The organism is Microbacterium sp. A20, from assembly GCF_004794515.1.
GTDB lineage: Bacteria > Actinomycetota > Actinomycetes > Actinomycetales > Microbacteriaceae > Microbacterium.
On record NZ_SSDF01000072.1, the window covers coordinates 1 to 55,927 of the forward strand.

The 55,927-nt window shown below is 68.7% G+C and carries 56 protein-coding genes and 1 tRNA gene (1 of these 57 cut by a window edge); 36 read left to right on the forward strand and 21 right to left on the reverse strand.

Going from position 1 to position 55,927, the window contains the following annotated elements; genetic code table 11:
* Positions 1–264: 264 nt before the first annotated feature.
* Positions 265–918, forward strand: a complete 654-nt coding sequence (locus DW298_RS08350) for a DUF1990 family protein (protein ID WP_136041993.1) — start codon at positions 265–267, stop codon at positions 916–918.
* Positions 918–2,135, forward strand: a complete 1,218-nt coding sequence (hemW, locus tag DW298_RS08355; RefSeq protein WP_136041994.1) for a radical SAM family heme chaperone HemW — start codon at positions 918–920, stop codon at positions 2,133–2,135. The genes DW298_RS08350 and hemW overlap by 1 nt, the downstream gene beginning before the upstream one ends.
* 19 nt (positions 2,136–2,154) lie before the next feature.
* On the opposite strand, the gene DW298_RS08360 is transcribed toward hemW, so the two are convergent.
* Entirely contained in the window at positions 2,155–3,573 is a 1,419-nt protein-coding gene (locus DW298_RS08360) for a carboxylesterase family protein (RefSeq protein WP_240745071.1), read from the reverse strand.
* Positions 3,574–3,676: 103 nt separating this feature from the next.
* On the opposite strand from DW298_RS08360, the gene hrcA reads away from it, so the two are divergent.
* The 12 genes from hrcA to DW298_RS08420 all read left to right on the forward strand — a co-directional run bounded on the left by hrcA (position 3,677) and on the right by DW298_RS08420 (position 13,744).
* Complete coding sequence (gene hrcA / locus DW298_RS08365; protein ID WP_136041996.1) at positions 3,677–4,708, forward strand: heat-inducible transcriptional repressor HrcA; 1,032 nt, start codon at positions 3,677–3,679, stop codon at positions 4,706–4,708.
* Positions 4,709–4,745: 37 nt separating this feature from the next.
* Positions 4,746–5,861, forward strand: coding sequence for a molecular chaperone DnaJ (gene dnaJ, locus DW298_RS08370; RefSeq protein WP_136041997.1), 1,116 nt, complete (start codon positions 4,746–4,748; stop codon positions 5,859–5,861).
* Positions 5,862–5,863: 2 nt separating this feature from the next.
* The gene (locus DW298_RS08375; protein ID WP_136041998.1) at positions 5,864–6,592 is read left to right on the forward strand and encodes a 16S rRNA (uracil(1498)-N(3))-methyltransferase; all 729 of its coding nucleotides are present in this window, start codon (positions 5,864–5,866) and stop codon (positions 6,590–6,592) included.
* Positions 6,593–6,655: 63 nt separating this feature from the next.
* Positions 6,656–7,006: an HIT domain-containing protein gene (locus DW298_RS08380; protein ID WP_136041999.1), complete on the forward strand. Its 351-nt coding sequence runs from the start codon at positions 6,656–6,658 to the stop codon at positions 7,004–7,006.
* Positions 7,007–7,085: 79 nt separating this feature from the next.
* Positions 7,086–8,111 (forward strand): PhoH family protein, encoded by a 1,026-nt coding sequence (locus DW298_RS08385; protein ID WP_240745075.1) that lies wholly within the window; start codon positions 7,086–7,088, stop codon positions 8,109–8,111.
* Positions 8,108–8,566, forward strand: coding sequence for an rRNA maturation RNase YbeY (gene ybeY, locus DW298_RS08390; protein ID WP_029261717.1), 459 nt, complete (start codon positions 8,108–8,110; stop codon positions 8,564–8,566). Before DW298_RS08385 ends, ybeY begins: the two co-directional genes overlap by 4 nt.
* On the forward strand, positions 8,563–9,858 hold the full coding sequence (locus DW298_RS08395) for a hemolysin family protein (RefSeq protein ID WP_136042000.1): 1,296 nt from the start codon (positions 8,563–8,565) through the stop codon (positions 9,856–9,858). Before ybeY ends, DW298_RS08395 begins: the two co-directional genes overlap by 4 nt.
* Positions 9,851–10,747, forward strand: coding sequence for a GTPase Era (gene era, locus DW298_RS08400; protein WP_168429529.1), 897 nt, complete (start codon positions 9,851–9,853; stop codon positions 10,745–10,747). The genes DW298_RS08395 and era overlap by 8 nt, the downstream gene beginning before the upstream one ends.
* A gap of 54 nt (positions 10,748–10,801) precedes the next feature.
* Complete coding sequence (locus DW298_RS08405; RefSeq protein ID WP_136042002.1) at positions 10,802–11,329, forward strand: sigma-70 family RNA polymerase sigma factor; 528 nt, start codon at positions 10,802–10,804, stop codon at positions 11,327–11,329.
* Entirely contained in the window at positions 11,322–12,302 is a 981-nt protein-coding gene (locus DW298_RS08410; RefSeq protein WP_136042003.1) for a hypothetical protein, read from the forward strand. The genes DW298_RS08405 and DW298_RS08410 overlap by 8 nt, the downstream gene beginning before the upstream one ends.
* Positions 12,299–12,772 carry a hypothetical protein gene (locus DW298_RS08415; RefSeq protein WP_136042004.1) on the forward strand — a complete coding sequence of 158 codons (474 nt, stop codon included), beginning with the start codon at positions 12,299–12,301 and terminating at the stop codon, positions 12,770–12,772. Before DW298_RS08410 ends, DW298_RS08415 begins: the two co-directional genes overlap by 4 nt.
* 15 nt (positions 12,773–12,787) lie before the next feature.
* Entirely contained in the window at positions 12,788–13,744 is a 957-nt protein-coding gene (locus DW298_RS08420) for an NADP-dependent oxidoreductase (protein WP_136042005.1), read from the forward strand.
* Position 13,745: 1 nt separating this feature from the next.
* Here the strand turns inward: DW298_RS08420 and DW298_RS08425 are convergent, their stop codons facing one another.
* Positions 13,746–14,393, reverse strand: a complete 648-nt coding sequence (locus DW298_RS08425; RefSeq protein ID WP_136042006.1) for a hypothetical protein — start codon at positions 14,391–14,393, stop codon at positions 13,746–13,748.
* Between the two features lie 193 nt (positions 14,394–14,586).
* On the opposite strand from DW298_RS08425, the gene leuA reads away from it, so the two are divergent.
* Positions 14,587–16,341 (forward strand): 2-isopropylmalate synthase, encoded by a 1,755-nt coding sequence (gene leuA, locus DW298_RS08430; RefSeq protein ID WP_136042007.1) that lies wholly within the window; start codon positions 14,587–14,589, stop codon positions 16,339–16,341.
* 58 nt (positions 16,342–16,399) lie between these two features.
* Here leuA and DW298_RS08435 read toward each other — a convergent pair whose 3' ends face one another.
* Positions 16,400–16,771: a VOC family protein gene (locus DW298_RS08435; RefSeq protein WP_136042008.1), complete on the reverse strand. Its 372-nt coding sequence runs from the start codon at positions 16,769–16,771 to the stop codon at positions 16,400–16,402.
* Between the two features lie 67 nt (positions 16,772–16,838).
* Between DW298_RS08435 and DW298_RS08440 the strand changes: the two genes are divergently transcribed.
* Complete coding sequence (locus DW298_RS08440) at positions 16,839–17,570, forward strand: TetR/AcrR family transcriptional regulator C-terminal domain-containing protein (protein ID WP_136042009.1); 732 nt, start codon at positions 16,839–16,841, stop codon at positions 17,568–17,570.
* Positions 17,571–17,579: 9 nt separating this feature from the next.
* Here DW298_RS08440 and DW298_RS08445 read toward each other — a convergent pair whose 3' ends face one another.
* On the reverse strand, positions 17,580–18,278 hold the full coding sequence (locus tag DW298_RS08445; protein WP_136042010.1) for a TRIC cation channel family protein: 699 nt from the start codon (positions 18,276–18,278) through the stop codon (positions 17,580–17,582).
* Between the two features lie 34 nt (positions 18,279–18,312).
* On the opposite strand from DW298_RS08445, the gene recO reads away from it, so the two are divergent.
* From recO to DW298_RS08460, 3 genes are all read left to right on the forward strand, one after another.
* On the forward strand, positions 18,313–19,056 hold the full coding sequence (gene recO, locus DW298_RS08450; protein ID WP_136042011.1) for a DNA repair protein RecO: 744 nt from the start codon (positions 18,313–18,315) through the stop codon (positions 19,054–19,056).
* A complete protein-coding gene (locus DW298_RS08455) occupies positions 19,053–19,856 on the forward strand; it encodes an isoprenyl transferase (protein WP_136042012.1) in 804 nt (267 codons plus the stop codon). The genes recO and DW298_RS08455 overlap by 4 nt, the downstream gene beginning before the upstream one ends.
* Before the next feature lie 111 nt (positions 19,857–19,967).
* Entirely contained in the window at positions 19,968–20,642 is a 675-nt protein-coding gene (locus tag DW298_RS08460; protein ID WP_136042013.1) for a DsbA family oxidoreductase, read from the forward strand.
* A gap of 70 nt (positions 20,643–20,712) precedes the next feature.
* On the opposite strand, the gene DW298_RS08465 is transcribed toward DW298_RS08460, so the two are convergent.
* Both DW298_RS08465 and DW298_RS08470 read right to left on the reverse strand, forming a co-directional pair.
* On the reverse strand, positions 20,713–21,909 hold the full coding sequence (locus tag DW298_RS08465) for a metallophosphoesterase family protein (protein WP_168429528.1): 1,197 nt from the start codon (positions 21,907–21,909) through the stop codon (positions 20,713–20,715).
* Between the two features lie 170 nt (positions 21,910–22,079).
* Positions 22,080–22,574, reverse strand: coding sequence for a glutathione peroxidase (locus tag DW298_RS08470; protein ID WP_136042014.1), 495 nt, complete (start codon positions 22,572–22,574; stop codon positions 22,080–22,082).
* Between the two features lie 59 nt (positions 22,575–22,633).
* Between DW298_RS08470 and dusB the strand changes: the two genes are divergently transcribed.
* From dusB to DW298_RS08495, 5 genes are all read left to right on the forward strand, one after another.
* Positions 22,634–23,788: a tRNA dihydrouridine synthase DusB gene (dusB, locus tag DW298_RS08475; protein ID WP_136042015.1), complete on the forward strand. Its 1,155-nt coding sequence runs from the start codon at positions 22,634–22,636 to the stop codon at positions 23,786–23,788.
* On the forward strand, positions 23,778–25,163 hold the full coding sequence (locus tag DW298_RS08480) for a deoxyguanosinetriphosphate triphosphohydrolase (RefSeq protein ID WP_136042016.1): 1,386 nt from the start codon (positions 23,778–23,780) through the stop codon (positions 25,161–25,163). Before dusB ends, DW298_RS08480 begins: the two co-directional genes overlap by 11 nt.
* Positions 25,163–27,022 carry a DNA primase gene (gene dnaG, locus DW298_RS08485; RefSeq protein ID WP_136042017.1) on the forward strand — a complete coding sequence of 620 codons (1,860 nt, stop codon included), beginning with the start codon at positions 25,163–25,165 and terminating at the stop codon, positions 27,020–27,022. Before DW298_RS08480 ends, dnaG begins: the two co-directional genes overlap by 1 nt.
* Before the next feature lie 36 nt (positions 27,023–27,058).
* Positions 27,059–27,832: an ATP-binding cassette domain-containing protein gene (locus DW298_RS08490; protein WP_136042018.1), complete on the forward strand. Its 774-nt coding sequence runs from the start codon at positions 27,059–27,061 to the stop codon at positions 27,830–27,832.
* A 96-nt stretch (positions 27,833–27,928) separates the two neighbouring features.
* Positions 27,929–28,004: transfer RNA gene (locus tag DW298_RS08495), tRNA-Asn, on the forward strand.
* 117 nt (positions 28,005–28,121) lie between these two features.
* Here DW298_RS08495 and DW298_RS08500 read toward each other — a convergent pair.
* Positions 28,122–29,558, reverse strand: coding sequence for an APC family permease (locus DW298_RS08500; RefSeq protein ID WP_136042019.1), 1,437 nt, complete (start codon positions 29,556–29,558; stop codon positions 28,122–28,124).
* A gap of 48 nt (positions 29,559–29,606) precedes the next feature.
* Entirely contained in the window at positions 29,607–30,704 is a 1,098-nt protein-coding gene (locus DW298_RS08505; protein WP_136042020.1) for a Zn-dependent alcohol dehydrogenase, read from the reverse strand.
* Between the two features lie 116 nt (positions 30,705–30,820).
* Here DW298_RS08505 and DW298_RS08510 point away from each other — a divergent pair, with 116 nt between their 5' ends.
* Positions 30,821–32,239, forward strand: a complete 1,419-nt coding sequence (locus DW298_RS08510) for a helix-turn-helix domain-containing protein (RefSeq protein ID WP_136042021.1) — start codon at positions 30,821–30,823, stop codon at positions 32,237–32,239.
* A 23-nt stretch (positions 32,240–32,262) separates the two neighbouring features.
* On the opposite strand, the gene DW298_RS08515 is transcribed toward DW298_RS08510, so the two are convergent.
* Complete coding sequence (locus DW298_RS08515; protein ID WP_136042022.1) at positions 32,263–32,751, reverse strand: septum formation family protein; 489 nt, start codon at positions 32,749–32,751, stop codon at positions 32,263–32,265.
* Positions 32,752–32,802: 51 nt separating this feature from the next.
* Positions 32,803–33,369, reverse strand: a complete 567-nt coding sequence (gene def, locus DW298_RS08520) for a peptide deformylase (RefSeq protein ID WP_136042023.1) — start codon at positions 33,367–33,369, stop codon at positions 32,803–32,805.
* A gap of 61 nt (positions 33,370–33,430) precedes the next feature.
* Here def and DW298_RS08525 point away from each other — a divergent pair, with 61 nt between their 5' ends.
* A complete protein-coding gene (locus tag DW298_RS08525) occupies positions 33,431–34,522 on the forward strand; it encodes a DMT family transporter (protein ID WP_240745076.1) in 1,092 nt (363 codons plus the stop codon).
* A 32-nt stretch (positions 34,523–34,554) separates the two neighbouring features.
* Here DW298_RS08525 and pgl read toward each other — a convergent pair whose 3' ends face one another.
* Genes pgl through tkt form a run of 6 tightly spaced genes read right to left on the reverse strand, consistent with a single transcriptional unit; the run spans position 34,555 to position 42,668 of the window.
* Positions 34,555–35,334 (reverse strand): 6-phosphogluconolactonase, encoded by a 780-nt coding sequence (gene pgl / locus DW298_RS08530; RefSeq protein ID WP_205820313.1) that lies wholly within the window; start codon positions 35,332–35,334, stop codon positions 34,555–34,557.
* 5 nt (positions 35,335–35,339) lie between these two features.
* Positions 35,340–36,275 carry a glucose-6-phosphate dehydrogenase assembly protein OpcA gene (locus DW298_RS08535; RefSeq protein ID WP_136042025.1) on the reverse strand — a complete coding sequence of 312 codons (936 nt, stop codon included), beginning with the start codon at positions 36,273–36,275 and terminating at the stop codon, positions 35,340–35,342.
* Entirely contained in the window at positions 36,272–37,822 is a 1,551-nt protein-coding gene (gene zwf, locus DW298_RS08540; protein ID WP_136042026.1) for a glucose-6-phosphate dehydrogenase, read from the reverse strand. The genes DW298_RS08535 and zwf overlap by 4 nt, the downstream gene beginning before the upstream one ends.
* A 21-nt stretch (positions 37,823–37,843) precedes the next feature.
* Positions 37,844–39,451 (reverse strand): glucose-6-phosphate isomerase, encoded by a 1,608-nt coding sequence (locus tag DW298_RS08545; protein WP_136042027.1) that lies wholly within the window; start codon positions 39,449–39,451, stop codon positions 37,844–37,846.
* Entirely contained in the window at positions 39,448–40,560 is a 1,113-nt protein-coding gene (gene tal / locus DW298_RS08550; protein ID WP_136042028.1) for a transaldolase, read from the reverse strand. The genes DW298_RS08545 and tal overlap by 4 nt, the downstream gene beginning before the upstream one ends.
* Complete coding sequence (tkt, locus tag DW298_RS08555; RefSeq protein WP_136042029.1) at positions 40,557–42,668, reverse strand: transketolase; 2,112 nt, start codon at positions 42,666–42,668, stop codon at positions 40,557–40,559. Before tkt ends, tal begins: the two co-directional genes overlap by 4 nt.
* A 251-nt stretch (positions 42,669–42,919) precedes the next feature.
* Between tkt and DW298_RS08560 the strand changes: the two genes are divergently transcribed.
* The gene (locus tag DW298_RS08560; protein ID WP_136042030.1) at positions 42,920–43,825 is read left to right on the forward strand and encodes a heme o synthase; all 906 of its coding nucleotides are present in this window, start codon (positions 42,920–42,922) and stop codon (positions 43,823–43,825) included.
* A 72-nt stretch (positions 43,826–43,897) separates the two neighbouring features.
* Here DW298_RS08560 and DW298_RS08565 read toward each other — a convergent pair whose 3' ends face one another.
* A complete protein-coding gene (locus DW298_RS08565) occupies positions 43,898–44,362 on the reverse strand; it encodes a hypothetical protein (RefSeq protein WP_136042031.1) in 465 nt (154 codons plus the stop codon).
* 66 nt (positions 44,363–44,428) lie between these two features.
* Positions 44,429–45,535: a COX15/CtaA family protein gene (locus tag DW298_RS08570; protein WP_136042032.1), complete on the reverse strand. Its 1,107-nt coding sequence runs from the start codon at positions 45,533–45,535 to the stop codon at positions 44,429–44,431.
* Between the two features lie 233 nt (positions 45,536–45,768).
* Here DW298_RS08570 and sufB point away from each other — a divergent pair, with 233 nt between their 5' ends.
* The 7 genes from sufB (at position 45,769) to DW298_RS08605 (ending at position 52,444) form a co-directional block, all read left to right on the forward strand.
* Complete coding sequence (gene sufB / locus DW298_RS08575) at positions 45,769–47,187, forward strand: Fe-S cluster assembly protein SufB (RefSeq protein WP_136042033.1); 1,419 nt, start codon at positions 45,769–45,771, stop codon at positions 47,185–47,187.
* Positions 47,187–48,392, forward strand: coding sequence for a Fe-S cluster assembly protein SufD (gene sufD / locus DW298_RS08580; protein WP_136042034.1), 1,206 nt, complete (start codon positions 47,187–47,189; stop codon positions 48,390–48,392). Before sufB ends, sufD begins: the two co-directional genes overlap by 1 nt.
* Complete coding sequence (locus tag DW298_RS08585) at positions 48,389–48,715, forward strand: non-heme iron oxygenase ferredoxin subunit (RefSeq protein ID WP_017830403.1); 327 nt, start codon at positions 48,389–48,391, stop codon at positions 48,713–48,715. The genes sufD and DW298_RS08585 overlap by 4 nt, the downstream gene beginning before the upstream one ends.
* A 3-nt stretch (positions 48,716–48,718) precedes the next feature.
* Positions 48,719–49,489 carry a Fe-S cluster assembly ATPase SufC gene (sufC, locus tag DW298_RS08590; RefSeq protein ID WP_136042035.1) on the forward strand — a complete coding sequence of 257 codons (771 nt, stop codon included), beginning with the start codon at positions 48,719–48,721 and terminating at the stop codon, positions 49,487–49,489.
* 9 nt (positions 49,490–49,498) lie between these two features.
* A complete protein-coding gene (locus tag DW298_RS08595; RefSeq protein WP_021200756.1) occupies positions 49,499–49,828 on the forward strand; it encodes a metal-sulfur cluster assembly factor in 330 nt (109 codons plus the stop codon).
* Positions 49,829–49,922: 94 nt separating this feature from the next.
* A complete protein-coding gene (locus tag DW298_RS08600; RefSeq protein WP_136042036.1) occupies positions 49,923–51,077 on the forward strand; it encodes an aminotransferase class I/II-fold pyridoxal phosphate-dependent enzyme in 1,155 nt (384 codons plus the stop codon).
* Complete coding sequence (locus DW298_RS08605; protein ID WP_136042037.1) at positions 51,074–52,444, forward strand: MFS transporter; 1,371 nt, start codon at positions 51,074–51,076, stop codon at positions 52,442–52,444. Before DW298_RS08600 ends, DW298_RS08605 begins: the two co-directional genes overlap by 4 nt.
* On the opposite strand, the gene DW298_RS08610 is transcribed toward DW298_RS08605, so the two are convergent.
* A complete protein-coding gene (locus tag DW298_RS08610; RefSeq protein ID WP_136042038.1) occupies positions 52,407–52,991 on the reverse strand; it encodes a TetR family transcriptional regulator in 585 nt (194 codons plus the stop codon). The genes DW298_RS08605 and DW298_RS08610 overlap by 38 nt on opposite strands.
* Positions 52,992–53,060: 69 nt before the next feature.
* Between DW298_RS08610 and DW298_RS08615 the strand changes: the two genes are divergently transcribed.
* Positions 53,061–53,759 (forward strand): ABC transporter ATP-binding protein, encoded by a 699-nt coding sequence (locus DW298_RS08615; protein WP_136042039.1) that lies wholly within the window; start codon positions 53,061–53,063, stop codon positions 53,757–53,759.
* Complete coding sequence (locus DW298_RS08620) at positions 53,756–54,349, forward strand: energy-coupling factor transporter transmembrane component T (protein WP_136042040.1); 594 nt, start codon at positions 53,756–53,758, stop codon at positions 54,347–54,349. The genes DW298_RS08615 and DW298_RS08620 overlap by 4 nt, the downstream gene beginning before the upstream one ends.
* Before the next feature lie 2 nt (positions 54,350–54,351).
* Here the strand turns inward: DW298_RS08620 and DW298_RS08625 are convergent, their stop codons facing one another.
* On the reverse strand, positions 54,352–55,662 hold the full coding sequence (locus tag DW298_RS08625; RefSeq protein WP_136042041.1) for an acyltransferase: 1,311 nt from the start codon (positions 55,660–55,662) through the stop codon (positions 54,352–54,354).
* A gap of 98 nt (positions 55,663–55,760) precedes the next feature.
* Positions 55,761–55,927, reverse strand: the final stretch of a protein-coding gene (locus DW298_RS08630) for a response regulator transcription factor (protein ID WP_136042042.1). The gene runs 505 nt beyond the window's last position; the window shows 167 of its 672 coding nt (coding positions 506–672); its start codon lies off the right edge, out of view; the stop codon is at positions 55,761–55,763.

The window sequence follows — 55,927 nt, forward strand, 5'->3', positions numbered from 1 at the left end:
CCAGGGTGACAGGCTCAGGGGCCCAGGGGCGGCCCTTCGACAGGCTCAGGGACCCAGGGGTGACAGGCTCAGGGGCCCTAGGGCGGCCCTTCGACAGGCTCAGGGACCCAGGGGTGACAGGCTCAGGGACCCAGGGGCGACAGGCTCAGGGACCCAGGGGTGACGGGCTCAGGGACCCAGGGGCGACGGGCTCGGTACCCGGGATGTGTCGCCGTGCGGCGCGTGGGGGTGTTCGCCCAGGTAACGGGAAGTAGGCTGGAACTCATGCGGCGCGGGACTTTCCGAGACGACACGGTGGACTATGCGGCCGTGGGTGCGACCCACGCGCCCGATCTGATGCAGTACCCGCCGGAGCGCAGCATCCCGGCGGAGGAATCCTGGCGGATCGGCAGCGGCCTCGAGCGCTTCCAGACCGCCGGTGACGCGCTCCTGTCCTGGACGGCTCAGCGCGCGGCCGGACTCTCCGTCGAAGACGTGCGGCCAGCGCCGGGTCCCGCCTATGCGGGGGTGAGCTTCGACGCCGAGGGCAACCCGATCGCGCCGAGCAAGCGCGACGTCGAGCCTCGCTACGACGCGGAGGGAATGCCGTACGTGGGCGCGGGGATGACGCTTCATCTGCGTGGGCGCGTCGGAAGCATGCGTGCAGACGCGGAGCTTCGCGTGATCTCCGTGACCGAGGAGACCCGCCGCATCGGCTTCGTCCTCGGCACGGTCGGCGGATCGGTCGTCCGCGGCGAAGAGTCGTTCGACGTCGACTGGCGGGAAGACAACGACGAGGTCTGGTTCACCGTCCGCGCGTTCGACGCTCCCCATGCGCTCGCGTACCGGCTGGTGCCTGCGCTCGTCAAACGCCGCCGTCGTGAGCTCTTCGCGCGCTACCTCCGCGCGATCTCGCCGCTGTACGCGACCCCCCTGTGATGGCGGGACCGCTTCCTCTGGGAGACCCTGCGCCGGCGGACGGGCATCTGCCCGACGACCTTCCCGTCGACACGAGCGTGCCGTTCTCGGCCTACCTGCACATCCCGTTCTGCACGGTGCGCTGCGGCTACTGCGACTTCAACACGTACACCTCGACCGAGCTCCGCGGCGCCAAGCAGGAGGACTACGCATCGACGCTGGTCTCCGAGATCGACCTCGCCCGCCGGGTGCTGGCCGACGCGGGAGCGCTACGGCCGATGGACACCGTCTTCTTCGGCGGAGGGACGCCCACGCTGCTGCCGGCCGGCGACCTCGCTCGGATGCTGGAGGCTGCGACCTCAGCCTTCGGATTGGCGGAGGGCGCGGAGGTCACCGTCGAGGCGAATCCCGATACGGTGACGCCCGCGGTCGCGCGCACGCTGGCCGCCGCCGGTGTCACGCGGATGTCGGTCGGCATGCAGTCGGCCGTGCCGCACGTGCTCGCCTCCCTCGACCGCACACATCGGCCTGAGAACGTGACCACCGCGGTCGCTGCGGCGAAGGACGCCGGTCTCGCCGTCAGCGTCGATCTGATCTATGGGGCGCCGGGGGAGTCGCTCGCGGATTGGGAGGCCTCGCTCGACGCGGCTCTCGCGCTCGAATCCGACCACATCTCCGCGTACGCCCTGATCATCGAGGACGGGACGAAGCTCGCCCGCCAGATCCGCCGCGGAGAGGTTCCGACCCCCGATGACGATCTGCAGGCCGACATGTACGAGCTCGCCGATGCGCGTCTCGCGGCGGGTGGCTTCGACTGGTACGAGGTCAGCAACTGGGCGCGTACGCCCGAGCAGCGCTCGCGACACAATCTCGCATACTGGCGGGGGAGCGACTGGTGGGGCTTCGGCCCCGGTGCGCACAGCCACGTCGCCGGGCTGCGCTGGTGGAACGTGAAGCACCCCGCGGCGTACGCACAGCGGCTCGCGGCATCCGAGTCGCCCGCAGCAGGAACGGAACGGCCGGACGCCGAGTCGCGGACGCTGGAGCGCATCCTGCTGCTGAGCCGCATCCGTGAGGGGATCGCGGTTGACGAGGTGCCCGCCGCGAACCGGAGTCGCGTCGCCGGGCTGATCGCCGACGGGCTCGTGGACCCGTCCGCCGCCATCCGGGGCCGTGTCCAGCTCACGCTGCGCGGTCGACTTCTCGCGGATGCCGTGGTGCGGGAGCTCACCGACTGACCCCCTGATCGGGGGCGGTTCAGCCCGGGAGCAGATCCATCCCCGTCGTTCGGCGCTGTGGCAGCGTCGCACTCGTGGCATCGAAGATCCGCGTCTGTCGGCCGGAGCCGTACACCGGCCAGCCCGGGTCGCCGTTCGTGACGAATCCGATCCAGGCCGCGTTCATCTCGTCCGCGAGCGCCTGCGGCGCGCCGGGGCCCGCCAACCGCACCGTCTCGTCGTCCGTGAGGCGATCGAACACGAACCCGAGCTCCAGTGCGTGCGCGGCGCGCAGATCGCGAACCGGGCTCGGCCACGCGAACTCGTACACGTGGGTGAGATCCGGCCGTGCGGCTGCCAGGCGGCTCAACGGCGCCCGCAGCAGTATGTCCGTGACGAGCTGCCCGAACACCTCGCCCGTGCTCGCTCCGGGGAAGGCCGCACGGTACGCGCGCACCGCACGTCGTGGGATGCGGGAGAGGATCCGCGCGGCCTGCAGCTTCAGCTCGCCGATCCCGGCCAGTGCTTCGGGTGGGAACCACAGGCGGTACTCGTCGGTGTTGCTGCCGATCAGGATCGGTGTGTCGATCTCGCCGAGCACCTCGTGCGGAGAGCGGGGCAGGCTCTCCGGGTCGATGGCGAACTGGAAGCCGGGAGCTCCACCCAGCGGAGAGGATCCGGCGGACTGCGCCTTCCTGGCAGCGAGCAGCTGTTCGGGCGAGACCTCGGCGAACGCGGCGCGGTCGGCGCGGACCCCGAGTCTCTTCGCGAGCTGCGCGGTCACCCGGCCCGCCTTCTTCACCGGTTGCGCAGCGAGCGGCCCGGATTCGATGATGGCGCGATGGATCGGCGCGCGGGAATCCTCTCGCGCGAGAAGCCCGGCGACGATCGCCCCGCCGGCGGATTCTCCCATCGCGGTGATCTGCGCCGGATCGCCGCCGAAGGCGGAGATCTCGCGATGCACCCACGCCAACCCCGCGGCGGCATCGCGCAGGCCCAGGTTCCTCGGCGCATCCTCGAGCACCGAGAATCCCTCCGATCCCAGACGGTAGTTGATCGAGACGAAGACGATCCCCGCCTTCGCGAACACCGTGCCGTCGTAGAGGGGCAGAGCGGCGGTGCCGCGCTCCAGCGCGCCGCCGTGGATCCACAGAAGCACCGGTGCCGCCGAAGCCCCGATCGGCGCCCAGACGTTGGCCGTGAGGATGTCGTCGCCGTCGATGCGCACCGAGCCGAGGAGCTCGCCGATCGCGCCGGCATACGGGAGCTGTGGCGCAGTGGGGCCGAACTGCGTCGCCTCCCGGATGCCCTCCCACGCGCGTGCCGGCTGTGGCGCTCGGAACCTGTTCTCCCCGAACGGCGGTGCGGCATAGGGGATGCCGAGGAAACGGGCGACCCCCTCCTCTTCGGAACCGCGCACGGCGCCGGTCGACAGCGTGGTCTGAGGCGAGGAGGTCATGAGCGTCATCCTAGGGTCGGGTGTCCGCGGTACGGAGAATCCGGAGCTGCACGGGGTAGGATTGGCACTCTGAACGTCCGAGTGCCAGCGGAAGGGAAGGGCGATGGTCACAGAGCGAGGACTCCAGGTTCTCCGCGCGATCGTGCAGGACTACGTCGAGACCCACGAGCCCGTCGGCAGCCGCTCCATCGTCGACCGGCACTCCTTCGGCGTCTCGGCGGCGACGATCCGCAACGACATGGCGCTGCTCGAGGATGAGGAGCTCATCACGGCTCCGCACACCTCGTCCGGTCGGGTGCCGACCGACAAGGGCTACCGCGTCTTCGTGAATCACCTGGCGCAGTTGCGGCCGCTCTCGTCGGCCCAGCGCTCGGCGATCGAATCGTTCCTCGGTGAGCCCGCCGACCTCGACGATCTGATGGTGCGCACCGTGCGGGTGCTGACGCAGCTCACCGGTCAGGTCGCGCTCGCGCAGTACCCGTCGTTCGCACGGGCTCATGTCACGCACGTCGAGCTGGTCGCACTGGCGCCCAATCGACTCCTCATCGTGCTGGTGACGGACGCCGGCGGTGTGTCGCAACGCGTGGCGCTTTTGCCGGAGGCCATCGACGAGGCCGAGATGGCGGTGCTGCGTGCGCGCATGGCCGCCTTGATCACCGGCCACGGCATCGGCGAGGCCTCCGACCGGCTCCAGACCCTGCTGGCCGCGGAAGACGCTCCGAAAGACCTCGTGCTGCGCGCGATCGCGAGCGTCGTCATGGATGAGCTCGGCGGGTTCCGACAGGAGCGTCTGGTGATGGCGGGAGCGGCCACGCTGGCCCGCCGTGAGCAGGACTTCCGCGGCAGCATCCATCCGCTCCTCGAGGCCATCGAGGAGCAGGTGACGCTGCTGCGGCTGATGAGCGAGATGGTGACCGACGAGCACGGGCTCGCCGCCAGCATCGGCACCGAGAATGCGCCGTTCGGTCTGGGCGAGGCATCTATCGTCGCCAGCAACTACGCCGCACCCAGCGGCACCGCGCGCGTCGGCGTGATGGGGCCGACGCGGATGGACTACCCGAGCAACCTCGCTGCGGCGCGGGCCGTCGCCCGCTACCTGTCGCGGATGCTCGACGAAGACGAGGCCGGCCGCTGACGCGGTCGCGCCGGAAGACACACGCAGAAAGGCGATTGTGGCGGACCACTATGAGGTTCTCGGGGTGTCCCGAGACGCTTCCACCGACGAGATCAAGAAGGCGTATCGACGCCTCGCGCGACAGCTGCACCCGGACGTGAATCCCGGTGAGGATGCGGCGGAGAAGTTCAAGCTCGTCACGCACGCGTACGACGTGCTGAGCGACGACGAGTCACGGCGCCGCTATGACATGGGCGGGGGAGACGGCGCTGCCGGCAACTTCGGCGGATTCGGCGGTTTCGGCGACATCTTCGAGACGTTCTTCGGCGCGTCCCAGGGCGGCGGTCGCGGGGCGCGACCCCGCTCGCGCAGGGAGCGCGGCCAGGACGCGCTCGTCCGTGTCACGCTCGACCTCGGCGACGTCGTGTTCGGTGCGCACCGCGACATCGACGTCGACACCGCGGTGCTTTGCGAGACGTGCAACGGCTCCTGCTGCCAGGAGGGGACCTCCCCGGTCACCTGCGACATCTGCGGCGGCTCCGGCCATGTGCAGCGCCAGGTGCGCAGCCTGCTCGGCAACGTCGTCACCTCCCAGCCCTGCGGCACCTGCGAGGGCTACGGCACCACCATCCCGTTCCCGTGCGGCACCTGCGGCGGCCAGGGTCGCGTGCGTTCGCGTCGCACGGTCTCGCTCGACATCCCTGCCGGCGTCGAGACCGGTCTGCGCCTCCAGCTGCCCGGCTCGGGAGAGGTCGGCAAGGCGGGCGGCCCCAACGGCGACCTGTACGTCGAGGTCACGGTCAACGCCCACCCCGCCTTCAGTCGGGAGGGCGACGACCTGCTGGCCACGCTCGAGGTGTCGATGACCGACGCGATCCTCGGCACCGAGACCACGATCCAGGGACTCGACGGCGAGGTCGATCTCGAGATCCGTTCCGGCGTGCAGTCCGGGGACGTCCTGACCATCAAGGGGAGGGGCATCACCCCGCTCCGCGGCACCCAGCGCGGGGACCTCCGCGTGGGCGTGCAGGTGCTGACACCGACCAAGCTCGACTCCGCGCAGCGCGCGCTGATCGAGGACTTCGCGAAGAAGGCCAAGGCACCGGATCCGCAGCTCGCGCAGTTCCAGCCAGGACTCTTCTCGAAGCTCCGCGACCGTTTCCGCAGCCACTGATCATGGCACTGCACTTCCTCGTGGAGTCCTCGGCGGGTGCCGGAGTCGGCGATCTCGTGTCGCTGACGGGCGCGGAGGCGAAGCATGCGGCCGTCGTGCGGCGGCTGCGCGTCGGCGAGGCGGTCACGGTCGGCGACGGCGCGGGTGTGTGGCTGACCGGTGCGGCCGAAGAGGTGTCTCCGAGCCGCGTCGAGGTGCGTATCTCCGACCGCGTCGAGCATCCGGCTCCGAGCCCGCGGGTCGTCCTGGTCCAGGCGCTCGCGAAGGGCGACCGCGATGAGCTGGCCGTGCAGGCGGCGTGCGAGCTCGGGGTCGACGAGATCGTGCCGTGGCAGGCGAGTCGCAGCGTGTCGCGGTGGGAGGGTCCGAAGGCGGTGAAGGGGCGCGAGCGCTGGGCGACCATCGTGCGCGAGGCCGCGAAGCAGGCCCATCGGGCCTGGGTGCCCGAGGTCACCGCCCCCGTCTCGACGAAGCAGCTCGCCGAACGGGCGGCTTCGCAGCGGATGCTGCTGCTCGATCCGACGGCCTCCGTGCGTCTCTCCGAGATCGAGGCTGACGGTCGTGATCTCGTTCTGGTCGTGGGGCCGGAAGGCGGGATCGCCGAGGAGGAGCTCGACTGGCTGACGGCGGCGGGGGCAGAACGCGTGCTCCTGGGCGACACGGTGCTGCGGACGTCCACGGCGGGCCCGGCGGCGATCGCCGTGCTGTCGGTGGCGCTCGGCCGCTGGTGATCCCGGTTCCGGCCGTCGAGGCCCCAGGGCGCCACGGGCGCGGTGATCAGTAGACTTGAGGGCATGACGGAACCCTCGATCTTCACGCGCATTCTGAACGGGGAGATCCCGGCCGAGATCCTCGGCGAGACCGATCGCCTGTTCGCGCTGCGGGACATCGCCCCGCAGGCGCCGGTGCATCTCCTCGTGGTCCCGAAGACCGCGGAGTACCGCGACGTCACAGAACTCGCCGCGGGGGATCCGTCGCTGCTGGCCGAGATGGTGGCGTTCGCCGGGAAGCTGGCCGCCGAGCACACGGAAGACGGCGACTTCCGTCTCGTCTTCAACACCGGCGCGAACGCCGGACAGACCGTTTTCCACGTCCACGCGCATGTGCTGGCCGGGGGATTGACCGAGAAGAGTGTCGGTGCCTGACAACAACGAACCGCAGGAGCGCAGTCTGGGCGGTCGACCGCCCGAGGCGGTCGAGAAGATCTACGCCGACGGCGTCGCCATGGTGCAGCTGCTCGGACCGCAGGACCGGCTGCTGCGGATGCTCGAGAAGGAGCACCGCGATGTGCAGGTGCTCGTGCGCGGCAACGAGATCACCCTCGGCGGCGACGCGGATGCGGTCGCGAAGGCGAAGGCCCTCGTCGAAGAACTGCTCGCCATGACGAGAGCCGGCCATGATCTGGCTCCGAGCGACGTCTCCAGCTCTGCCCGCATGCTGCGCCAGGAGGGCGGTCCGCGGCCGAGCGAGGTCCTGGGCGAGGCGATCCTGACCACGCGCGGCAAGGTGATCCGTCCGAAGACCCTCGGGCAGAAGGAGTACGTCGACGCGATCGAGGAGAACACGATCGTCTTCGGTATCGGCCCCGCTGGTACCGGCAAGACCTACCTGGCGATGGCGAAGGCCGTGCAGGCACTGCAGCGCAAGGAGGTCACGCGCATCATCCTCACCCGTCCGGCCGTCGAGGCGGGCGAGCGGCTCGGATTCCTTCCCGGGACGCTGACCGACAAGATCGATCCGTATCTCCGACCGCTGTACGACGCGCTCAACGAGATGATGGACCCCGAGATCGTGCCGCGCCTCATGGCGACGGGGACCATCGAGGTCGCGCCCCTCGCTTACATGCGCGGGCGCACGCTCAACGACTCGTTCGTGGTGCTCGACGAGGCGCAGAACACCACGCCCGAGCAGATGAAGATGTTCCTCACACGCCTCGGCTTCGGCACGCGCATGGTCGTGACGGGTGACATCACCCAGGTCGACCTCCCGCAGGGCTCCTCCGGACTCCGTCTGGTCACGCGCGTGCTCGACGGCATCGACGACATCCACTTCTCCCGTCTGACCAGCGACGACGTCGTCCGCCACTCGCTGGTCGGACGCATCGTCGACGCATACAGCGAGTACGACGAGAAGCGAACAGCACAGCGATTCGAGCGCGAGCAGGCGGCGGAGTTCGCCAACCGCGCCGACCGCAGGGGAGCGCAGCGCCCCGGACCACGCGACCGCATGCCGAAACGAGGACTCTCATGATCGAGATCAACAACGAGTCGGCCATCGACGTCGACGAGACCGTGCTGCAGCGGCTCACGGACTATAACCTGGCGCAGCTGCACGTCAGCCCGGATGCCGAGGTCGCGATCGTCCTCGTCGACGAGGGCGCCATGGAAGCCCTCCACGTGCAGTGGATGGACGAGCCCGGACCCACCGACGTGCTCAGCTTCCCCATGGACGAGTTGCGTCCGGGTACGGAGGACCGCCCCACCGCTCCCGGACTCCTGGGCGACATCGTGCTGTGCCCGCAGGTGGCCGAGGCGCAGGCTCAGGCCGCGCGTCACACCCTGATGGATGAGCTGATCCTGCTCACCACCCATGGTCTGCTCCACCTTCTCGGATTCGATCACGCCGAGCCCGACGAGGAGCGTGAGATGTTCGGACTGCAGAAGGAACTGATCCAGGGCTTCGCCGCGGCTGAACGTCGCCGATGACGGCCGCCCTCCTTCTCGTCGCCGCCGTCCTGTTGGTGGCGTTCGGCGGTCTCATGGCCGCGATCGATGCTGCCTACGGCGTCGCTTCCCGCGCGAATCTCGCGGACATGGCGACGGAGGGGCGCCGGGCCAAGGCGCTGGGGCGCATCGCCGCCGACCTGGACGCGCATGTCAACGCGGTCGCGTTCATCCGCGTGCTCGCCGAGGTGACCGCTGCGGTGCTGGTGACCGTCGCTTTCACGATGCTCATCGACAACAACTGGTGGGCGATGCTCGCCGCCGCGCTGCTGATGACGGCGATCACGTTCGTGCTCGTCGGCGCGAGCCCTCGGTCTTTCGGTCGTCAGCACGCGGAGGGCATGATCCGCGGCACCGCCTCTATCGTCCGCGGACTCCGCATCTTCCTCGGACCGCTCGCCCAGGCGCTCGTCGTGCTGGGCAACAGGGTCACGCCCGGCACGGGCCGCAGCTCCTTCGCCAGCGAGGACCAGCTGCTCAGCATGGTCGATGAGGCGGCATCGAACGACCTCATCGAGGAGGACGACCGAGACCTCATCCACTCGGTGTTCGACTTCACCGACCAGTTCGTCCGCGCCGTCATGGTGCCGCGCACCGAGATGGTGACCGTCGATGCCACCGCGACCACGGACGAGGCGATGTCGCTGTTCCTGAACCGCGGCGTCTCCCGGATGCCCGTCGTGGACGATGACGCCGATGACGTCGTCGGCGTGCTCTACCTCAAGGACCTCGTGCAGTTCGCGTATCGCGACGACAGTGCCTGGCGCGCCGCGTCCATCCGGCCGATCGCGCGACCGGCGACCTTCGTGCCGGAGTCGATGCGGGCCGAGACGCTGCTGCAGCAGATGAAGCGCGACGCCGTGCACGTATGCCTGGTGATCGACGAGCACGGCGGCATCTCGGGCCTCGTGACGCTCGAGGATCTGATCGAGGAGCTCGTCGGCGAGATCTCCGACGAGTACGATCAGGTATCCGCAGAGTTCGTCGATCTCGGTCACGGACGTTACCGCGTGAGTGCCCGTCTCTCCCTGGAGGACGTGGGCGACCTCTTCGGCCTCGAGCTCGAGGACGAGGACGTCGACTCGATCGGCGGTCTGCTCGGCAAAGCGCTGGGACAGGTTCCGCAACCCGGGGCGACGGCGACGGTGGAGGGCCTGGTCCTCACCGGAGGAGCCTCTCGCGGCCGTGGTCGCGGGATCGCGACGGTGTTCGTGGAACGTGCGGCAGGAGACCCTGACGCTTCGCAGGATGAAGGAGATCGACACGATGACTGACGACACCCGAAGCGGATTCGTGACCTTCGTCGGACGCCCCAACGTCGGAAAGTCGACGCTGACGAACGCGCTCGTCGGCGAGAAGATCGCCATCACCAGTGAGAAGCCGCAGACCACCCGTCGCGCCATCCGCGGCATCGTGAATCGCCCCGAGGGGCAGCTCGTCATCGTCGACACGCCGGGCATCCACAAGCCGAGGACACTGCTCGGCGAGCGGCTGAACGACCTGGTGGAGCAGGTGCTCGGCGACGTCGACGTGATCGGGTTCTGCGTACCGGCGAACGAGAAGGTCGGACCGGGCGATCGCCGTATCGCCGCGTCGCTCGACGGCTATCCGCGCGCCAAGAAGATCGCGATCGTGACGAAGACCGATGTCGCGGCCCGCGACGAGATCACCGAGCGTCTGCTGGAGGTCGATGCGCTGCGCGAGGACTGGTCCGCGGTGATCCCGCTGTCCGCACTGACGCGGGATCAGCTCGACGTCCTGTCCGACGAGATCCTGCTGCTGATGCCGAAGGGCCCCGCCCTGTATCCGGAGGGGATCACGACCGACGAGTCGCAGGAGGACCGCATCGCCGAGATGATCCGCGAGGCGGCTCTCGAAGGGGTCCGCGACGAGCTCCCGCACTCGATCGCGGTCGTGATCGACGACATCGCGCCGCGTGAGGGCACCGATCTCACCGACGTGCACGCGTCGATCGTCGTCGAGCGCGACAGCCAGAAGGCGATCATCATTGGGCACAAGGGCAAGCGGCTCAGCGAGGTCGGCGCGCGTGCCCGCGTCGGCATCGAGGCGCTGCTCGGCACCCGTGTGTTCCTCGGGCTGCATGTCAAGGTCGCGAAGGAATGGCAGCGCGACCCGAAGCAGCTCGGCCGGCTCGGCTTCTGAGATGAGGCCCGGTCACACGTCGATGGCGGCGGGAAGGCCGCCGACCCCGCAGACATGAGCTTCCGCAGCGATGACCCGAATCCGCTGCGGAACGAGGTCTTCACACGAGTCTTCGACGCTCACTGGGCGGCGGTCCGGCACCACGTCGAGGGCGTCGTCGGCGACGAGGGGGAAGTCACCGAGATCGTCTCCGAGGTGTTCCTGCACGCCTGGTCGCGATTGCGACCGGCGCGACCACCCGGTCGCGTCTGGCTGCTCCGCGCCGCTGATCGACGTCTGCGCTCTCGCTCGCGTCGTTCTTCGACGCCGAACTGCGCCGTCGACGCCGTTCCCGGTGGAGTGACCGACGCCGACGAACAGCCGGGACCGGCAGGTCGCTCGGAGGTCGTTCGTGCTTTGGGTGTCCTCACTCCGGTCCAACGGCGTATCATCATGCTCACGTACTGGGATGGACTCGCGGTGGGGGAGATCGCGGAGTTGTTGCGCGCTTCTGAGTTCCGGGTACGCAAGACGCTGGGCATCGCGCAGAACCGTCTGCGCGATGAGCTGGGCCTGGAGGGGCTGATAACGGGTGATGACTGACAACGCCGTGCTCGAGCGGATGCTGATCGAAGCCGACCCTGCGCCGACCTCCCGTGATGCGCCACCCGATGCCCGTGCTCTCGCGACCCGCGACCGCATCCTCCGAAACGACGTGGCACCGAAGCGCCGGCGGGCGCAGACACTCGGCTGGGCCGGCGGGCTCACGGCCGTCGCCGCCTCCACCGCTTTGGTGATCGGGGTGCTCTCTCCGCAGGGCGCCGCCGTCGCGGGCACCCCCGCACCGCTCGAATTCAGTGGATCGAGCACTGTCGCTCAGATTGTCGACGACGCGGAGACAGCTCTCGCCGAGACCCCGGGGCCGACGGCGCCGATGCGAACCGTCAGGACTGCCTCCTGGGGCTTCCAGGTCGATGTCGACGCGAAGACCACGACAGTCGTGCCGCAGCTCTCGACCCTCGTGTGGGAACCGGACGGCTCCGGGCGAATGACCATCGTCGCGGGAGTGCCGTATGACCCTTCCGACGCGGTCGCCAGCAATGCCGCCGAGGTCTCGAGCAGCGGCGAGGTCGTCACCGATCTGGTGATGGAGCCGGGGGATTTCGACACTCCTTGGACGACGGTGCCCGGCGAGACACGTGACGACATGGTGGCGATGCTCGAGGCGTTCGGGATGCCGGCGGATCCCACCGCGTACGACGTCGGACTGGCGCTCACGTCGGTCCTCGATCAGTGGACCCTGACCGACGCCCAGCACCAAGAGCTGCTTCTCCTGCTCGAGGAGGCCGGGGGCGGTGAGGCTCTCGGGAACACGACCGACCGACTGGGGCGTGCGGTGACCGGTGTCCGGGCCCAGTCCCCGGACGGCGCCGTGAGCGACCTCGTCCTGGTGTCGCGCGATACCGGGCGGATCGTGGGCGTCGAGCGCACGGTGTTGAAGGACGATGACGTGTTCCCCGCAGGCGCGATCATCTCGTATCAGATGTGGGATCTCGATGAGGAGACCGTGCGATGAGACGCAGCTCGCTGCTGGCGGTCGCCGTGCTCGGGATGGTCATGACGCTCGGGGCAGTCCCCGCCACGGCCGCCGTTGAGGACGAGCGCGAGGTCGATCCCCTGGTCGCGGCGGTACTCGATGAGGTGCCGGGCGGGATCCTCATCGACGGGCGGCACGCGGTATGGCCCAAGCTTGGCATGGAACTCACCGTCCCCGCCTCGTCGGGGATGGCAGCGTGGTCGGTGGGCAGCTGCACCACCGGCAGGATCTGCGCCTACAACAGCACGTCGCTCGGTGGAGCGGCTCTCACGTTCGGCACCTGCGCCGTGCACACGATCCCGTCGAGTTTCTCGGTCAAGTCCGCTGCCAACGCGCGCAGCATCGGATACGTGCAGGTGCGCAATGGCTCGACCGTCCTGAAGACCGTGCCCGCCGGGAGCTGGAGCAACGTCTCCGGCACGGTCACCAACCTGCGCTGCCTCCTCTGAGCGGTGTCGCCGTCGATGTCGTCGGGAGAACTGCCGCTGGCGAAGCACTGGGTGGCGACCGCGCCGGGCCCGCCGGATTCGTGGGAGTTCGTCGAGGAGCGCCTGTCGGCACCCGGGCGCGGTGAGGTCACGATCCGGGTGTACGCGGCCGGCGTGAATCCTGCGGACGCGAAGCATGTCGCGTCCCGCCGCCCCGGCCTCGAGTTCCCTGTGCCGATCGGGTACGAGGTGTCCGGTGTGCTCAGCGCGGTCGGCCCGGACACCCGGATCGGCTCCGGTTCCGCGGCGATCGGAGGCGAAGTCGTCGCGTTCCGGGTGCGCGGTGGCTACGCGACAGAGGTCACGGTCCCGGCGGAGAAGGTCTTCGCGAAGCCGTCCACGCTCACGCACCCGGAGGCGGCGAACCTGCTTCTCGTCGGCACCACTGCGGCCGAGATGCTGGCGGTCACCGGGGCAGCGCCGGGGGAGACCGTCATCCTCCACGGCGCCTCGGGGGCGGTCGGCGTGAGCGTGCTGCAACAGGCCAGGCTCCGCGGCATCCGAGTGATCGGCACCGCGAGCAGCGACCGGTTCGACGAGGTACGGCGGTTCGGGGGAGAGCCCGTCCGCTACGGTCCGGGGCTCGCCGACCGGGTCCGGGAGGTCGCGGACGGACCGGTCGTCGCGGCGCTCGATGCCGTCGGCACCGACGAGGCCGTCGACGTGTCCCTCGACCTCGTCGCCGATCGCCGTCGCATCGTCACGATCGCCGCGCTGGGGCGCGCAGAGGCCGAGGGGATCCTTGCGATCGCCGGGTCGATGCCCGCCAGTGCCCGGTTCCGCGACGAGGTGCGCAGCGAGCTGATCGCGCTCGCGCAGAACGGCGACCTCGTGGTGCCGGTCGCCCGGACGTTCCCCCTCACCGATGCACGCGACGCCCATCGACTGCTGGCGTCCGGCCACCCCGGCGGCAAGCTCGCCCTGATCCCGTAGGTCAGTCGATCTCGCGCAGGGTCGACTCCACGACCACCACACCGTCGCCGTACTCGGCATCCATCGCATCCTGGATCGTGCCGTCGTCCCAGATGACCTGCAGCCAGACGTATCCACGCTCGCTCCAGACGGTGAGTGCATCCGCCCCGAGGCGGGCGGAGATGTCGTCCTGGACCCTGGTCAGCTCGTCCTCCGGCGTCGAGCCTTCGACGCCGCCCGTCGGATCCTCGGGAGCGACCGTGTCGTACAGCGCGAGCATGATCGGCGGGTCGGTCCGGGTGAGCCGCTCGCCGTCGTACGTGGCGTAGACGGCGTATTCGCCCCACGTCGTGTCACCGCTGGTCTCGCTGCCATCCACACCGTCCCAGGTCCACTCGTCCAGTGGCACGCCGGAGCACTGCGGTGGGTAGGACTCCATGACCGCCCCCGTGCACAGCGCGACGTCGCCCGCGTCATCCAGCACGGTGCCCACCCCGATGACGCGCCCCTCCGGCGGCTCGGGAAGCGCGTCCTCGAGGCGCTGGTCCGACGGGACGGTCGTGCTCGTCGGGGCCGCCGAGCTGCCGGGTCCCGCCGTGCAGGCACTCAACGTGAGGAGTCCGACGGCGGATGCCACGGCGAGGATCAGGCGACGCTGCGATGTGCTCATACGGGGGAGTGTCTCCGAGCGCCCGATCGTCTCAGACACGTCGAAACCGTCCGCACATGCCTGCTAGCATGACCACATGCCTTTCGGCGGTCTGCTTCTTCTTAGCTGCCGCGACGAGTCCTAAAGCTAGGGCCTTCCTCGTCGCGGCGCTTGTGTTGGCCCGTTCATCTTGACGAAGAGAAGAAGCCCCATCATGCAGAACACTCAGCGCCCGTCCGCGATGCCGATCCACAAGTACCGGCCGTTCCACGAGCAGATCTCCGTCCACCTGCCTGACCGCACCTGGCCCGACGCCCGCATCACCGAGGCGCCGCGGTGGTGCGCCGTCGACCTCCGCGACGGCAACCAGGCTCTCATCGACCCCATGTCGCCCGAGCGCAAGCGGGTCATGTTCGAGCTGCTCGTCAGCATGGGCTACAAGGAGATCGAGGTCGGCTTCCCATCGGCGAGCCAGACGGACTTCGACTTCGTGCGCCAGCTCATCGAAGAGAACCTGATTCCCGACGATGTCACCATCCAGGTGCTGACCCAGGCGCGCGAGCACCTGATCGAGCGCACCTATGAGTCGATCGCCGGCGCCAAGCAGGCCATCGTCCATCTCTACAACTCCACGAGCGTGCTGCAGCGCGAGGTCGTGTTCCGCACCGACAAGCAGGGCATCATCGACATCGCACTCGAGGGTGCGCGCCTGTGCCGCAAGTTCGAGAAGACGATCCCGGACACGAAGGTCTACTACGAGTACTCGCCCGAGAGCTACACCGGCACCGAGCTCGAGTTCGCCGTCGACATCTGCAACCAGGTGATCGAGGTCTTCGAGCCGACCCCTGACCGCAAGGTGATCATCAACCTGCCGGCCACGGTCGAGATGGCTTCGCCGAACGTCTACGCCGACTCGATCGAGTGGATGAGCCGTCACCTGAACCATCGCGAGAACATCATCCTCTCGCTGCACCCGCACAACGACCGCGGCACCGCCATCGCCGCCGCCGAGCTCGGCTACATGGCGGGCGCCGACCGCATCGAGGGCTGCCTATTCGGCAACGGCGAGCGCACGGGCAACGTCGACATCGTCGCGCTCGGCATCAACCTGTTCACCCAGGGCATCGATCCGCAGATCGACTTCAGTGACATCGACCAGGTCAAGCGCACGGTCGAGTACTGCAACCAGCTGCCCGTGCCCGAGCGCAGCCCGTGGGCCGGCGACCTCGTCTTCACCGCGTTCAGCGGATCGCACCAGGATGCGATCAAGAAGGGCTTCGAGGCGATGGAGGCCCGGGCGAGCGCCGAGGGCGTCACGGTCGACGAGATCGAGTGGGCGGTCCCGTACCTGCCCGTCGACCCGAAGGATCTGGGTCGCTCGTACGAGGCGGTCATCCGCGTCAATTCGCAGTCCGGCAAGGGCGGCGTCGCGTACCTGCTGAAGTCGGATCACGCGATCGATCTTCCGCGCAAGCTGCAGATCGAGTTCTCCGGTGTCGTGCAGGCCAAGACGGATGCCGAGGGCGGCGAGGTGACGTCCGACCAGATCTGGTCGATCTTCAACGACGAGTACCTGCCCGCCGACGACTCTGCGGCCAAGTGGGGGCGGTTCGAGCTGCTCGCGACCCAGACCCGCAGCGACATGTCCGGTGACGTGGTGCTCGACGTGGTGCTGCGCGACGACGACCAGCAGGTCTCGGTGTCGGGCAACGGCAACGGCCCGGTGGCGGCGTTCGTCGAGGTGCTGCGCGGTCAGGGCTTCGACATCACGGTGTACGACTACGTCGAGCACGCTCTCAGCGCCGGCGGAGACGCGCAGGCGGCCGCGTACGTCGAGCTGCAGGTCGGCGACCAGCGGCTGTGGGGCGTCGGCATCGACGGTGACATCTCGACGGCATCCCTCAAGGCGATCGTCTCGGGCGTCAACCGCTCGATCCGCACGCGTCAGCCGGAGCTCGCGGCAGTCTGACGGCCCTCACACGAACGCCCCCTCGGTGACGACCGAGGGGGCGTTCGTCGTCACCTGCTCAGACCCACTGGACGAGCTGCCAGACGAGGCCGTTCGGGTCGGCGAACTGGCAGTAGCGCTCACCCCATGGCTCGGTCTCCGGCGGAGTGATGACGCGTGCGCTCGTCGCGATGCGGGCGAACTCCGCATCGATGTCCGCGACGACGAACACGAGCAGTGTGCCCTGCCCTGCCGAGCCGGCGATCCCCTGAGGCCGGAACGTCTGCAGCCCGGTCTGCAGGAAGATGAGGTTGGGCGCGTCAGGATGCTGCAGGGAGACGAAGCCCTCGGCGGACATGGCCTCCTCGAATCCGAAGTGGGTCTTCGCGAAAGACGCCGAGGCGGCGACGTCGGGGACGTTGAGCGAGATGGCGGTCTGGGTGATGTTCACGGTGTCTCCTGTCTAAACTACGTACAACGTACATGGTTAAGTCGCCGCGTGAGAGGATTATTCCGATATGGCCAAGAATCTGGTGGATCTCCTCTGGCGGGATGACTCGGCTGCCGCCGGCGGGCGGCGCGGACCCCGGGCGCGGCATTCGACGGCGGAGGTCGTCTCGCGCGCGATCGAGCTCGCCGATCGCGGAGGCCTGGCCACCGTGACGATCCGCGCCCTCGCGCAGTCGCTCGAGCTCCCGCCTATGTCGATCTACACGCATGTCAACAGCCGCGATGACCTGCTGGTGCTGATGGTCGATCAGATGAACGCACGGATGATCGTGCGGTCGGTCGCGGGAGCCGGATGGTCCGATCACGTGCGCGCCGTGGCCGAGGACAACCTCGACCTGTTGCGCGGGCACACCTGGTTGGTCGACATCGCAGACCAGCGTGCCGCGCTCGGACCCGGCACGATCGCGAAGTACGACCGCGAGCTGCACGCGTTCGATGAGACCGGGCTGGGGGACGTGCAACGCGACGCCGCCCTGTCGTTCGTCCTGGACTTCGTGCGGGCCGCGGCGAGCCGGATGCGGGAGAACTCCGAGAAGGAGCAGCTCGGCGCTTTCTGGGCGGAGGCGGGACCGCGTCTGTCGACCCACCTCGGGGAGGAGCACCCGCTCGCGCAGTCCGTCGGTCGGGCCGCGGGCGAATCCCTGGGCGCCGCCTACGACGCCGATGCCGCGTGGGAGTTCGGCCTGGCCCGGGTGCTCGACGGCCTCCGCATCCTCATCGAGGAGCGGGCCGGGTCCTGATCCCGAGGCTCAGCTGTCGGCGCGGGGCTTGACGATCGCGATGGCGCCCGTCTCGGCGGCGACCTTGCGTCGATAGATGCGGCGCTGCTCCGGGAGGGAGACGTCGAACGTGACGGCGAGGATGCGGATCACGGTCGTCACGGCGATGCCGACGACCGCGGCGATCGTGATGGGCATGCCCAGCGCCACGGCGATGACGATGAACGTGCACCCGGCACCGGCCGCGACGGCATAGAGGGAGCCGACGTGCATGATCGCGGTCGGCAGCCCCATCAGCATGTCGCGGAGAACGCTGCCGCCGACGGCCGCGCAGACCCCGATGAACACCGCGGGCACCTCGGGGATGCCGAAGGCCAGGGCCTTGCTGGTGCCGAACGCACCGAACATCCCGATGACCACCGCATCGAGGACGACGATCGCGGTGTTCAGGCGGGTGAACAGACCCGCGAGGAGCATGCCGAGGAGTGCCGCCCCCGCCGCCGTGACGAGATACCACTGGTTCTGCAGGGTGGCCGGCGTCTGCCCGAGCAGGATGTCGCGGATGAGACCGCCGCCCATCCCGATCATGATGCCGATGATCGCGACGCCGAGCCAGTCGAGGCGTCGCTGACCTTGAAACCCCGATGCGAACATCGCGCCCTGGACCCCGCCCAGGCCGACGCCGAGCAGGTCCGCCCACAGCGGAATGGTGAAGAGCGGTTCGGTCACCCGACCATTCTCCCGTACGGAGGATAATCGAGGGGTGCCCACCTACCGAGACGAAGCGGTGATCCTGCGCACTCACAAGCTCGGTGAGGCGGATCGCATCGTCACCATGCTCTCGCGGCGCCACGGCAAGGTCCGCGCTGTCGCGAAGGGGGTGCGCCGCACGTCGTCGAAGTTCGGCGCCAGGCTCGAGCCGTTCATGGTCGCCGACGTGCAGCTGTATCAGGGGCGCTCGCTCGACATCGTGCAGCAGGCGGAATCGCTCGGCTCCTACGGCACGGACATCGCGGCGCACTACGACCGGTTCACCGCGGCGAACGCGATGGTGGAGACGGCCGACCGGCTGAGCGACGCCGAGGCCACCCCCGATCAGTACCTGCTCCTCGTGGGCGGGCTGAGGGCTCTGTCGCGCGGAGAGCACGTCGCGCGCAGCATCCTGGACTCCTATCTCCTGCGGGTCATGTCCCTCTCCGGATGGGCGCCCTCCCTCGATGAATGCGCGCGCTGTGGCACGCCGGGCCCGCACTCCCGGTTCGTCGCGCAGCTGGGCGGACTGGTGTGCACGAACTGCGCCCCGGCCGGCAGCCCGCGCGTCGCCGAGCAGACGTTGACCCTGCTCCGCGCCTTGATCTCGGGTGAGTGGGACGTCATCGACGCGTCCCCGCACGCCGACACCGCAGCCGCGTCCGGACTCGTCTCCGCCTACGCCCAATGGCACCTGGAGCGCGGCATCCGCTCGCTCGCCCATGTGTCGGACATCTCGTCGGAAGGACCACGATGAGCCCGAAGCCCTACACGCACAAGGATGCGGTGCCATACCGCCCACTGGATTGGACGGGCGTGCACCCGCCGGCGTTCCGGGCCGTGCCCGAGCACGTCGCGATCGTGATGGACGGCAACGGGCGCTGGGCCAACCGTCGGGGGCTCAACCGGATCGAAGGGCACAAAGCGGGCGAGGAGGTGCTGCTCGACGTCGTCGCCGGTGCCATCCAGGCCGGTGTGAAGCATCTCTCCGTGTACGCCTTCTCGACCGAGAACTGGGCGCGCTCTCCCGAGGAGGTGCGCTTCCTCATGGGTTACAACCGCGATGTGCTGCACCGCCGCCGCGACCAGCTCAACGAATGGGGGGTGCGCATCCGCTGGGCCGGCCGCAAGCCCCGTCTCTGGGGCAGCGTCATCAAAGAGCTGCAGCACGCGGAGCAGCTCACCCGCGGCAACGACGTGCTCACCCTCACGATGTGCGTCAACTACGGCGGCAGGGTCGAGCTCGTCGACGCGATGCGGGCCATCGCCGAGGACGTCGCCGCCGGTCGGGTGAAGCCGAAGGCCATCACCGAGAAGATGATCCGCCGGAACCTGTACGTGCCGGACATGCCCGACGTCGACCTGTTCCTACGAAGCTCGGGGGAGCAGCGCACCTCGAACTTCCTGCTGTGGGAGTCGGCGTACGCCGAGATGGTCTTCCTCGACACCCTGTGGCCGGACTTCTCGCGCGAGGAGCTCTGGCGCGCGATCGACATCTACCTGTCTCGGGACCGTCGCTTCGGCGGGGCGATCGACACCCCGGACGCTCCCGCCTGAGCCCGGAGCCACCGCTCGGTCTCGCGGGGATCCCGGAGTCGGACGATCGTGAGGTGCGGGAAGCGCAGGGGCCTCGGAATAGCTCATAGGCGCATGCGGTTGGATGAAAGTGTGACTGAACCCATCTCCATCGACATCTGGTCCGACATCGCCTGCCCCTGGTGCTACATCGGCAAGCGCAACCTCGAGAAGGGTCTCGAAGCGGTCGCCGCCGATGAGGACGCGCCGCAGGTCAACATCACGTTCCACTCGTTCGAGCTGTCGCCCGACACCCCGGTCGACTTCGACGGCGACGAGATCGACTTCCTCGCGGGGCACAAGGGCATGCCGCGGGAGCAGGTCGAGCAGATGCTATCGAACGTGACCGGTGTCGCGGCGAACGCGGGGCTCGAGTACCGCTTCGACATCCTGCAGCACACCAACACCGTGAAGGCGCACGAGCTGCTGCACTTCGCGAAGGCCGAGGGGCTGCAGCACGAGATGGAGGAGCGGCTCATGTCCGCCTACTTCACCGAGGGCAAGCACGTCGGGCGCATCGATGACCTCGTCGCCCTCGCGACTGAGGTGGGCCTCGACGCCGACCGCGCCCGTGCGGCGCTCGAGAGCGAGCAGTACCTCCCGGCCGTGCGTCAGGATCAGGCGCAGGCGCGGGCCTACGGCATCCAGGGCGTGCCGTTCTTCGTGGTCGACGGCCAGTACGGCATCAGCGGTGCGCAGCCGCCGGAGGCATTCGAGAACGTGATCCGCGACCTCTGGGCCAAGCGGGACGAACCCGTCGAGGCCTGAGATCGACGGCAACGCGCATACGGAGACGGCGGGAACCCGAACGGGTTCCCGCCGTCTTCCTGTCTGAGCGTCAGATCCGCTGCTGGCGCGGGCCCAGCGGCAGCGGCTGCATCGGCTGGTCGTTCGCGGTGAGATCGATGCCGAGCTCGCGCGCGTACACGACGCGCGTCGCGATCGTCACCTCGTCACCGGCTTCCTTGAGCTCGAAGACCCGTCCGCCGCGCATGCGGTTGCGCTCGGCGCCGTCGAGACCGTACGCGCCGAAGCCGGTTCCTGGGGCGTAGCCGAGCATGACGCCGTAGTAGTCGCCCACGTAGTCGTTGATGTGGTCGTGGCCGACGAACACGCCCTTCACGTCGCCGCGCTCGAGGATCGCGTTGAACATCCCCGAGTTGAACGGGCCGGGGCATTCGTCCTCGTTGCGCTCTCCGACGATTCCGTGTCGTGCCCTGCCGCGTGCGGCATCGGCCTCGGTGCGGGTGTCGACGCCGCCCCACCACATGAAGCGGTGCTCCCAGAGGGCGATGTGCAGGAACATCAGCCCCGGCACCTTGCGCCCGCGACGCCGCTCGAGCTGCTGCGACTGCTCGCGGTACCAGGCCACCTGGTCCATCCGCAGCCAGTCCCAGGTCGGGTATCCGGCGAAGTCCTGGCCGTCGATGGTGCCGGGGGCGTAGCGCCCCGAGTCCATCAGCCACAGGGCGAACGCCTCGCGGTTCTTCCGGGCAGCCGAGCCGATCGAGACGATCGTGTTGCTGGTGCCGGTCACGCCCCGCGTGCTCTCGGCGTTCACGTTGTACTCGTACGAGCGATAGATCTTCAGCATCCCCGCCTCGTCGACGCCCGACTGCGGGAGCGAGTCCTCGTCGTGGTTGCCGTAGGTGACCGCCCAGGGGATCCGCCGGGACTCCATCGGCGTGACGACGTTGTTGATCGCCTGCTTGACGGCGAGCCGGGTCTCGCATCCGCCGGTGATCACGTCGCCGTTGATCACCACGAAGTCGGGCTTCTCCTGGTCGAGCACCTTCTCCATCAGCTCGACCGTGCGGCGGTCGGTGAGCTCATCGTCCTGTGTGTCGTTGAACTGGACCACCTTGAAGGTGCCGTCGGCGCGGAACCGCAGGCCTCGGCCGGATCCGGCGCCCGCCGGGGCGATGTCGGAGGCCGCGGCGGCCTGGGCGGTGCCGAGGGGCAGGGCGGTGCCGAGAGCGCCGAGCGCTCCGGCGGTGAGGACGGTGCGTCGGCTGATCGGCAGGCGGTCGGTCATGCGTGGTCTCCTTCGTCTTCGGCGATGTTCGCCGCGGTGAGACTAGGGATGCCAGATGGCGTCGGGCTGACGAGGGGGTGAACGAGACCCGTGTTCGCGGGCGGATCAGCGGAGGGCGCGGTTGACGCGGAGGTGAACGACGGCCGACACCGTGTCGGATCCGCCCTGGTTCAGCGGGTCAGCGCTGCTTCGATCGCGCTGACGATCTCGGGGGCGTCCGGCTTCTGCTTCGGACGGAACCGCAGCACGTCGCCGTCGGGCAGCACGAGGAACTTCTCGAAGTTCCACTCGACACGGCCGGCCTTGCCACCCGCGTCCGGGGTCTCCTTGAGCGCCTTGTACAGCTCCGAGGCGTTCTTGCCGTTCACCTTGACCTTGTCTGTGACGGGGAAGGAGACGCCGTAGGTCGTCGAGCAGAACTCGAGGATCTCGTCCACGGAGCCCGGCTCCTGGCCGAAGAACTGGTTGCAGGGGAAGCCGACGACGGTGAAGCCGCGGTCGCCGTAGAGGCGCTGCAGTTCCTCGAGCTGCTCGTACTGCGGGGTGAGGCCGCACTTGGACGCCACGTTGACCACCAGCACCACGTCGGCGCCGAGATCGTCGAGCGTCTTCTCCTCGCCCTTCGCATCGGTGAACGGGATCGAACGGAGCGCGGAATCGGTCATATTCACAGCTTAGGTCGCAGCATCCCTCCTGGCTCCGCGTCTGGGAGAATGGACAGGACATGACTATCGCCACCGCCCCCGCCCGCCCCCTTCGCATCGGCCCGATCGACCTCGACGTGCCGGTCGTCCTCGCACCCATGGCGGGTATCACCAACACCGCCTTCCGGCGCCTCTGCCGCGAGTACGGCGCCGGGCTCTACGTGAGCGAGATGATCACCTCGCGTGCGCTGGTCGAGCGCAACGAGACGACCATGCGGCTGATCCGACACCACGAGTCGGAGACCCCGCGGTCCATCCAGCTCTACGGAGTCGACCCGAAGACGATCGCCGAGGCCGTGCGCATCATCGTCGCGGAAGACCACGCCGACCACATCGACCTCAACTTCGGGTGTCCTGTGCCGAAGGTCACCCGCCGCGGCGGGGGAGCAGCGCTTCCCTGGAAATCGAAGCTGTTCGCCGACATCGTCGACCAGGCCGTCAAGGCCGCGGGTGACGTGCCGCTCACGGTCAAGATGCGCAAGGGAATCGACAAGGATCACCTGACCTTCCTCGACGCCGGGCGCGCGGCGGAGGATGCCGGTGCGGCCGCCGTGGCCCTGCACGCGCGCACCGCCGGCGAGTTCTACTCCGGTCACGCCGACTGGAACGCGATCGGCGAGCTGAAGCAGGCCGTCACGAGCATCCCCGTGCTGGGCAACGGCGACATCTGGTCCGCCGACGATGCCGTGCGCATGATGGCGCAGACCGACTGCGACGGCGTCGTGGTCGGACGTGGCTGCCTCGGGCGGCCGTGGCTGTTCGGTGAGCTCGCCACCGCATTCGGCGGCGAGGGCAAGACGGTCGATGCCACCCTCGGGTTCGTCGCGGATGCCTTCCGTCGGCATGCCGAGCTGTTGGTGGAGTTCTTCGAGGACGAGGATCGCGGGTGCCGCGACATCCGCAAACACGTCTCCTGGTACTTCAAGGGATACCCGGTCGGCGGCGATATCCGCACCGGGCTCGCCACCGCATCCAGCCTCGCCGAGATCGATGACCTCCTCGGGCGCCTCGATCACACCGCCCCATATCCCGGTGCGGATGCCGAGGGGCAGCGCGGACGCTCCGGGCACCCGAAGCGCACGGCACTGCCGGACAAGTGGCTGGAATCGCGAGAGCTCGCCTCGTCGGCCTCGGAGATGATGCGTGGAGCGGAGATCGAGAACAGTGGCGGTTGATCCTCAGGTCGGCCTGCGTGCCGACGGCTACGACGCTCGCGACGCCGAGCGCTTCTTCGCCGAGACCCATCGATCCGAGCGCAACGATTTCGCCCGTGACCGCGCCCGCGTGCTGCACTCCGCCGCCCTGCGTCGGCTCGCCGCGAAGACGCAGGTGCTGAGCCCCGCGAGCACAGCCGACTTCGCCCGCAATCGACTCACCCATTCGCTCGAGGTCGCGCAGGTCGGGCGGGAACTCGCTGTCGCTCTCGGCGTCTCGGCCGATGTGGTCGACACCGCCTGCCTGAGCCATGACCTGGGCCACCCGCCGTTCGGACACAACGGCGAGCGCGCGCTCAACGAGTGGGCGGCTCCGATCGGCGGGTTCGAGGGCAACGCCCAGTCGCTGCGCATCCTCTCCCGGCTCGAGGCCAAGGTGCTCGACGACGATGACCGCTCGGTCGGTCTGAACCTGACCCGCGCCAGCCTGGACGCGACGTGCAAGTACCCGTGGACGGTCGACAGCCCGGTGCCCGACCCCGGCGGGCGGCTCAAGTTCGGCGTGTATCCCGAGGACGAGGCCGTCTTCCGCTGGATGCGCGAGGGTGCCCCCGGACGCCTGCGCTGCATCGAGGCCGAGATCATGGATCTCTCCGACGACATCGCGTACTCGGTGCACGACTTCGAAGACGCGATCGTCAACGGGTACGTCGACGTGGCGCAGCTCGCCGATCCGAGCGCTCACGACGCGCTCCTCGGCCGCATCCAGCAGTGGGTCGGATACGACTTCACTCGCGACGAGCTGGCGGATGCGCTGTACCGCCTGTCGTCCCAGCCGATGTGGCTGGCGTCCTTCGACCGCTCGCGGCAGGCGCTCGCCCGGCTCAAGAACCTCACGAGCGACTTGATCGGCCGATTCGCCAAAGCCGCGGTCGCCGCCACCAAGGAGGCCTACGGGACCACGGCCCTGGTGCGCTACAACGCCCACGTGATCGTGCCCCGGGTGATCGAGGTCGAGATCGCCGTGCTCAAGGGCATCATGGGGCAGGCCATCGTCACGATCGAGGCCCGCAAGGGCGTGTACAAGGAGCAGCGGCGTGTTCTGACGCGGCTCGCCGAGGCGCTCTGGTCGACCGACGCTCTGTGGTCCGCCGGATCCGACGTGCTCGAGCCCGCGTTCGCTGCCGACTTCATCGCGGCGGAGAGCGATGCCGAGCGTGCCAGGGTGGTCGTCGATCAGATCGCGAGCCTCACCGACCAGAGCGCGATCGATTGGCACAACCGGCTAGTCGGAGAGATCGATCCTGCCGAGGTCGGTATCTGGACTCCTCGTCATGCCCGACCCGGGGCTCGGGCGCACGCCGAGAGGCGGCCCGTCGCCGAAGGGGCACACTGATGCCACGCATCCGGCAGGCCGATGTCGACGAGGTCAAGGCGCGCACGAACATCGCCGACATCGTCGGTGAGCGCGTCGCGCTGAAGTCGGCGGGCGTGGGTTCGCTCAAGGGGCTGTGCCCGTTCCACGACGAGAAGAGCCCGAGTTTCCACGTGCGCCAGCAGGTGGGGTACTACCACTGCTTCGGCTGCGGCGAGTCGGGTGACGTGTACTCGTTCCTGCGGGAGATGGACCATGTCAGCTTCACGGAGGCGGTCGAGCGTCTCGCTGGCCGCATCGGGTACACGCTGCACTACGAAGACGGGGGAGCGGCACCCGAGACCAGTGGGCGCAGTCGTCTCTATGCCGCGAACACCGCGGCCGCGGAGTTCTTCCGCGCGCAGCTGCTGACCCCGGATGCCGAGGCCGGCCGCCGGTTTCTCGGGGAGCGCGGCTTCGATGCCGGAGCCGCCGCGCATTTCGGTGTCGGCTTCGCGCCGCGCGGCTGGGACGGCATGCTCAAGGCGCTCACCGCGCAAGGCTTCACACGCGAAGAGCTGAGCAACGCCGGACTGGTCTCCACCGGACAGCGCGGCGTCTACGACCGGTTCCGCGGACGCCTGGTATGGCCGATCCGCGATGTGTCGGGGCAGACGATCGGCTTCGGCGCGCGCAAGCTCTTCGACGACGACAACGGCCCGAAGTACCTGAACACCCCTGAGACCCCGATCTACAAGAAGGCTCAGGTGCTCTACGGGCTCGACCTCGCCAAGCGCGACATCGCACGCGGCGACCCCCGGCGAGTCGTCGTGGTCGAGGGGTACACCGATGTGATGGCCTGTCACCTCGCCGGCCTCACCACCGCCATCGCGACGTGTGGCACGGCCTTCGGCACCGACCACATCAAGGTGCTGCGGCGTGTGATGGGTGATGACAACGCGTCGGGCGAAGTCGTCTTCACCTTCGACGGCGACGAGGCCGGCCAGAAGGCCGCGCTGCGAGCGTTTACGGAAGACGATCGGTTCAACGCGCAGACGTTCGTGGCGGTGGCGCCCGACGGGCTCGACCCGTGCGATCTGCGCCTCCAGCGCGGCGATGCGGCCGTGCGGGGTCTGATGGACACCAAGCAGCCGATGTTCGAGTTCGCGATCGATCGCAAGCTGGGCGGTTTCGACCTCGCAACCGTCGAGGGGCGCGTCGGTGCGCTGAGGGCTGCGGCGCCGATCGTGGCCGAGATCCGCGATCAGCTTCTTCGTCCGGGTTACGAGCGTGTCCTGGCACGGCGACTCGGGATGGATCCGACGGAGGTGCGCAGCGAGGTCGAGCGGGCGGCACGCGGCGGTTCCACGCCGCAGCATCCGCGTCGCGAAGTTCCGCAGGTCGATCCCGCCACCGGTGCGTCGGTCGTGGCACCGGTCACCCTCGCGAGCCTTCCACGCACCCCCGATGTCGCGGTCGAGCGTGACGCGCTGATGGGCGCTCTGCAGTACGGGCATCAGGTCGATCAGGCACTCCTGAGCCGAGCGCTGGGCATGCCGTTCCGCACCCCCGGTCTCGACGCCGTGCGCGAAGCCGTGGCGTCAGCACCCGACCGCACCAGGGCCGGCTGGGTGACGGAGGCTGTCAACAGCGTCCGCGAGCCTTACCGTTCGCTGGCGGGTGAGCTGCTGATGACGCCTTTCCCCGCTCGCGACGAGGAGCGCGCCGTCGCCACTGTCGCCGACCTCGCCCGACGACTCGTCCTGCGTCAGCTCGAGCGTGACAAGCAGGAGCTCCTCGGCGCCGTGCAGCGGGTGCCGGCCGATTCCGACGGTGGCCGTGCGTTGCGGATGCGCCTGCGCGACATCGATGCCGAGCGTCAGAGGTTCGCCGAGTCGTAACGCCGACCGGCACCGCGAAGAAGGCAGGATGGACATATGTCCCGCAGGCCAGAATCCACGAACGCGATCGATTGCTCGGATCTGGTGATCGACCGTATCGGCCACGGGATGCCGAACCGCGCCGTCGACGGCGTCACCTTCGCTCTCGCTCCCGGGGGACTGATCTGCGTCGCCGGTCCCACGGGATCCGGGAAGTCGACGCTGGTCGCGGCTCTCGCAGGTTCCACCGACCCCTCGGTGAAGGTCGTCGGTGGAAGCGCGCAGGTGTGCGGCGTCGATGTGCGCCGGCCGGGACGCAAACACCGCATCCTGACCTACCGCACCGGCTTCGTGCCGCAGGGGGCGGGGGCCGACCTGCCGCCGCGCTTGACCGTGAACGAGGTCATCGCCGAGCCGATCCTCGTCCGCGAGCGCAAGGTCAACACCAAGGCGCTCTCGATCCGTGTGGCGACGCTCCTGGACGAGCTGCACCTTCCGCTCGGCACCGCGGCCAAGTTCCCGTACGAGCTCAGCGCCGGAATGCGTCAGCGGGTCGCGATCGCGCGTTCGTTCGTCCTGGAGCCGAAGGTGCTGATCGCCGACGAGATCCTCGCGAACCTCGATCTCGAAGTGCGGCCGGTGGTCTTCGACGCCATCACCCGACGCCGGAAGGAGCAGGGGATGGCAGCGCTGCTCGTCACCAACGATGCGGACTTCATTCGCGAGCTCAACGCCGAGACGCTCATGCTGCGCGCCGGTCACGTGGTCGCCCGCGGCGTCGGACGCGACCTGCTGTGGGTGCCGAATGCGGAGTCGGATTCCCGCCGCTGAGAACGACACGCCCGGCATCCGCGAAGGGTGCCCCGGTGTCATGAAGTCGGTCCGGAGTTTGCTAAGCTTGTCGAGTTGCCCGCTGAGCGGGCACATTCCTCGGTAGCTCAATTGGCAGAGCAGCCGGCTGTTAACCGGCAGGTTCTTGGTTCGAGTCCAAGCCGGGGAGCCAACGAGAAAACCCCCTCCACGGAGGGGGTTTTCTCGTTCCCGGCGGGGTCGAGCGGCCGATGCGACGAGAAGAGCCCCTTCGATCGAAGGGGCTCTTCTCGTCAGCGGCGAGGCGGGGTCAGCCCACGCCCTCCATCGCACTCGTCTCGGTGTTGCCGATCCGGGCGATCACGTCGGGCCGACGTCGCGCCAGGTAGAGGCACCGGGTCAGCGCGAGGGCGACGGTCGCGAGGAAGATGTACGGGATCACGTTGTACGGGAACGCCGGGACGGGCCAGACGTTGGCGAAGAACACGTACGCCATGGTGACGACCGCGATGGTCGCGCACACCTTGACGAGTCCGTTGCGCATCTTCGCCCGCTGCGTGTAGACGACGCAGGCGATCGCGACGAGGGCATAGGCGACCATGTAGCCGTATGTTCCCCAGGTGTTGACCCAGACGAGGATGTCGCCGGTGGCCGCGCCGGAGAGCAGCAGCACGATGTCCACGGTGATCGCGGCCGCGCCGGCGATGATCAACACGCGGTGCGGGGTCAGGTGCTGCTCATGGGTGCGGCCGAATCGCTCGGCGACCACGCCCTCCTTGCCCATCACGTACACGATGCGCCCGATGACGTTGAGTGGAGCGACGACGACCGCGAAGAACGAGGCCGAGACGCCGATCGTGAGGGCGGCGGCGAACCAGCCCGGCATGCCGATGAGAGCCGACATGCTCTCCAGCGGGCTGGCCGAGGTGGCGAGGTCGTCGCCGAGGACCGTGATCTGCGTATACGCGGCGAACACGTACAGGACGCCGACGCCGAGCGCGCTCCACATGATCGCGCGGGGGATCGCCTTGTACGGCTCCTTGGCCTCGCGACCGAGTGCGTCAGCGGAGGAGAACCCGACGAAACCGAGGATGCCGAGCACCATGCCCGATGCCACTCCCTGGAACGACGAGCCGGTGGCGAGCACCTGCGCGGGATCCCACGCGGCCGGTCCTGCCCAGATGAGCGCCGCGACCAACAGCACGAGGATGATGCCGACCGAGACGAGCTCGAGCACGAGCGAGACCCGAGCCGACAGACGGATGCCGCGGATGGTGAACAGCGTCGCCAGCCCGCCGAGGATCACGGCGAGGCCGATGTCCCATCCGAGTCCCTGGGCCGGAAGGCCGAGCATGCGGAGGAACTGCGCCATGTAGCTGACGGAACCGCTGAGGGAGGCGGCGGCGATGCCGAAGCATCCGATCAGCAGGGTGACGCCGGCGAGGAAGGCACCGAACGGTCCGAGCCCCTTCGAGACATAGGTGTACAGCGATCCGGCCGAGGCGTGCTTACGAGCGAACACGACGACGCAGTAGCCGACGCACAGGATGACGATGGTCGCCAGAGCGAAGGCGTAGATGGTGCCGTTTCCTGCACCGAGGAAGATCGCCGCCGCGGTGAAGGCGATGACGGCGCTGGGGGCGATGTTGGCGATGGCCTGCGCCGCGAGTTCGGGGCCGCTCATGACGCCGGTGCGAAGACCGGCATCCTTGGGCGCGCCGGGTGGGGCGACGACGGTGTCAGACATGGGTTCTCCTGGATTCGGGTTTCAGGGGTGAGGGGCCGCGGTGCGCGGTCAGGGGATGAGGAGGGTGCGGAGCGCCGACCCGGTCTCGAGGTCGTCGAGCGCGGCCGCGGCCTCGGACAGAGGGCGCCGTCCTGAGATCAGGGGGTCGATCTTGAGCTGACCGTCCATGTACCGGTCGACCAGAGCGGGAACGTCGATCGAGGGCCGCACGGATCCGTAGTTCGATCCGAGGATGCGCTGATCGGCCTCGGCGAGCACGAGGGGCTCGAACGAGGCGCGGGCGCCCGTCGGGGGGAGTCCCACGATCACGGCGGCGCCGCCGAGTCCGAGCATCTGGATCGACTGTTCCGTCGTGCTGGTGCGTCCGATGGCATCGAACGCATAGTCGACCCCGTCGGAGATCAGTTCACGGAGCTGCGCGACGGCGTCACCCTGCGAGGCGTCGATGCGATCGGTCGCGCCGAACTGCAGCGCCAGCTGGGTCTTCTCGGGTCGCACGTCGATCGCGACGATGCGTTCCGCGCCGGCGAGTCGCGCCCCCTGGACGACGTTGAGGCCCACGCCGCCGCACCCGATCACCGCGACGGTGGAGCCGGGTTCGACTGCGGCGGTGTTGAGCACGGCGCCCACTCCCGTGGCCACGGCGCACCCGACGACGGCGACGACGTCGAGCGGTGCGTCGTCGCGGACCTTCACGGCACCCGACGCGGGTACGACGACCTCCTCGGCGAACGAGGAGACGCCGAGATAGTGGTGCAGCGTCTCGCCGTCGAGGCTGAGACGCGAAGTTCCATCGAACAGGACCCCGAGCGGTGCGACCACCGTCGCGACCTTCTGGCACCGGGCCTCGTGGCCGGCTCGGCAGTAGCGGCACTCGCCGCACGGCGGCACCCAGCTCAGAACCACGTGATCGCCGACGGCGAGCGTGGTCACGCCTTCGCCGAGTTCGGTGACGACACCGGATCCCTCGTGCCCCATGACCAGGGGAGCAGCGGCATCCCATTCGCCGCGCTTGACGTGCAGGTCCGAGTGGCACACGCCGGCGGCCGCGATTCGCACACGGACCTCGCCGGCGCGCGGCGGCGCGAGGTCGACGTCGACGAATTCGATCGGTGACTGCGGATCGCGGAAGACAACAGCTTTCATGACATCCTTCGGGTGGAGAGGGGATGCGCACGATGCTAGGAGAGCGCACGCGCTCAGGGCATCCGACAAATGTGTGAAGCGCCTCGCCTGCTCTCGACATTTCGTATGATCGAGACATGGTTCGTGATGTCGTCTCCGTGGCGCGGTACCTGGATGGCGAGCTCCTGCACGGGGAGGTCCCCAGCGCACGACACGTGAACTCGGTCGTCGCGATCGACGCGTTCGGCGTCCCGACCGACCGGCTCTTCACGACGCTCGTCACGACGGACGAGCGGGCGGTCCTCGCGCTCGTCGACGATCCGGAACGCATAACGCTCCTGCGCGGCATCGTGCTCGTCACGAGCGCAGACACACCTTCTCTCCGCCAGGTGCTCTCCACGGCGCGGATCACCGCGATCGTGGGTGCGCGGACGCCGCAGGAGCTGCTCATGCCTCGGCTCGTGGCACTTCTCGCCGTCGACCAGGCTGCGGAGGCGCGGGCGATCACCTCCGCGATGCGGGTCCTCACCCTCGCGGCGCGACGCAGCGGCATCACGGGTGTCATCGCCGAACTCGCACACCGGATCGACGGATGGGCCGTGCTGCTCGACCGGCACGGCGAAGTGATCACGACTGCTGGCGCGGGGAGCCTCCACATCGACGACGCAATAGCGGTCGCGATCGGTCGGCCTGTCCGGGTTCGTCATCGAGCGCTGCAGGTTCATCCCGTGGGCCCCGGACAGGACATCACCGCACAGCTCGTCACCGCCCCGCGCAACGACAGCTCCGGCCGGGGCCGGGAACTCAGCTCGCAGGCCGCTGCGCTGCTAGATCTGCTCATGAGGACGCGCGACAGCAGCCATCTCGAACGACTCGGCCGATCGATGATGCTCGAGACGGTGCTCGAGGGGGGCGACGGCGCCGCGCGCCTGCTGCGCCGCTGGGGCGTGCACGAACGGAGTCTGGTCGGATTCGCTCTGGCATCGCGCACGAGCGGCGTCGACGTCGAACATCTGCTCGCTGTCTGGCTGGACGAACTGGGTGCCGAGCATGTCTTCACCTCCCAGCGAGGGCTCTTCCAGGGCCTGCTGAGAGAAGAACACGCCGAGGAGATCGCGCATCGCGTCGAGGCGTTCGCATCGACGCTGTACCTCGGTCTGGGGCGCCCGGCCGCAACGGAGTCACTCGCCCGGAGCGTCGACGAGGCCCGTCAAGCGTGTGAGACGGCACGCACGGGCGGCGACCGTGTCGCTCGCTACACCGCGATACCGACCGTGTCCTTCGTGCTCGGTCAGCTCGATCGGGAGCAGGTGGGCAGAGTCGGGCGATTGCTCGATCCGCTCCGTGCGGGGGATCAGGGGACCGAGCTCATCGAGACGCTGCGGGTCTTCCTCGCCACGAACAGCGCGTGGGGGGAGAGTGCCAGCCGACTGCGGATCCACCGGCAGACCCTGACGGCACGCATCCGACGGATCGAGGATCTGATCGGGCTGTCGCTGGCGGACCCGGACGATCGTGTCGCCGCGTGGCTCGCGCTGCGCGCATCGGACGGCTGAGTGTCACCGACGACGGTGTTGGCTCAGCGCGCGGCGCCCTCCAGCGTTCCCTCGATCTGTCCGGCAGGGTCGAACAGCACGCAGGAGAGGACGCGCCCCTCGGGTCCGTCCCACGTCTCCTCCGTCGGGGGAATCTGATACACGCCGAGCGTGGACTCCTCCCTGGCCACGCCGACGAATGCCGTGAACGCATCGCCGACGCACTCGGCGGAGGAGGCTTCGACGGCCTCCTGCGAGTAGGCGCCCTCGGGCAGCTCGACGTCGTGGAAGACCTCTTCGTCGTGCGGTTCCGCGCAGGGGACGACCTCTGCGTCTTCGGGAAGGCCGCTGGAGGCTTCGAGTCGACAGTCACCGACAGCCACAGCGGGAGCCTCGCTCTTCGTGACACCGCCGCCATCGTCGGTCGGAGTGCGTTCCGCCGCGGGCTCAGCGGTCCCGCAGCCGGCCAGGGCGACCGCGAGCGTCAGGGCGCCCGCGGCGAACAGCAGAGAGGGTCGTCGGTACAGCTTCATCGTGATCTTCCTTCGTGCCTTCGGGGACACGATCTCCAGTCGGGGTTCGGCTCAGCCTTCGAGGTCGTCCACGCCGGGCATCCAGCTCGCCCCAGGACGGCCCCATCCGCGCTTGCGCGCGATCTTCTGCACGGTCTTCCAGTCGCCGTCGGAGAGCCGGTCCACGTAGAGGATGCCGTCGAGGTGATCGAACTCATGCTGCATGATCCGTGCGCGCCATCCGTCCACGTCGATCGTGACCGGCCGACCCTCCAGGTCGGTCGCGGTCACGTGGACCCGCTCCGAGCGACGCAGCGGGAATCGTTCGCCGGGGAACGAGAGGCAGCCCTCTGACTCGAGGTCGGGATCGGGATCACCCGGTTCGAGCGGCACCATCCAGAGCACGGGGTTGATGAGCACCCCGCGCCACGGCTGATCGTCGTCGTCCACATAGGCGTAGGTGTAGATGCGCAGGGGGACGCCCACCTGCGGGGCGGCCAGCCCGACTCCCGGGGCGGTGTCCATGGTCTCGAACATGTCGGAGACGAGCGTGCGGATGTCGTCGGTGATCTCGTCGACGGGGGACGCGGGGGAGTGCAGGACGGGGTCGCCCATGATGCGAATCGGAAGTACAGCCACGTCACAACCCTAGTCGGCGGTGCTCGCCCGGTAGGCTCGTACCGTGACTGCTGGGGTATGGATGAACGAGGCCGAACAGGTCGGCGATCAGCTCGTCGGAGCCTTCCAGGATCCCGGCATCCTGCTCGGGATCCCGCTCGCTCTCGCCGGCGCGGTTTTCATGTCGCTCGGCGCGCAGTACCAGCACCGCGGCGTCGAGAAGGTCGAGCGTCTCAGCGGCGCAGATGGCGCGTCGGGACTGAGCTTCGACCAGCTGAAACGGCTGCTCACCCGGCCCTCCTGGCTCGTCGGCACGCTCATGCTCGGGCTGGCGGTGGTCTGTCAGCTCGCCGCGCTCGTCAAGGCCCCGCTGATCGTCGTCCAGCCCCTCGGAGCGATCGCCCTCGTCATCACGACCCTCCTGAACGCCAGAGTGTCGGGTCATGCCCCGACGAGACAATCGCTCACGGCTATCGCCTGCTGCGTCGGCGGCATCTTCCTCTTCGTCTTCTTCGCCGCGATCTACGCCACGGAGCAGGAGGTGACCGAACGCGAGCTCTTCGTGATCCTCGCCCTCCTGCTGGTGGTCATCATCGTGCTCGGGGCCTGCTGGCTGATACTCCGTCACCGCATGCGGGCGCTGTTCTACGTGGTCGGCGCCGGTGTGCTGTACGGCTTCGTCGCCACCCTCGCCAAGGTCATCATCAAGCGCATCGAGGCTGGTCAGTTCGAGTGGATCACCGCGATCTGCGTCGTCGCGCTCCTCGCGGCAGCCGCGGTCGGCGGGTACTTCGTGCAGACCGCGTACAGTTCGGGACCTCCCGACCTGGTGATCGCCGGCCTCACGGTCGTCGATCCGCTCGTCGCGGTTCTGATCGGCATGATCGTGCTCGGCGAGGCCGCAGCCGCGCCGCCGTGGGTCATGGTCATCTTCGCCATCGCCGGCGCCATCGCCGTGTGGGGGGTGGTGGGCCTCGCCCGCTACCACCCGCAGGTGCTCAGTGACAGCCAGGAGCTGGGAATCGAGCGTGGGAGCACCCCGACCGCGCAGGACCAGGGATCTTCGGCAGAACCCTCCTCGCAGACGACGACCGTCGATGCTCCTGAACGTCCGGAGAACCCGGACGACGGGGACGCACCGCCGCGGCGCTCCGATCCCACACAGCAGCCGTAGCGGCTCGCACGGGTTCAGAGCGATGCGACGGGTCAGTACGCCTGATCGATGAGGTCGGGTGAGACCTCGGAGGCGGCGGCCTCATCCACGAAGAACACGGTGCGCTTGCGGCCCTTGGCGCCGGCCGCGGGAACGCTCGTGTAGCTCGCACCGGCGAGGGCGAGTCCGAGGGCCGAGGCCTTGTCGGCGCCGGTGAGCACGAGCCACACCCGCTTCGACGAGTTGAGCACCGGGCGCGTGAGCGTGACGCGCTCGGGCGGGGGCTTCGGAGAATCGCGCACGGCGAGCACAGCCGCATCCGTGACGGTGACCTCGTCGCGGTCCGGGAAGAGCGAGGCGATGTGTCCGTCCGGGCCGACGCCCAGGAAGCAGACGGCGAAAGACGGCCACGGGTGCTCGTCGGTGCCGAACCGAGCGAGTTCGGCGGCATATGCCGATGCCGACTCGTCGAGGGTGAGCCCGGTCTCGGGTCCCGCCACCTCGTGCACGTTCTCCGCGGGCACAGGGATGTGATCGAGAAGCGCCTGGCGCGACTGCAGCGAGTTCCTGTCCGCGTCGTCGCGTGGAACGTACCGTTCATCACCCCACCAGAAGTGCACCAGCGACCAGTCGATCGCGGCCGACCGCGGATCGTCGGCAGCGGCGCGGAGCACGGCACCACCCATCGAGCCGCCGGTGAGGGCGATATGGGCGAGACGACCGTTCCGTGTGCGCGCGCGAACACGCGTGAGGAAACGATCTGCTACTCGGGCGGCGAGGGCGGCAGGTGTGGGTTCCACCACGACCCGCTTCTCTGCGGACGATACCGGCATCGACGTCACTCTCCAGTCTCGGGCGGACCCAGCTTCTCCCAGCCCTCGGTGATGACTCGACCGTACAGGACATCGGGGTCGAGCCTGCGCAGCTCCTCTGCGAGGCATTCGCGGAGGGTGCGGCGCGGCAGGTGGAGATCATGGTTCGGCTGATCCGGCTGCGTGAGAATGGCGATGCCGGACGACGGCCGCTCGAGGAGGATGTCGCCGGAGGCGCGGGTCAGACGGACCGACTTGATGCCCTCCTGCCAGTGCTCCGGGTTCTCGTACGACCAGCGGACGCGCACGTCGAGGGCCATCTGCAGCCAGGCGGCGAGCAGCGCCGTCGAGGGCGAGGCGGAGCCGCCACGAACTTCGACGGCCGTGATGGGCTCGTACGGCGGCTGATCGAGCACGGCGGCGAGCTGCTCGCGCCAGTGCGTCAGGCGCGTCCAGGCGAGGTCGGTGTCGCCGGGCGCGTGGGTACGGCCGAGCAGAGCCAGCCGGTCGCGCACATCGGGGGAGGTCGCGGCGTCGGTGATGCGGCGCTGGGCGATGCGGCCGAGCGGAGACGTCGCCGGCGAGGTGGGAGCCTCCTCCGGCCACCAGGCGACCACGGGTGCGTCGGGAAGGAGAAGGCCGGTGATCAGGCTCTCCTCGTTGCTCGCGGCGTCTCCGTAGGCGCGCAGCACGACGACCTCGCTCGCGCCGGCGTCGCCGCCCACGCGGATCTGGGCGTCGAGACGGGACTCGCCGTCGCCCGTGGTGATGACGATCACGCGCATCGGGTGTTCACGCGATGCGTCGTTCGCCGCATCGATGGCCGCTTCGGCGACACCGTTGCGTGCGGCGATTACCAGGGTGAGCACACGGCCGAGGGCGACGGCGCCGCCCTCTTCGCGCACCTTGACGAGCTGCTTGGCGACCTGACTGACGGTCGTGTCGGGAAGGTCGATGATCACGGGCGTCTCCAGACTCGTCCGTCGCGGGCCAGCAGGTCGTCGGCGGATGCCGGACCCCACGAGCCCGGAGCGTACTGCTCCACCGGGCCGCCGACGGCCGCCCAGTACTTCTCCACGGGGTCGAGGATCTTCCAGGAGAGCTCGACCTCCTCGTGCCGCGGGAACAGCGGCGGGTCGCCCAGGAGGACGTCGAGGATCAGACGCTCGTAGGCTTCGGGGCTCGCCTCGGTGAAGGCATGACCGTAACCGAAGTCCATCGTGACGTCGCGCACGTTGGTGCCGCTCCCGGGCACCTTGGATCCGAAGCGGATCGTCACACCCTCATCCGGCTGCACGCGGATGACGAGCGCGTTCTGCCCGAGCTCGGAGGCGTTGCCACGTCCGAACAGGTGCTGGGGGGCGCGCTTGAACACCACGGCGATCTCGGTCACGCGGCGTCCGAGGCGCTTGCCGGTCCGCAGGTAGAACGGCACGCCGGCCCAGCGGCGGGTGTCGATCTCGAGCTTGATGGCCGCATACGTCTCGGTCGTGGAGTCGGGGTTCATGCCCTCCTCGTCCAGGAAACCGGTGACCTTGTCGCCGCCCTGCCATCCGCCAGCGTACTGGCCGCGAGCCGTGGCGAGGGAGAGGTCGTCCGGCACGTGCACCGCGGCGAGCACCTTCTCCTTCTCGGCGCGCAGGTGCTCCGCCGAGAGGCTGATGGGCTCCTCCATGGCGGTGAGCGCGAGCAGCTGCAGCAGGTGGTTCTGGATCACGTCGCGCGCTGCGCCGATGCCGTCGTAGTATCCCGCACGGCCACCCACGCCGATGTCCTCGGCCATGGTGATCTGCACGTGGTCGACGTAGTTGCGGTTCCAGATCGGCTCGTACAGCTCGTTCGCGAAGCGCAGCGCCAGGATGTTCTGGACCGTCTCCTTGCCGAGGTAGTGGTCGATGCGGAAGATCGAGTCCGCAGGGAACGCGACCTCGAGCGCCGCGTTGAGCGCGCGGGCGGACTCGAGGTCGTGCCCGAACGGCTTCTCGATCACGACGCGACGCCAGCGCTCGTCATCGTCGCTGTTCTCGCCGACGAGACCGGAGTCCTTCAGCTGCTTCGCGACGAGCGGGAAGTCCTTCGGCGGGATCGACAGGTAGAACGCATGGTTGCCCATCGTGCCGCGTTCCACGTCGAGCTTCTCGATGGTCTCGCGGAGCTTGCGGAACGAGTCGGGGTTGTCGAACTCGCCCGAGACGAACCGGATGCCCTGGAGCAGTTGCGTCCAGGTCTCCTCCCGGAACGGGGTCCGGGCGTGCTCCTTGACCGCGTCGTAGACGACCTGGGCGAAGTCCTGGTCCTCCCAGTCGCGGCGGGCGAACCCGACGAGGGCGAACCCCGGCGGGAGCAGACCGCGGTTGGCGAGGTCGTAGACCGCGGGCATCAGCTTCTTGCGTGACAGGTCTCCGGTGACGCCGAAGATCACGAGGGCGCTGGGCCCCGCGATCCGGTTGAGTCGGCGGTCATCGGGGTCACGCAGCGGGTTGTGCCCGCGCGAGATGGGAACAGACATGGGTGGGGGATTCTCCTGCTGTTACTTCTGTGCGGCTTCGAAGAGGGCGAGCACGTCGTCCGAGGACTCGGTGATCGTCAGCGTGACGACCGGGCGGCCGTGCTCTGCGAGAACGGCGGCATCGCCGGCGGCCTGCGCCTGGATGAGCTGCCCGAACGTGAACGGGCGATCCGGGATCTCGAGATCGACGTCGGTGCGCTCCAGGATCTGAAGGAACACACCCTGCGCCGGTCCGCCCTTGTGATACTGGCCGGTCGAGTGCAGGAACCGCGGACCCCATCCGAACGTCGTCGGCCGACCGGAATCGGCGGCGACGAGTTCACGCAGGCCCTGGAGCTGAGGGACCTCGAGGCGGTTGACGTATGCCTGGATGGAGACGTAGCCGTCCGCGGGGAGCTGCGCCCAGAGAGCGTCCAGCACTCCTTCGACGGTACCGGAGGCGGCGAGCGACGCGTCGGACACGCGAACCTCGACACCGTTCTCGACGAATGCCGGAGCGGTGGGCTCCGGGCGGGCGTCGAGGAGGCCGCGGGCGGCGATCTTCGCCGACTCGACGTCGGGCTGATCGAACGGATTGATCCGGAGCAGATGTCCGGCGATCGCGGTCGCGTACTCCCAGACGATGAGCTGCGCACCCAGGGTGCCGCTCACGAGGATCTCGCCCTCGTGGCGCTCGTGCAGGTGGAACTCGTTGGCGTCGTCGACCAGGCGGACGATCTGCAGGTCGGCGGGCACCGGGTCGAGCTCGGGAGAGACCGGGAGCAGCACCACCGGGAGGATGCCGGTGCCGTCCTTGCCGGTGGATTCGGCGATGAGCTGCTCGATCCAGTCCGGCAGACCCTTGATGTGCGTGCCGTCGGTGATCAGACCGAGCTTGTCGCGTCGCGGGGTCGTCGCGGCGATCGCTGCGCCGAGGCGGAGCGCGGGGTTCTCGGCGGAGTCGACGGCGACCTCGAGGGACGAGGCCTCGGCCTCGTTCAGCAGCTCTTCGATGTCGACGCCCGCGAGGCCCGAAGGGACCAGTCCGAACGCGGTGAGCGCCGAGTAGCGGCCGCCGACGTTCGGGTCGGCGTTGAAGACGCGGTATCCCGCCTCACGTGCCGAGACATCGAGCGGGGAGCCGGGGTCGGTGACGACGACGATGCGTTCCACCGGATCGATCCCGAGGTCACGGAACGCGGCCTCGAAGGTCCGGCGCTGCGAGTCGGTCTCGACGGTGGAGCCCGACTTCGACGACACGACCAGCACGGTGTCCGTGAGGCCCTCGTCGAGCGCGGCGAGCACCTGGCCGGGAGCCGTGGAGTCGAGGATCGTCAGCGGCACACCGGCCGTCTGCGCGATGACCTCGGGCGCGAGCGAGGAGCCGCCCATGCCGGCGAGGACCACGCGGGTGACACCCTTGGCGTTCAGCTCGGCGCGCAGTGCGACGATCTCCGCGACGAGCGGGCGGGAGACCGAGACGGCCTCGACCCAACCGAGACGGACGGCGGCCTCGGCCTCGGCGGCCGCGCCCCAGAGGGTGGCGTCGCCGCCGGTGATGCGCGACGCGACGAGGTCGTGGACCAGGCTGGGCACGGTCTCATCGATGGCGGCCCGCGCCGCGCCGGACGTGTGGATCGAGAAGGTCATCGCTGGGACTCCAGAGCCTCGGCCACCTGACCCAGCAGGTCGTGCCACGAGTCGATGAACTTCGAGACGCCCTCGTCCTCCAGCACCTGGGTGACATCGGTGAGGTCGATGCCGACGGCGGCGAGGTCGTCGAACACCTGGTGCGCCTCGGCGTACCCGCCCGTGATCGTGTCACCGGTGATCACGCCGTGATCGAAGGTGGCCTCGAGGGTCTTCTCGGGCATCGTGTTCACGACACCGTCGGCGACGAGCTCGGTCACGTACAGGGTGTCGGGAAGTGCGGGGTCCTTGACACCGGTCGAGGCCCACAGCGGACGCTGCAGGTTCGCTCCGAGCTTGATCAGGTCCTGTGCGCGCTTCTCCGCGAACTTCTGCTCGAAGAGCTCGTAGGCGAGGCGCGCATTGGCGAGCCCGGCCTTGCTCTTGAGCGCCTCGGCCTCCGGGGTGCCGATCGCCGACAGTCGCTTGTCGGTCTCGGTGTCGACGCGCGACACGAAGAACGAGGCGACGGAGTGGATGCTCGACAGATCGAAGTCGGCGCTGTGCGCGCGCTCCAGACCGGTCAGGTAGGCGTCGATGACCTCGGCGTAGCGCTCCAGGCTGAAGATCAGCGTGACGTTGACGCTGATGCCGGTCGCGATCGCCTCGGTGATGGCCGGAAGCCCCGCCTTGGTGGCCGGGATCTTGACGAGGAGGTTGGGGCGGTCGATCTTCGCCCACAGCTCCTTGGCCTGCGCAACGGTGCCCGCGGTGTCGTGGGCGAGGTCGGGGGAGACCTCGATCGAGACGCGTCCGTCGACGTGCCCCGAGGCCTCCCACACGGGCCGGAACACGTCGAGTGCCGCGCCCACGTCCTGGGTCGTGGCAGCGAAGACGGCCTCCTCGGCGCTCGCGCCGGAGGCGGCGAGCTCGGTGACCTGCGCATCGTACGACGTGTTGCTCTTGTCGGTGATCGCGTTCGCGAAGATGGTCGGGTTCGTCGTGACGCCGACGACGTTGCGCGACGAGATCAGCTCGGCGAGGTTGCCGGAGTCGATGCGGGTGCGGGAGAGGTCGTCGAGCCAGATGCTGACACCTGCGGCGGCGAGCTGTGCGGTGGGGGTGCTCATGCGTTCTCCTTGGTGCTGTTTGCGGCGATGGTCTCGCGTGCGGCCGCGATGACGGCCTCGGTCGTGATGCCGAACTTCTCGAACAGGGTCTTGTAATCGGCGGAGGCGCCGAAGTGGTCGATGCCGACCGAGCGGCCGCGGTCGCCCACGATTCCCCGCCAGGAGAGCACGGAGCCCGCCTCGACGGAGACACGAGCCGTGACGGAGGCGGGAAGCACGCTCTCGCGGTACTCCTCGTCCTGCTCGTCGAACCACTCCAGCGACGGAGCGGAGACCACGCGGACGTTGACGCCCTCGGCAGCCAGCGCCTCGCGGGCGTTCACGGCGAGCTGCACTTCCGAGCCCGTCGCGATGATGATGACGTCGGGCGTGCCGTTCGGCGCTTCGGCGAGGACGTAGGCGCCCTTCGCCGCGTTGTCCGCCGAAGCGAACGTGTCGCCGGAGGCTGCACCCTCGCTGCGCTCGAACACCGGGATGTTCTGGCGGGTCAGGGCGATGCCGGCCGGTCCCTCGTGGCGGCGGAGGATCTCGAGCCAGGTGGCCGAGGTCTCGTTGGCATCGGCGGGGCGGACGACCGTGAAGTTCGGGATCGCACGGAGCGTCGCGAGCTGCTCGATCGGCTGGTGCGTCGGGCCGTCCTCACCGAGGGCCACGGAGTCGTGGGTCCAGACGAAGATGCTCGGGATGTTCATGAGCGCCGCGAGACGGACCGAGGGACGCATGTAGTCGCTGAAGATGAGGAAGGTGCCGCCGAACGCGCGTGTCTTGCCGTGCAGGACGATGCCGTTGACGATCGCGCCCATGGCGTGCTCGCGGATGCCGAAGTGCAGCACCCGTCCGTACGGGTTGCCCGACCACTCGTGGGTCGACCACTCGGCAGGGATGAACGACGGCGCGCCCTTGATCGTGGTGAGGTTCGATTCGGCGAGGTCGGCCGAACCGCCCCAGAGCTCGGGAAGCTCGGCGGCGAGGGCGTTGATGACCTGGCCGGATGCGGCGCGGGTCGACACCTCCTTGCCGGATTCGAACACGGGGAGCGCGGTCGTGATGTCGGCGGGAAGCTCCTGCGCCTCGAGCCGGTCGAGGAGCGCCTTCTTCTCGGGGTTCGCGGCGGCCCAGGCGTCGAACGACTCCTGCCAGGCGGCGCGAGCCTCGGCGGCACGAGCCGCGAGACCGCGGGTGTGTGCGAGCACGTCGTCGGCGACCACGAAGCTCTGCTCGGGGTCGAAGCCGAGGACCTTCTTCGTGGCGGCGAGCTCGTCGGCGCCGAGAGCGGAGCCGTGGATCTTGCCGGAGTTCTGCTTGCCAGGCGACGGCCAGCCGATGATCGTCTTGAGGATGATCAGCGAGGGCTTCGAGGTCTCGCCCTTGGCCGCCTCGATCGCGGCGAACAGTTCGGCGACGTCTTCGACGTACTCGCCGGTCTTCTTCCAGTCGACGGTCTGCACCTGCCAGCCGTAGGCCTCGTAGCGCTTCGCGACGTCTTCCGTGAAGGCGACGTTCGTGTCGTCCTCGATGGAGATCTGGTTGGAGTCGTAGATCGCGATCAGGTTGCCGAGCTGCTGGTGACCCGCGAGCGAGGATGCCTCGCTGGTCACGCCCTCCTGCAGGTCGCCGTCGCCGGCGACCACGTAGACGAAGTGGTCGAACGGGCTGGTGCCCGGTGCGGCCTCGGGGTCGAACAGGCCGCGCTCGTAGCGGGCGGCGTAGGCGAAGCCGACGGCGGAGGCGAGGCCCTGGCCGAGCGGGCCGGTGGTGATCTCGACGCCCTTGGTGTGGCCGTACTCCGGGTGACCCGGGGTGAGGGAGCCCCACGTGCGCAGCGCCTTGAGGTCGTCGAGCTCGAGTCCGAAGCCGCCGAGGTAGAGCTCCACGTACTGCGTGAGCGAGGAGTGTCCTGCGGAGAGGATGAAGCGGTCGCGGCCCAGCCAGTCGACGTCGGTCGGGTCGTGGCGCAGCACGCGCTGGTAGAGGAGGTACGCGGCCGGAGCAAGGCTCATGGCCGTGCCGGGGTGACCGTTGCCGACCTTCTCGACGGCATCGGCCGCCAGGATTCGGGCGGTGTCCACCGCGCGTCGATCGATCTCATCCCACTGCAATTCCGACACGTTCATGCCCTTTCCGACAGTTTCGAGGGCGCCCTTATTCCCTGGCGCATCCGCAACTTCCCTGGCGCATCCTGCACCGTCGCGGAGACGGGTGGAGGGGTGTGCGCAGCGCCGGGCGCGCGAGTGCTCTCAGCATAGCGAAGACGACTGTCGTGCCACGCGAGACGGCGGCGCGGACGACGTCATCCGGTGTCATAGACTGGAGAGGTTGTCCGGTCACATGTGCGGAGGAGGCGATCGAAATCTCGACGATGTCTGATCAGACCGTGAGGAAGTCGTCCATCGGTCGCACGGTGAAGGCCTACGTCACGCTCACCAAGCCGCGTGTCCTGGAGCTTCTGCTCGTCTCGACCGTTCCGGTGATGTTCCTGGCGCAGGGCGGCCTGCCGAACCTGTGGCTGGTGCTGGCGACCGTCATCGGCGGCTCGCTGAGCGCCGGTTCCGCCGCCGCGTTCAACATGTACCTCGATCGAGACATCGATGCGCACATGCATCGCACCGAGAATCGGCCGCTGGTCACGGGCGAGGTCAGCCCGCGCGGTGCGCTGATCTTCTCCTGGACGCTCGCGATCGTCTCGACGGTCTGGCTGCTGGCCACGACCAACTGGCTGACCGCCGCGCTGTCGGCGACGGCGATCTTCTTCTACGTCGTGATCTACACGATGATCCTCAAGCGGCGCACCGAGCAGAACATCATCTGGGGCGGCATCGCCGGGTGCTTCCCCGTTCTCATCGGCTGGGCCGCCGTGACCGGCTCCCTCGACTGGCCGGCGTTCATCCTCTTCCTCCTGATCTTCCTCTGGACGCCGCCGCACTACTGGCCGCTGTCGATGAAGTACAAGGACGACTACGAAGACGTCGACGTGCCGATGCTGGGTGTCACCCGCAACGCCTCGCAGGTCGGCCTTCAGGTCATCCTGTACGCGTGGGCGACCGTGGCGTGCTCGCTGCTCCTCGTCCCGATCGCGAACATGGGCCTGGTCTACACCGTCTCCGCGGCGGTCTTCGGCGGATGGTTCATCTACGAGTCGCACCGGCTCTACAACCGCGCCGTCCACGGCACCGAGCCGCGGCCCATGCGCGTGTTCCACGCCTCGATCACCTACCTGACGCTGATCTTCGTCGCGGTCGCGATCGACCCGCTGCTGCCTTTCTGACAAGACGCTTCTGAAACGACGGAGCGGCGCCGATTCCTCGGCGCCGCTCCGTCGTTCTTTCCGCTCGGAAGATCAGCGGGTGATCGTCGAGTCGTCCGGCTTCGCGTCGGAAGGGGCAGCTGCGTCGTCCGCGTCGGCGGCGGGGACCACGTCGACCGCGGCGGCCTCGGATGCCGGCGCTGCCTCGGAGGATGCGGCGGTCTCGGACGTCGGCGTCTCGGTCGGAGCCTGCTCCGGCGTCGCGGTCCAGTCGATGGCCTCGACGACGGTCGGGGCCGGGGCAGGCACGAGCGAGCGAGCGGCGACGAGCCCGAGGGTGAGCAGGATGCCGACGATTCCGGCCGCGAGGACGCCTGCGCCCACGACGACGAGCGACTGGCCGACATACACCTCGACGCCCGTGGCCGTGCCGTCGAGCAGCGTGGTCGTCATCGTCCCGATCTGACCGGAGATGAGCCATCCACCGACTGCCGTCGTGGCGAGGGACACGACCAGGAGGAGCCAGAATCCGATGCTGCGTGAGAGTGACTTGTTCATGTCATCCACGATCGCGGACGCGCTGATGAGTCGGCGATGTGCGAGCTGTGGATCGCCTGTGCGGGATCAGTCCTCGACGGGGACGGCGCGCTTCAGGTGCAGCACGACCACGGTGTAGGTCGCGGCCGAGAGAGACGCGAGCACCATGTGGATGCCGACCAGCAGCGGCGGCAGTCCTTCGCGCGCCTGCCAGACCCCGACGCCGACCTGCACCAGGATCGCGAGCACGAGCACGAGCAGCCAGCGCCGCGGTTCCAGGCGCAGCGCCCAGGCGGCGACCGTGAGGAACAGCACCAGCGCAGCCAGGATGTAGCCGGGCCACGAATGCACATGGGCGAGCACGGTCGCGTCGAAGCCGTGCCGCAGCACATCCGCGTCACCGGAGTGGGGCCCCGATCCGGTCGTCAGCACACCGAAGACGATCGTCACCGCGAGTGCGAGGCCGGTCAGGTGGGTGACGGCCGCGAACCACGCGGGAACCGCGCGCTCACGGGGCCCGCCGTCCTGCTTCAGGCGCACCAGGAACGCCGCCGTGATGCAGACGAGCAGCAGGGACGAGGTGTAGTGGAAGCCGACGATGAAGGGGTTGAGGCCGGTCAGCACGGTGATGCCGCCGACGAGCGCCTGTGCCACCACACCGATGAGCACGAGCCACGCGAGCAGGACGAGGTCGCGTCTGGCGGGAGTCGTGCGGACCGAGCGGACGGCCGCCGCGATGACGGCGATCAGGAGCACACCCAGCGCGATGGGGGAGGCCGGGAAGTGCAGGGGGGCGGCGATGGCGAACGCGGCGACGGCCGCGACGATGCCGCCGGCGGCGAACCAGAGCGCGGTGACCAGGCCGCGCTTCCCGCTGAACAGGTGCAGGACCAGCAGCACGACGGCCAGCGCGATGATCCCCACCACGCCCGTCATCAGCCGGTTGCCGAACTCGATGATTCCGTGGATGCCCTGCACTTCGAGGATCGGCACAAGGGAATCGGGCGTGCACAGCGGCCAGTCCGAGCATCCGAGGCCGGAACCGGTCAGGCGCACCGCGCCGCCGGTGCCGATGATGATGGTCTCGCTGACGAAGGAGAGCCAGGCGAAGACCGTCAGCACCCGTCCCCACGGAGCAGAACGGGGTGGAGCCGTCCGCGTCGGAGTGGAGGCGGGGATCGTCGTCTCGGGCATTAGTCCTCCGGACCGCGCTGGAACCGGCGGGCATGGCCCGTCTGTCAGGCGGAACCTGTAGAATCGGATTGTTGCGATGAGCGCTGACAGCGCTGCAGCATCGTCAACAGTTTAGGCGCGATGGAAGCGCCGGTGATGAGGGCCCACCAACGGCACCCGCTCCCGCAGACTCGACGGGGATCAGGTGTGTCGGGGCGGATGACACCGTTTGGGACCTGTGAGGAGAGTGTTGGATGTCGGATGTACTGATCGACCGCCCGGAGCTTGACGGTCTGGGGGTGTACGAATTCGGCTGGCACGATGAGGACGCCGCCGGCGCCATCGCCAAACGCGGGATCTCGGAAGAGGTCGTGCGGGGGATCTCCGCCCTCAAGAACGAACCCGAATGGATGCTGAAGACCCGTCTCAAGGGATACCAGCTCTTCGGCCGCAAGCCGATGCCGACCTGGGGTGCAGACCTCAGCGAGATCGACTTCGACAACATCAAGTACTTCGTCCGCTCCACCGAGAAGCAGGCGCAGACGTGGGAAGACCTTCCCGCCGAGATCCGCGAGACCTACGAGCGCCTCGGCATCCCCGAGGCCGAGCGCCAGCGGCTCGTGGCCGGCGTCGCGGCTCAGTACGAGTCCGAGGTCGTGTACCACCAGATCCGTGAGGACCTGGAGCAGCAGGGTGTCATCTTCATGGACACCGACACGGCGCTGCGCGAGCACCCCGAGTTCTTCGAGGAGTACTTCGGCACCGTCATCCCCGCCGGCGACAACAAGTTCGCGGCGCTGAACACGGCCGTCTGGTCGGGTGGCTCGTTCGTCTACGTCCCCAAGGGCGTGCACGTCGAGATTCCCCTGCAGGCATACTTCCGCATCAACACCGAGAACATGGGCCAGTTCGAGCGGACCCTGATCATCGCCGATGAGGACAGCTACGTCCACTACATCGAGGGCTGCACCGCCCCGATCTACAAGTCGGACTCGCTGCACTCGGCCGTCGTCGAGATCATCGTGAAGAAGAACGCCCGCGTTCGCTACACGACGATCCAGAACTGGTCGAACAACGTCTACAACCTGGTCACCAAGCGCGCCGTGGCATACGAGGGCGCAACCATGGAGTGGGTCGACGGCAACATCGGCTCCAAGGTGACGATGAAGTACCCGTCGATCTACCTGATGGGCGAGCACGCCAAGGGAGAGACCCTCTCGGTCGCCTTCGCCGGTCCCGGTCAGCACCAGGACGCCGGCGCGAAGATGATCCACATGGCCCCGTACACGCAGTCGTCGATCGTCTCGAAGTCGATCGCCCGCGGCGGAGGACGTGCCGGGTATCGGGGTGAGGTCCGAGTGGACGCCGCGGCTCACCACTCCGCGAACACGGTGCGCTGCGACGCCCTGCTCGTCGACACGAAGTCTCGCTCCGACACCTACCCGGCGATCGACATCCGTGTCGACGACGTGCAGCTCGGCCACGAGGCCACGGTCTCGAAGGTGAGCGAGGAGCAGCTGTTCTACCTGCAGTCCCGTGGCATGCCCGAGGACGAGGCGATGGCGATGATCGTGCGCGGCTTCATCGAGCCGATCGCGCGTGAGCTGCCGATGGAATACGCCATGGAACTGAACAAGCTCATCGAGATGGGCATGGAAGGATCGGTCGGCTAGTGACCGCCGCTACGACAGCGCCTGCCGAGGCGCAGCACACGAACGCGCACATCGACCCCGCAGCCCAGGTCGCCGCAGCCGGATTCGTCCCGGTGCAGACCCGCTCCGAGCGTCCGCACTCCTTCGATCCGTCTGACTTCGGCGCCCCCACCGGGCGCGAGGTCAACTGGAAGCACACGCCGGTCGCGCAGCTCACCTCCCTGTTCGAGGTGGCCCCGCAGAACGACGGCGTGAGCTACACGGTCGACGCAGGGGAGCAGTACATCGCCGCTCCGCTCGCGATCGGCGCCGCCCCCCGCGGCGAGGTCTTCCTTGCGGAAGACGTCACCGCCGCCGTGGCCTGGCAGGGAGCTGCTGAGGCCCTGCACGTGCGGATCCCGCGCGAGGAAGAGGTCGCCGAACCCGTCTTCGTCTCGATCGCCGGTCTCGGCGCCGATCGCCGTGCCGACGCGCACATCGTGATCGAGGCGCTCGAGCACAGCTCGGCGACGGTCGTCCTGCAGCACACCGGGTCCGCCCAGTACGCGCAGAACGTCGAGATCATCGTCCGCGACGGTGCGAAGCTCACGGTCATCAGCCTGCAGCAGTGGGCGGATGATGCGGTGCACACGGCGGCGCACCAGGCGCGGGTCGGTGCGGATGCGACCCTCAAGCACTTCGTCGTCAGCTTCGGCGGTGGCGTCGTGCGCGTCAACCCGAACGTCGAACTCGCAGGCGCCGGCTCCGAGGGCTACCTCTACGGCCTCTCCTACGCCGACGCCGGGCAGCACCTCGAGAGCCAGGTCTACCTGCACCACAAGGGACCGCACACCAAGGGCGACGTCCTCTACAAGGGTGCGCTGCAGGGTCAGGGGGCGCACAGCGTCTGGATCGGCGACGTGCTGATCGGAGCCGACGCCACGGGCACCGACTCCTACGAGGCGAACCGCAACCTGGTCCTCACCGAGGGCGCCCGCGCCGACTCGATCCCGAACCTCGAGATCGAGACGGGCGACATCCTCGGAGCCGGGCACGCCAGTGCCACGGGTCGTTTCGACGACGAGCAGCTGTTCTACCTGCAGGCGCGCGGTATCACCGAGGAGGAGGCGCGGCGACTCGTCGTGCTCGGCTTCCTCACCGACATCGTGCAGCGCCTCGGCATCCCCGCCCTCGAGACCGAGCTCCTGGCGGCGATCGAGGCGGAGCTGGCCGAGGTGAGTGCATGACCGCCGAACGCGTCTGCGGAGTCGCCGACCTCGAACAGGACATGCCGTTGCGTGTCGACCCGGGCGGCGTGCCGATCACGGTGATCAAGGACGGCGAGGGAGTCATCCACGCCATCGGCGACACCTGCACCCACGGCGACATCTCGCTGTCCGAAGGCTTCGTCGAGGGCGACACGGTGGAGTGCTGGGCACACGGCTCCGCCTTCTCGCTGCTCACCGGCAAGCCCCAGAATCTCCCCGCATATGAGCCGGTCCCGGTCTACGTCGTCCAGATCGACGGCGACGACGTGCTCATCGATCCGACTGTGATTAAGGAAGTTTGAAGAATGTCTGTTCTCGAGATCCGCGACCTGCATGTGACGGTCGAGACCGATGCGGGGACCACCCCGATCCTCAACGGAATCAACCTCACCATGAACACCGGTGAGACCCACGCCATCATGGGCCCCAACGGCTCGGGCAAGTCGACACTGGCCTACACGATCGCCGGTCACCCGAAGTACACGGTGACCTCCGGTTCCATCACGTTCGACGGCCAGGACGTCCTGGAGATGACGGTCGACGAGCGCGCCCGCGCAGGGCTCTTCCTCGCCATGCAGTACCCGGTCGAGATCCCCGGCGTGACGGTGACGAACTTCCTCCGCACGGCGAAGACCGCACTCGACGGCGAAGCGCCGGCGATCCGCGGCTGGACCAAGGACGTCAAGGCGGCCATGTCGAACCTGCGCATGGACCCGAAGTTCGCCCAGCGCAACGTCAACGAGGGCTTCTCCGGCGGTGAGAAGAAGCGCCACGAGATCCTGCAGCTCGAGGTGCTGAAGCCGAAGTTCGCGATCCTCGACGAGACCGACTCCGGTCTCGATGTCGACGCGCTCAAGATCGTCTCCGAGGGCGTCAACCGCGCGAAGGAGTCCACCGGACTCGGCGTGCTCCTGATCACGCACTACACCCGCATCCTCCGCTACATCCGCCCCGACTTCGTCCACGTGGTCGTCGCGGGCAAGATCGTCGAAGAGGGCGGCCCCGAGCTCGCAGACCGGCTGGAGAACGAGGGATACGACCGTTTCCTCGACCCTGCAGCCCCCATCGAGGCGTAGGCTGATCGCATGACAGCGACCCTCACGGACGAGAAGTACGATGCGGTCACCGAGGCTCTCAAGGACGTCATGGACCCCGAGCTCGGGATCAATGTCGTCGACCTCGGCCTCATCTACGACCTCGCCTGGGATGACGAGAACGATGCTCTCGTCATCCACATGACGCTGACCAGCGCGGGCTGCCCGCTCACCGACGTGCTGGAGGACCAGACCGCTCAGGCTCTGGACAGTGTGGTCGACCGCTTCCGGATCAACTGGGTGTGGATGCCACCGTGGGGTCCGGAGCGGATCACGGACGACGGGCGCGACATGATGCGCGCGCTCGGCTTCGCCATCTGACGCGCGCCAGATCGCTGCCGCAAGGCGGCACGACGATGCGCGCGTCGGAACGGATGACACGTCGACGGCGCGTGTCGGGACCTCGGGAGGTCGAATGCTTCAGGTGAAGGCCCTGCCTCTGGCGGAGCTTCGCGAGCGCAGCAGCGAGAAGTGGCGCGAGTACCCGGCCGATGTGCTTCCGCTGTTCGTCGCCGAGACCGACTTCCCGCTCGCGCCGGCGATCTCCGCCGCGCTGCGGCGCGCCGTGGAGATCGGTGATACCGGGTATGTCGCATCGCGGACGCCGCTCGCCGAGTCGTTCGCTGCTTTCGCGAACCGCCGCTATGGCTGGCTGCCCGACCCCGCGAGAATGCGGAGCACCGCGGACGTGAGCATGGGGATCGTGGAGATCCTCCGCCGCGTGACCCAGCCGGGGGAGCGCATCGTCGTGACCCCTCCGGTGTATCCGCCGTTCTACGACCTGGTCGCCGAAGCCGGCGCAGAAGTGGAGCGAGTTCCGCTGCGTGACACGGGAACACGCTGGGAGCTCGACCTCGACGGCATCCGTGCTGCCTTCGAGGACGGAGCGACGGCGATCCTGCTCTGCAACCCGCACAATCCGACCGGCACGGTGCATGACCGCGACACCCTCGCCGCTCTGGCCGAACTGGCGGATGAGTTCGGTGCGACCGTCGTCTCGGACGAGATCCATGCACCGCTCGCCCAGCCGGGGACCGGATTCACTCCGTTCCTCGCGGTGAGCGATGCGGCCGAACGCGTCGGCTATGCGGTCGTCAGCGCCAGCAAGGCCTTCAACCTCGCGGGTCTGAAGTGCGCCCTCATGGTCACCGCCGACGACGCGACGACCGATGTCGTGCGTGGACTGCCCGTCGAGGTGGAGTGGCGCACCGGACAGTTCGGTCTGCTCGCTGCCGTGGCGGCGTTCTCGGAAGAGAGCGACCCCTGGCTCGACGGGCTGCTGCGCTCGCTCGATGAGAACCGTGTGCTGCTCGAGGACCTGCTGGCCGCGCACCTCCCGGGTGCCCGCTATCGCATCCCGGACGCCGGCTACCTCGCGTGGATCGACCTCTCCGCACTCGGCTGGGGCGGCAACCCCGCACGACGCATCCTGCGCGATGCGAAAGTCGCCCTGCACTTCGGACCTGCCTTCGGCGCCGAGGGTGCGGGTCACGTGCGCCTGAACTTCGGCACCAGCCCGGAGATCATCACCGAGGCGATCGAGCGCATCGCGGCACTCGTGGGTCGATGACGACTCCGGCAGACGCCGCGACGATCTGGGACCGCCAACGCATCTGGGTGACGCTCGGCGCGGTCGCACTGATCTTCCTCGCCGCCGTCGAGGCGCTCGCGGTGACGACGGTGATGCCGATCGTGAGCGAGGCGCTGCACGGCGAGGCCCTCTACGCCGTGGCATTCGCCGGCACCCTGGCGACGAGTGTGATCGGCATGGTCGCCACGGGCGCATGGTCGGACACCCGCGGACCGCGCGGGGCCCTGTACGTCGCCGTCACGCTCTTCATCCTGGGTCTGCTGATCTCGGGCTTCGCGGTGACGATGGACCAGTTCCTGATCGGTCGGCTCGTTCAGGGCCTGGGTGCCGGCGGACAGACGGTCGCGCTCTACGTCGTCGTCGCGAGGCTGTATCCGCCGCACCTGCACGGGCGCATCTTCGCTGCCTTCGCCGCGGCCTGGGTCGTGCCGTCGATGGTGGGGCCGTTCCTCGCCGGTGCCGTCGCCGAGTATCTGGACTGGCGGTGGGCGTTCCTCGGTGTCGCCGTGCTGACGGCGGCCGCCTTCGTCATGATCGCGGTCCGACTGCGCGGTGTCGATCTCGGAGGAGGCGAGCCGCAGGACCGGCGCGCGCTCGTCGTCCGGCTGGTGCTGGCGGTGGTAGTGGCGGTGCTCGCCGTCGTGGTCGGCTTCTCGGCGAAGCTGGCGCCCTCGATCGGGTGGCCCGTGGCGATCGGCGCCGTGCTGGCGATCGGCTTCGCGGTACTCCCGTTGCTGCCGCGACGCACCCTCCGGGCGGGCCGGGGACTGCCGAGCGTGGTGCTCATGCGCGGTATCGCGGCGGGCGCGTTCTTCGCGGCCGAGGCCTACATCCCATACCTGCTGATGAAGAAGTTCGACTTCAGTGCAACGTGGGCGGGGGTTGCTCTCATGCTCGCCGCGCTGGCGTGGGCGGGAGCCTCGGCGCTGCAGGGACGGTTCGGTGAGCGGCTGGGGAACCACCGCATCACAGTGATCAGTCTCGGCTCACTGCTCGTCGCGATGCTGTGCGTTCTCGTCGCCGCGCTCTTCGACGTCTCAGCGGCCGTCGTGGTGCTCGGCTGGGCGTTCGCCGGCGGCGGGATGGGACTGCTCTATCCGCGATTGACCGTCCTCACGCTCGCGTACTCGGACGAGACGAATCAGGGATTCAATTCCTCCGCGCTGTCCATCTCGGACGCCACGGGCTCAGCCGTCGCCATCGCGCTGGCCGGGCTCGCGGTGGCATCCCTCGGAGGTGAGGCAGGTGCGTTCGGTGCGGTGTTCGCGTTCTGCATCGGGCTCGTCGTGCTCGCGTCGGTCCCGGGCCTCAGGCTCGGACACGCGGCGGAGTCGCCGGTGCGGTGAGTGTTCCCGCGAGCGCAGAGACCCCGAGGTCGAAGGTGCGATCGAGTCCGGCCGTGACGTCGATCTCGTCTGCGCGAGGGAGGGCGCCGTGGCTGTCGGCATGCATGCGCTGCTGCACGAGCGTGGCGTGGCCGAGGACGAAGTGCAGGATCGCCGCGCCCCGGTCCTCGGCGTCGGTCGCACCCTGCGTGCGCAATGCTGCGGTGAGCACCGACTGCGCGTGTGACGAACCGAGTTGCAGGGCATACGTGCTGAGCACCAGCTCGGCGCCGTCGCGGTAGGCGAAGAGGGCATCGCGGATGCTTCGTGCTGTGATGAGCACGTCGGCACTGCCCTGAGGGATCGAGGATGTGATCCGGTCGGCGAGTTCGGCGAGGAGCTCCTGCTTGCTGGAGAAGTGCCAGTAGAGGGCGCTGGGCTGCACATCCAGCCGGGCCGCGATGCGTCGCATCGAGAGATCGGCGAGCCCGACCTCGTCGAGGAGAGCGAGCGCGCTCCGGGCGACGCTGTCACGGTCGTGTCGTGCCTGATTCGTCTCCGGACTCATCCTCCGATTATAGTGAACGACGTTCAGGTGAACGGTGTTCAGGTCGCGTCTCGCTCGGAGGGATCCCGCATGGCAATCACCCGCGAGGCAGGTATCGGGACGATCGCCGTGGATGCGGTCTCGGTGCTGCTCGACGGACGCCCTGTGCTGCGAGATGTCTCCGTGGCCCTGACGGCTCCGACGATCGCGGTGATCGGTGCGAACGGGTCGGGGAAGTCCACGTTCGCCCGGCTGCTGAACGGACTCATCCCCCCGAGCACGGGGAAAGTGGCGGTGCACGGTCTCGACACGGTGCGCGATCGTGCCGCCCTGCGTCGCCGGGTCGGATTCGTGTTCACGAACCCGGATGCGCAGATCCTCATGCCCACCCCGGCCGAAGACCTCGCGCTGTCTCTGCGTGGTCGGAGGAAGGCGGAGGTCGCCCACCGCGTCAGAGACACCCTCGCCGCCCACGGGCTGGCAGAGCACGCCGATGTGCCCGCATCCAGCCTCTCGGGAGGCCAGAAGCAGATGCTCGCCCTGGCCGCCGTGCTGATCGCCGAACCTCAGCTCATCGTCGCCGACGAGCCGACCACACTCCTCGACCTGCGCAATTCTCGGCGCATCGGCGACCTGCTTCTCGCGCAACCGACTCAGGTCGTCCTGGTGACGCATGACCTCGAGCTGGCCGGGCGGTGCGAGACCGCGATTCTGTTCGAGGAGGGGCGAGTCGCGGCCGCCGGAGAGTCGTCCGCCGTGATCGCCGCATATCGTCGAGCGTGCGGATGATCGCGCTCTACCGTCCGGGGAGCAGCATCCTCCATCGCGCGCCGGCCGGGCTCAAGCTCGCGGCGCTGGCGGTCGGCGCACTCCTCTTATCGCTGTATCCCCATGACGCGGCGAGCATCGCCCTCTCGCTCCTGGGTGTTCTCGCGATCTACGGGCTCGGGGCGATGCCCATCCGTGTGCCGTTGCTCGAGGTCTGGCGTCTGCGCTGGCTCATCCTCGTGCTCGCTCTGGCGCTCGTGATCTTCGTCTCGCCTCTCGCCGCGTGGATCAGCACCGGGCGCGTCGTGGCGATACTCCTGCTGGCGAGCCTGCTGACGCTCACGACCCGGATGGCGGATCTCGTGGCGGTGATGCAGCGGATCGTGCGGCCGCTCCGTCGATTCGGTCTCGATCCCGCCGCGGTGGCGCTGACGATCTCACTCACGATCACGACGATCCCCGTGATCGCCGGATTCGCTGATCGCGTGCGGGACGCTGCACGGGCTCGCGGTGTACGGTTGGGCGTGCGTGGGGTCGTGCCGCTGCTCGTCCTCTCCCTGCGGCACGCCGACGAGGTCGGCGACGCGCTGGCGGCACGGGGCCTGGGCTGACCCTACGCGGGAACAAGGGTGCGCGCGCCGACAGGCGGCAGCGGCATCGTGCGCGACGAGAGCCGGAGCGCCGCGAGGATCAGGGCGACCGCGATCAGGGCCGTCGCGACGGACGTGCCCAGCACCAGGAGCATCACGACGCCGATCAGCCCGCTCAGTGCTCCGACGACGAGCCGCGGCACGGAACCGGTGGCCTGCGGCGCCGGCTGCGACTCGAACCGGGTGAAGGCAACGGCGACGACCGCGGACAACGCGAGCGCCATCGCGAGCCAGAGCGGGCGGCCCGCCCACCAGTCCGCGCTGTCGAGCGTCGGCAGCGCCACACCGGTGACGAGGGCGTAGACGGCGGTGGCGCCGGCCATCACCAGCAGGACGGGCATGTGCCACAGGTAGATCGTCATCGTGCGCACCGTCACGAACGCCGTGAACGCGGCGACACGCGGCCGACGGCTGAACCGCTCGATGCGTTCGCGGTGCAGGGAGAGCAGGCTGGTGTGCGCGACGCCGACGAGGAGGAGGGCCGCGGTCGGCGGGTTGATGTTCGCGATCAGATCGGGGGAGTAGACCCCGGTCAGGAACGTCGCGACGAGCAGGAGCAGAGCGGCGATGCCCGCTGCCGCACGCATGCGGCGGCTGAGACGCCCGATGCGTCCGTCGGCGAGGAAGAACCCGAGCTGCTGCAAGGTCATCCACACGAAGGCGAGATTCAGGAAGCCGAGTCCTTCGAGCCCGGTCGCGGCGCGCAGCACGTCGACGGCGATCGACGCGGTGACGAGAACGCCGATCGTGCGGTACGGGGCGCGCTCGTGGGCGGCGGCGAGTGCGGGCAGCAGCGCCTGGCACAGCAGGAAGACGCCGAGGAACCAGAGCGGCTGTCCGTACCGGAAACCCGCGGTCGCGATCAGATCGGCAGGCACGCCGAAGACCGTGAGCAGCGCCAGTCCGATGCCGACGATGGCGATCGTGAAGACGGCGGGTCGCAGCAGACGATGCAGTCGTCCGGCCACGAAGCCGACGGCGGTCCCGCCGCGCTCCCGCATCCGTCGGTAGGCGAGGAGTCCCGAGAAGCCTCCGATCACGAAGAACAGCGGCATCACCTGCAGGAGCCAGCTGAGCGGCGCGATCCACGCTGTGCCGTCGCTGGCGTTCGTGAAGACGGGACCGGACGCGTCCACGGTGACGCCCACCATGATCGAGTGGAGCAGGACGACGCCCAGGACGCAGAGCGCCCGGACGAAGTCGATCCCGGTGTCGCGGGACGCGCGTTGCGGAGGCGCGATGATGCCGGCAGTGGGTGCCTGGACGGTGGTCATGAGTCCTCCTCGGGAGCGGTGTCCCAGGAGACTATGGACGCGGTGTCCGCGGGTGCATCACCCTCGGGTGCCGTTACGACCCCCTACGAGGGTGTGAGTCAGGAAGACGGCTCGACGAGTCCGGTGTCGTAGGCGAGGATCACGGCGTGCACGCGGTCGCGCAGATTCAGCTTGGCGAGCACCTTGCCGACGTGCGTCTTGACGGTCTGCTCCGCGATGAACAGGTCGGCGGCGATCTCGGTGTTGGAGCGCCCCTTCCCGATCA

What these genes read in the sequence shown, in the direction of transcription:
- dnaG (WP_136042017.1), top strand. Translation starts at nt 25,163, where the DNA reads ATGCCACGCATCCGGCAGGCCGATGTCGACGAGGTCAAGGCGCGCACG.
- hemW (WP_136041994.1), top strand. Translation starts at nt 918, where the DNA reads ATGGCGGGACCGCTTCCTCTGGGAGACCCTGCGCCGGCGGACGGGCAT.
- DW298_RS08500 (WP_136042019.1), bottom strand. Translation starts at nt 29,558, where the DNA reads ATGTCTGACACCGTCGTCGCCCCACCCGGCGCGCCCAAGGATGCCGGT.
- DW298_RS08600 (WP_136042036.1), top strand. Translation starts at nt 49,923, where the DNA reads ATGCTTCAGGTGAAGGCCCTGCCTCTGGCGGAGCTTCGCGAGCGCAGC.
- DW298_RS08515 (WP_136042022.1), bottom strand. Translation starts at nt 32,751, where the DNA reads ATGAAGCTGTACCGACGACCCTCTCTGCTGTTCGCCGCGGGCGCCCTG.
- DW298_RS08420 (WP_136042005.1), top strand. Translation starts at nt 12,788, where the DNA reads ATGTCGTCGGGAGAACTGCCGCTGGCGAAGCACTGGGTGGCGACCGCG.
- dusB (WP_136042015.1), top strand. Translation starts at nt 22,634, where the DNA reads ATGACTATCGCCACCGCCCCCGCCCGCCCCCTTCGCATCGGCCCGATC.
- DW298_RS08410 (WP_136042003.1), top strand. Translation starts at nt 11,322, where the DNA reads ATGACTGACAACGCCGTGCTCGAGCGGATGCTGATCGAAGCCGACCCT.
- DW298_RS08405 (WP_136042002.1), top strand. Translation starts at nt 10,802, where the DNA reads ATGAGCTTCCGCAGCGATGACCCGAATCCGCTGCGGAACGAGGTCTTC.
- pgl (WP_205820313.1), bottom strand. Translation starts at nt 35,334, where the DNA reads ATGCCGGTATCGTCCGCAGAGAAGCGGGTCGTGGTGGAACCCACACCT.
- DW298_RS08360 (WP_240745071.1), bottom strand. Translation starts at nt 3,573, where the DNA reads ATGACCTCCTCGCCTCAGACCACGCTGTCGACCGGCGCCGTGCGCGGT.
- DW298_RS08595 (WP_021200756.1), top strand. Translation starts at nt 49,499, where the DNA reads ATGACAGCGACCCTCACGGACGAGAAGTACGATGCGGTCACCGAGGCT.
- DW298_RS08585 (WP_017830403.1), top strand. Translation starts at nt 48,389, where the DNA reads ATGACCGCCGAACGCGTCTGCGGAGTCGCCGACCTCGAACAGGACATG.
- DW298_RS08605 (WP_136042037.1), top strand. Translation starts at nt 51,074, where the DNA reads ATGACGACTCCGGCAGACGCCGCGACGATCTGGGACCGCCAACGCATC.
- tal (WP_136042028.1), bottom strand. Translation starts at nt 40,560, where the DNA reads ATGAGCACCCCCACCGCACAGCTCGCCGCCGCAGGTGTCAGCATCTGG.
- zwf (WP_136042026.1), bottom strand. Translation starts at nt 37,822, where the DNA reads ATGTCTGTTCCCATCTCGCGCGGGCACAACCCGCTGCGTGACCCCGAT.
- DW298_RS08425 (WP_136042006.1), bottom strand. Translation starts at nt 14,393, where the DNA reads ATGAGCACATCGCAGCGTCGCCTGATCCTCGCCGTGGCATCCGCCGTC.
- DW298_RS08440 (WP_136042009.1), top strand. Translation starts at nt 16,839, where the DNA reads ATGGCCAAGAATCTGGTGGATCTCCTCTGGCGGGATGACTCGGCTGCC.
- DW298_RS08415 (WP_136042004.1), top strand. Translation starts at nt 12,299, where the DNA reads ATGAGACGCAGCTCGCTGCTGGCGGTCGCCGTGCTCGGGATGGTCATG.
- DW298_RS08560 (WP_136042030.1), top strand. Translation starts at nt 42,920, where the DNA reads ATGTCTGATCAGACCGTGAGGAAGTCGTCCATCGGTCGCACGGTGAAG.
- sufC (WP_136042035.1), top strand. Translation starts at nt 48,719, where the DNA reads ATGTCTGTTCTCGAGATCCGCGACCTGCATGTGACGGTCGAGACCGAT.
- DW298_RS08620 (WP_136042040.1), top strand. Translation starts at nt 53,756, where the DNA reads ATGATCGCGCTCTACCGTCCGGGGAGCAGCATCCTCCATCGCGCGCCG.
- DW298_RS08510 (WP_136042021.1), top strand. Translation starts at nt 30,821, where the DNA reads ATGGTTCGTGATGTCGTCTCCGTGGCGCGGTACCTGGATGGCGAGCTC.
- sufB (WP_136042033.1), top strand. Translation starts at nt 45,769, where the DNA reads ATGTCGGATGTACTGATCGACCGCCCGGAGCTTGACGGTCTGGGGGTG.
- DW298_RS08525 (WP_240745076.1), top strand. Translation starts at nt 33,431, where the DNA reads ATGAACGAGGCCGAACAGGTCGGCGATCAGCTCGTCGGAGCCTTCCAG.
- era (WP_168429529.1), top strand. Translation starts at nt 9,851, where the DNA reads ATGACTGACGACACCCGAAGCGGATTCGTGACCTTCGTCGGACGCCCC.
- DW298_RS08570 (WP_136042032.1), bottom strand. Translation starts at nt 45,535, where the DNA reads ATGCCCGAGACGACGATCCCCGCCTCCACTCCGACGCGGACGGCTCCA.
- DW298_RS08455 (WP_136042012.1), top strand. Translation starts at nt 19,053, where the DNA reads ATGAGCCCGAAGCCCTACACGCACAAGGATGCGGTGCCATACCGCCCA.
- DW298_RS08490 (WP_136042018.1), top strand. Translation starts at nt 27,059, where the DNA reads ATGTCCCGCAGGCCAGAATCCACGAACGCGATCGATTGCTCGGATCTG.
- DW298_RS08545 (WP_136042027.1), bottom strand. Translation starts at nt 39,451, where the DNA reads ATGACCTTCTCGATCCACACGTCCGGCGCGGCGCGGGCCGCCATCGAT.
- ybeY (WP_029261717.1), top strand. Translation starts at nt 8,108, where the DNA reads ATGATCGAGATCAACAACGAGTCGGCCATCGACGTCGACGAGACCGTG.
- hrcA (WP_136041996.1), top strand. Translation starts at nt 3,677, where the DNA reads ATGGTCACAGAGCGAGGACTCCAGGTTCTCCGCGCGATCGTGCAGGAC.
- DW298_RS08385 (WP_240745075.1), top strand. Translation starts at nt 7,086, where the DNA reads ATGGTGCAGCTGCTCGGACCGCAGGACCGGCTGCTGCGGATGCTCGAG.
- DW298_RS08505 (WP_136042020.1), bottom strand. Translation starts at nt 30,704, where the DNA reads ATGAAAGCTGTTGTCTTCCGCGATCCGCAGTCACCGATCGAATTCGTC.
- DW298_RS08395 (WP_136042000.1), top strand. Translation starts at nt 8,563, where the DNA reads ATGACGGCCGCCCTCCTTCTCGTCGCCGCCGTCCTGTTGGTGGCGTTC.
- DW298_RS08380 (WP_136041999.1), top strand. Translation starts at nt 6,656, where the DNA reads ATGACGGAACCCTCGATCTTCACGCGCATTCTGAACGGGGAGATCCCG.
- DW298_RS08625 (WP_136042041.1), bottom strand. Translation starts at nt 55,662, where the DNA reads ATGACCACCGTCCAGGCACCCACTGCCGGCATCATCGCGCCTCCGCAA.
- DW298_RS08375 (WP_136041998.1), top strand. Translation starts at nt 5,864, where the DNA reads ATGGCACTGCACTTCCTCGTGGAGTCCTCGGCGGGTGCCGGAGTCGGC.
- DW298_RS08465 (WP_168429528.1), bottom strand. Translation starts at nt 21,909, where the DNA reads ATGACCGACCGCCTGCCGATCAGCCGACGCACCGTCCTCACCGCCGGA.
- DW298_RS08350 (WP_136041993.1), top strand. Translation starts at nt 265, where the DNA reads ATGCGGCGCGGGACTTTCCGAGACGACACGGTGGACTATGCGGCCGTG.
- DW298_RS08610 (WP_136042038.1), bottom strand. Translation starts at nt 52,991, where the DNA reads ATGAGTCCGGAGACGAATCAGGCACGACACGACCGTGACAGCGTCGCC.
- leuA (WP_136042007.1), top strand. Translation starts at nt 14,587, where the DNA reads ATGCAGAACACTCAGCGCCCGTCCGCGATGCCGATCCACAAGTACCGG.
- DW298_RS08615 (WP_136042039.1), top strand. Translation starts at nt 53,061, where the DNA reads ATGGCAATCACCCGCGAGGCAGGTATCGGGACGATCGCCGTGGATGCG.
- DW298_RS08565 (WP_136042031.1), bottom strand. Translation starts at nt 44,362, where the DNA reads ATGAACAAGTCACTCTCACGCAGCATCGGATTCTGGCTCCTCCTGGTC.
- DW298_RS08470 (WP_136042014.1), bottom strand. Translation starts at nt 22,574, where the DNA reads ATGACCGATTCCGCGCTCCGTTCGATCCCGTTCACCGATGCGAAGGGC.